The 57,302-nt window shown below is 71.6% G+C and carries 50 protein-coding genes (1 of these 50 only partly in view); 28 read left to right on the top strand and 22 right to left on the bottom strand.

Going from position 1 to position 57,302, the window contains the following annotated elements; genetic code table 11:
- Positions 1–233: 233 nt before the first annotated feature.
- The gene (locus tag ACGFNH_RS31500; protein ID WP_393659607.1) at positions 234–4,970 is read right to left on the bottom strand and encodes an ATP-dependent helicase; all 4,737 of its coding nucleotides are present in this window, start codon (positions 4,968–4,970) and stop codon (positions 234–236) included.
- 104 nt (positions 4,971–5,074) lie between these two features.
- Here ACGFNH_RS31500 and ACGFNH_RS31495 point away from each other — a divergent pair, with 104 nt between their 5' ends.
- The 3 genes from ACGFNH_RS31495 (at position 5,075) to ACGFNH_RS31485 (ending at position 7,162) form a co-directional block, all read left to right on the top strand.
- Positions 5,075–5,971: an AraC family ligand binding domain-containing protein gene (locus ACGFNH_RS31495; RefSeq protein WP_393659605.1), complete on the top strand. Its 897-nt coding sequence runs from the start codon at positions 5,075–5,077 to the stop codon at positions 5,969–5,971.
- Positions 5,972–6,089: 118 nt separating this feature from the next.
- Positions 6,090–6,854, top strand: coding sequence for an AzlC family ABC transporter permease (locus ACGFNH_RS31490; RefSeq protein ID WP_393659638.1), 765 nt, complete (start codon positions 6,090–6,092; stop codon positions 6,852–6,854).
- On the top strand, positions 6,851–7,162 hold the full coding sequence (locus ACGFNH_RS31485) for an AzlD domain-containing protein (RefSeq protein WP_393659603.1): 312 nt from the start codon (positions 6,851–6,853) through the stop codon (positions 7,160–7,162). The genes ACGFNH_RS31490 and ACGFNH_RS31485 overlap by 4 nt, the downstream gene beginning before the upstream one ends.
- A 57-nt stretch (positions 7,163–7,219) precedes the next feature.
- Here ACGFNH_RS31485 and ACGFNH_RS31480 read toward each other — a convergent pair whose 3' ends face one another.
- Entirely contained in the window at positions 7,220–8,179 is a 960-nt protein-coding gene (locus tag ACGFNH_RS31480) for a hypothetical protein (protein WP_393659602.1), read from the bottom strand.
- Positions 8,180–8,256: 77 nt separating this feature from the next.
- Here ACGFNH_RS31480 and ACGFNH_RS31475 point away from each other — a divergent pair, with 77 nt between their 5' ends.
- From ACGFNH_RS31475 to recX, 4 genes are all read left to right on the top strand, one after another.
- Positions 8,257–8,451: a DUF3046 domain-containing protein gene (locus ACGFNH_RS31475; protein WP_393659600.1), complete on the top strand. Its 195-nt coding sequence runs from the start codon at positions 8,257–8,259 to the stop codon at positions 8,449–8,451.
- 116 nt (positions 8,452–8,567) lie between these two features.
- Complete coding sequence (locus ACGFNH_RS31470; RefSeq protein WP_393659637.1) at positions 8,568–9,677, top strand: AI-2E family transporter; 1,110 nt, start codon at positions 8,568–8,570, stop codon at positions 9,675–9,677.
- A gap of 138 nt (positions 9,678–9,815) precedes the next feature.
- Complete coding sequence (gene recA / locus ACGFNH_RS31465) at positions 9,816–10,943, top strand: recombinase RecA (protein WP_393659598.1); 1,128 nt, start codon at positions 9,816–9,818, stop codon at positions 10,941–10,943.
- 3 nt (positions 10,944–10,946) lie between these two features.
- Entirely contained in the window at positions 10,947–11,570 is a 624-nt protein-coding gene (recX, locus tag ACGFNH_RS31460) for a recombination regulator RecX (RefSeq protein WP_393659596.1), read from the top strand.
- Positions 11,571–11,733: 163 nt separating this feature from the next.
- Here recX and ACGFNH_RS31455 read toward each other — a convergent pair whose 3' ends face one another.
- The 3 genes from ACGFNH_RS31455 to ACGFNH_RS31445 are packed head-to-tail and all read right to left on the bottom strand — an operon-like array spanning position 11,734 to position 13,249.
- Positions 11,734–12,477 carry a damage-inducible protein gene (locus ACGFNH_RS31455; protein ID WP_393659594.1) on the bottom strand — a complete coding sequence of 248 codons (744 nt, stop codon included), beginning with the start codon at positions 12,475–12,477 and terminating at the stop codon, positions 11,734–11,736.
- A 4-nt stretch (positions 12,478–12,481) separates the two neighbouring features.
- Positions 12,482–12,769 carry a hypothetical protein gene (locus ACGFNH_RS31450; RefSeq protein ID WP_393659592.1) on the bottom strand — a complete coding sequence of 96 codons (288 nt, stop codon included), beginning with the start codon at positions 12,767–12,769 and terminating at the stop codon, positions 12,482–12,484.
- 6 nt (positions 12,770–12,775) lie between these two features.
- Entirely contained in the window at positions 12,776–13,249 is a 474-nt protein-coding gene (locus tag ACGFNH_RS31445) for a DUF2269 family protein (protein WP_393659590.1), read from the bottom strand.
- 86 nt (positions 13,250–13,335) lie between these two features.
- Here ACGFNH_RS31445 and ACGFNH_RS31440 point away from each other — a divergent pair, with 86 nt between their 5' ends.
- Complete coding sequence (locus ACGFNH_RS31440) at positions 13,336–13,677, top strand: PadR family transcriptional regulator (RefSeq protein ID WP_393659588.1); 342 nt, start codon at positions 13,336–13,338, stop codon at positions 13,675–13,677.
- The gene (locus tag ACGFNH_RS31435) at positions 13,674–14,372 is read left to right on the top strand and encodes a permease prefix domain 1-containing protein (protein WP_393659586.1); all 699 of its coding nucleotides are present in this window, start codon (positions 13,674–13,676) and stop codon (positions 14,370–14,372) included. Before ACGFNH_RS31440 ends, ACGFNH_RS31435 begins: the two co-directional genes overlap by 4 nt.
- Positions 14,373–14,884: 512 nt before the next feature.
- Here ACGFNH_RS31435 and ACGFNH_RS31430 read toward each other — a convergent pair.
- The 9 genes from ACGFNH_RS31430 to ACGFNH_RS31390 form a co-directional block, all read right to left on the bottom strand.
- Positions 14,885–15,031 (bottom strand): hypothetical protein, encoded by a 147-nt coding sequence (locus ACGFNH_RS31430; protein ID WP_393659584.1) that lies wholly within the window; start codon positions 15,029–15,031, stop codon positions 14,885–14,887.
- 107 nt (positions 15,032–15,138) lie between these two features.
- On the bottom strand, positions 15,139–15,564 hold the full coding sequence (locus tag ACGFNH_RS31425; protein ID WP_393659582.1) for a rhodanese-like domain-containing protein: 426 nt from the start codon (positions 15,562–15,564) through the stop codon (positions 15,139–15,141).
- Positions 15,561–16,130, bottom strand: a complete 570-nt coding sequence (locus ACGFNH_RS31420) for a cysteine dioxygenase (RefSeq protein ID WP_393659580.1) — start codon at positions 16,128–16,130, stop codon at positions 15,561–15,563. The genes ACGFNH_RS31425 and ACGFNH_RS31420 overlap by 4 nt, the downstream gene beginning before the upstream one ends.
- Before the next feature lie 62 nt (positions 16,131–16,192).
- Complete coding sequence (locus ACGFNH_RS31415) at positions 16,193–16,240, bottom strand: hypothetical protein (protein WP_385340336.1); 48 nt, start codon at positions 16,238–16,240, stop codon at positions 16,193–16,195.
- Positions 16,241–16,379: 139 nt separating this feature from the next.
- Positions 16,380–18,185 (bottom strand): FAD-dependent monooxygenase, encoded by a 1,806-nt coding sequence (locus ACGFNH_RS31410; RefSeq protein ID WP_393659578.1) that lies wholly within the window; start codon positions 18,183–18,185, stop codon positions 16,380–16,382.
- Between the two features lie 189 nt (positions 18,186–18,374).
- Positions 18,375–19,307: an amino acid ABC transporter permease gene (locus ACGFNH_RS31405; RefSeq protein WP_393659576.1), complete on the bottom strand. Its 933-nt coding sequence runs from the start codon at positions 19,305–19,307 to the stop codon at positions 18,375–18,377.
- Positions 19,304–19,951: an amino acid ABC transporter permease gene (locus tag ACGFNH_RS31400; protein ID WP_360861742.1), complete on the bottom strand. Its 648-nt coding sequence runs from the start codon at positions 19,949–19,951 to the stop codon at positions 19,304–19,306. Before ACGFNH_RS31400 ends, ACGFNH_RS31405 begins: the two co-directional genes overlap by 4 nt.
- Positions 19,952–20,056: 105 nt before the next feature.
- Positions 20,057–20,974 (bottom strand): glutamate ABC transporter substrate-binding protein, encoded by a 918-nt coding sequence (locus ACGFNH_RS31395; RefSeq protein WP_393659573.1) that lies wholly within the window; start codon positions 20,972–20,974, stop codon positions 20,057–20,059.
- Positions 20,975–21,037: 63 nt separating this feature from the next.
- On the bottom strand, positions 21,038–21,814 hold the full coding sequence (locus ACGFNH_RS31390) for an amino acid ABC transporter ATP-binding protein (RefSeq protein ID WP_393659571.1): 777 nt from the start codon (positions 21,812–21,814) through the stop codon (positions 21,038–21,040).
- 295 nt (positions 21,815–22,109) lie between these two features.
- Here ACGFNH_RS31390 and ACGFNH_RS31385 point away from each other — a divergent pair, with 295 nt between their 5' ends.
- Both ACGFNH_RS31385 and ACGFNH_RS31380 read left to right on the top strand, forming a co-directional pair.
- Positions 22,110–22,826 (top strand): response regulator transcription factor, encoded by a 717-nt coding sequence (locus ACGFNH_RS31385; protein WP_393659570.1) that lies wholly within the window; start codon positions 22,110–22,112, stop codon positions 22,824–22,826.
- Positions 22,827–22,842: 16 nt separating this feature from the next.
- Entirely contained in the window at positions 22,843–24,249 is a 1,407-nt protein-coding gene (locus tag ACGFNH_RS31380; protein WP_393659568.1) for a sensor histidine kinase, read from the top strand.
- A 28-nt stretch (positions 24,250–24,277) separates the two neighbouring features.
- On the opposite strand, the gene ACGFNH_RS31375 is transcribed toward ACGFNH_RS31380, so the two are convergent.
- The 4 genes from ACGFNH_RS31375 to ACGFNH_RS31360 all read right to left on the bottom strand — a co-directional run bounded on the left by ACGFNH_RS31375 (position 24,278) and on the right by ACGFNH_RS31360 (position 29,340).
- Complete coding sequence (locus tag ACGFNH_RS31375) at positions 24,278–24,808, bottom strand: hypothetical protein (RefSeq protein ID WP_393659566.1); 531 nt, start codon at positions 24,806–24,808, stop codon at positions 24,278–24,280.
- A gap of 203 nt (positions 24,809–25,011) precedes the next feature.
- Positions 25,012–25,776 carry a neutral zinc metallopeptidase gene (locus ACGFNH_RS31370; RefSeq protein WP_393659564.1) on the bottom strand — a complete coding sequence of 255 codons (765 nt, stop codon included), beginning with the start codon at positions 25,774–25,776 and terminating at the stop codon, positions 25,012–25,014.
- 112 nt (positions 25,777–25,888) lie between these two features.
- On the bottom strand, positions 25,889–27,982 hold the full coding sequence (locus ACGFNH_RS31365; protein ID WP_393659563.1) for an endo-beta-N-acetylglucosaminidase: 2,094 nt from the start codon (positions 27,980–27,982) through the stop codon (positions 25,889–25,891).
- Positions 27,983–28,209: 227 nt separating this feature from the next.
- The gene (locus ACGFNH_RS31360) at positions 28,210–29,340 is read right to left on the bottom strand and encodes a LacI family DNA-binding transcriptional regulator (RefSeq protein ID WP_393659561.1); all 1,131 of its coding nucleotides are present in this window, start codon (positions 29,338–29,340) and stop codon (positions 28,210–28,212) included.
- Between the two features lie 301 nt (positions 29,341–29,641).
- Here ACGFNH_RS31360 and ACGFNH_RS31355 point away from each other — a divergent pair, with 301 nt between their 5' ends.
- The 5 genes from ACGFNH_RS31355 (at position 29,642) to ACGFNH_RS31335 (ending at position 37,668) form a co-directional block, all read left to right on the top strand.
- Entirely contained in the window at positions 29,642–30,934 is a 1,293-nt protein-coding gene (locus ACGFNH_RS31355; RefSeq protein ID WP_393659559.1) for an ABC transporter substrate-binding protein, read from the top strand.
- An 18-nt stretch (positions 30,935–30,952) separates the two neighbouring features.
- Positions 30,953–31,978 carry a carbohydrate ABC transporter permease gene (locus ACGFNH_RS31350; RefSeq protein WP_393659557.1) on the top strand — a complete coding sequence of 342 codons (1,026 nt, stop codon included), beginning with the start codon at positions 30,953–30,955 and terminating at the stop codon, positions 31,976–31,978.
- A complete protein-coding gene (locus ACGFNH_RS31345; RefSeq protein WP_393659555.1) occupies positions 31,978–32,967 on the top strand; it encodes a carbohydrate ABC transporter permease in 990 nt (329 codons plus the stop codon). The genes ACGFNH_RS31350 and ACGFNH_RS31345 overlap by 1 nt, the downstream gene beginning before the upstream one ends.
- Before the next feature lie 99 nt (positions 32,968–33,066).
- Complete coding sequence (locus ACGFNH_RS31340; RefSeq protein ID WP_393659553.1) at positions 33,067–34,317, top strand: glycosyl hydrolase; 1,251 nt, start codon at positions 33,067–33,069, stop codon at positions 34,315–34,317.
- Positions 34,318–34,623: 306 nt separating this feature from the next.
- Positions 34,624–37,668 carry an alpha-mannosidase gene (locus ACGFNH_RS31335; RefSeq protein WP_393659551.1) on the top strand — a complete coding sequence of 1,015 codons (3,045 nt, stop codon included), beginning with the start codon at positions 34,624–34,626 and terminating at the stop codon, positions 37,666–37,668.
- A gap of 221 nt (positions 37,669–37,889) precedes the next feature.
- Here ACGFNH_RS31335 and ACGFNH_RS31330 read toward each other — a convergent pair whose 3' ends face one another.
- Positions 37,890–38,888, bottom strand: a complete 999-nt coding sequence (locus ACGFNH_RS31330; RefSeq protein WP_393659549.1) for a TAXI family TRAP transporter solute-binding subunit — start codon at positions 38,886–38,888, stop codon at positions 37,890–37,892.
- Positions 38,889–38,988: 100 nt separating this feature from the next.
- On the opposite strand from ACGFNH_RS31330, the gene miaB reads away from it, so the two are divergent.
- Positions 38,989–40,479, top strand: coding sequence for a tRNA (N6-isopentenyl adenosine(37)-C2)-methylthiotransferase MiaB (miaB, locus tag ACGFNH_RS31325; RefSeq protein WP_393659547.1), 1,491 nt, complete (start codon positions 38,989–38,991; stop codon positions 40,477–40,479).
- Between the two features lie 116 nt (positions 40,480–40,595).
- Complete coding sequence (locus ACGFNH_RS31320) at positions 40,596–41,309, top strand: class III extradiol dioxygenase subunit B-like domain-containing protein (RefSeq protein WP_393659545.1); 714 nt, start codon at positions 40,596–40,598, stop codon at positions 41,307–41,309.
- Between the two features lie 144 nt (positions 41,310–41,453).
- Here ACGFNH_RS31320 and ACGFNH_RS31315 read toward each other — a convergent pair whose 3' ends face one another.
- Both ACGFNH_RS31315 and ACGFNH_RS31310 read right to left on the bottom strand, forming a co-directional pair.
- Positions 41,454–41,681 (bottom strand): antitoxin, encoded by a 228-nt coding sequence (locus tag ACGFNH_RS31315; protein WP_393659543.1) that lies wholly within the window; start codon positions 41,679–41,681, stop codon positions 41,454–41,456.
- A gap of 27 nt (positions 41,682–41,708) precedes the next feature.
- The gene (locus tag ACGFNH_RS31310) at positions 41,709–41,924 is read right to left on the bottom strand and encodes a gliding motility protein (protein WP_393659541.1); all 216 of its coding nucleotides are present in this window, start codon (positions 41,922–41,924) and stop codon (positions 41,709–41,711) included.
- A 182-nt stretch (positions 41,925–42,106) separates the two neighbouring features.
- Here ACGFNH_RS31310 and miaA point away from each other — a divergent pair, with 182 nt between their 5' ends.
- The 6 genes from miaA to hflX all read left to right on the top strand — a co-directional run bounded on the left by miaA (position 42,107) and on the right by hflX (position 50,300).
- Positions 42,107–43,045: a tRNA (adenosine(37)-N6)-dimethylallyltransferase MiaA gene (gene miaA, locus ACGFNH_RS31305; RefSeq protein ID WP_393659539.1), complete on the top strand. Its 939-nt coding sequence runs from the start codon at positions 42,107–42,109 to the stop codon at positions 43,043–43,045.
- Positions 43,046–43,164: 119 nt separating this feature from the next.
- Positions 43,165–43,686, top strand: coding sequence for a hypothetical protein (locus tag ACGFNH_RS31300; RefSeq protein ID WP_393659634.1), 522 nt, complete (start codon positions 43,165–43,167; stop codon positions 43,684–43,686).
- Positions 43,687–43,834: 148 nt separating this feature from the next.
- The gene (gene dapF, locus ACGFNH_RS31295) at positions 43,835–44,737 is read left to right on the top strand and encodes a diaminopimelate epimerase (RefSeq protein ID WP_393659537.1); all 903 of its coding nucleotides are present in this window, start codon (positions 43,835–43,837) and stop codon (positions 44,735–44,737) included.
- A 147-nt stretch (positions 44,738–44,884) separates the two neighbouring features.
- Positions 44,885–47,077, top strand: a complete 2,193-nt coding sequence (locus ACGFNH_RS31290; protein WP_393659535.1) for a RelA/SpoT family protein — start codon at positions 44,885–44,887, stop codon at positions 47,075–47,077.
- 86 nt (positions 47,078–47,163) lie between these two features.
- Positions 47,164–48,690 (top strand): M1 family metallopeptidase, encoded by a 1,527-nt coding sequence (locus ACGFNH_RS31285; protein ID WP_393659533.1) that lies wholly within the window; start codon positions 47,164–47,166, stop codon positions 48,688–48,690.
- A 116-nt stretch (positions 48,691–48,806) separates the two neighbouring features.
- Positions 48,807–50,300: a GTPase HflX gene (hflX, locus tag ACGFNH_RS31280; RefSeq protein WP_393659531.1), complete on the top strand. Its 1,494-nt coding sequence runs from the start codon at positions 48,807–48,809 to the stop codon at positions 50,298–50,300.
- 324 nt (positions 50,301–50,624) lie between these two features.
- On the opposite strand, the gene ACGFNH_RS31275 is transcribed toward hflX, so the two are convergent.
- Positions 50,625–51,842, bottom strand: coding sequence for a trypsin-like serine peptidase (locus ACGFNH_RS31275; RefSeq protein WP_393659529.1), 1,218 nt, complete (start codon positions 51,840–51,842; stop codon positions 50,625–50,627).
- Positions 51,843–52,082: 240 nt separating this feature from the next.
- Between ACGFNH_RS31275 and ACGFNH_RS31270 the strand changes: the two genes are divergently transcribed.
- From ACGFNH_RS31270 to ACGFNH_RS31255, 4 genes are all read left to right on the top strand, one after another.
- On the top strand, positions 52,083–53,570 hold the full coding sequence (locus ACGFNH_RS31270) for an aminotransferase class III-fold pyridoxal phosphate-dependent enzyme (RefSeq protein WP_393659527.1): 1,488 nt from the start codon (positions 52,083–52,085) through the stop codon (positions 53,568–53,570).
- 180 nt (positions 53,571–53,750) lie between these two features.
- Entirely contained in the window at positions 53,751–55,622 is a 1,872-nt protein-coding gene (locus ACGFNH_RS31265) for an IucA/IucC family protein (protein ID WP_393659633.1), read from the top strand.
- Positions 55,623–55,790: 168 nt separating this feature from the next.
- Positions 55,791–56,537, top strand: coding sequence for a GNAT family N-acetyltransferase (locus tag ACGFNH_RS31260; protein WP_393659525.1), 747 nt, complete (start codon positions 55,791–55,793; stop codon positions 56,535–56,537).
- A 324-nt stretch (positions 56,538–56,861) separates the two neighbouring features.
- Positions 56,862–57,302, top strand: partial view of an IucA/IucC family protein gene (locus tag ACGFNH_RS31255; protein WP_393659524.1) — the start only. Its footprint extends 1,317 nt past the window's final position; only the first 441 of its 1,758 coding nucleotides appear in the window; it begins with the start codon at positions 56,862–56,864; the stop codon falls past the right edge of the window.

Genomic DNA, 57,302 nt, shown 5'->3' with positions numbered 1-57,302 from the left:
GCCTCATGCAGTCGCTGCCTCCGGCCCGCGACCGCTCCGGTGACGGGCGGCCCCGGCGTGAGGGCGTGGGCCCGCAATGGGGGAGGAGTACCCCCGGCGTGAGGGCGCGGGCGGCCTGCAACGGGTGACGAGCACCCCCGTCATGAGGTGACGAGCACCCCCGTCATGAGATCGCGGGAGGCTCTGCACCGGCGCGGCCGTCCCCGTAGCGCAGGGGCCGTGGCGGGGCCGGGTCAGGCCGGGCGCAGGCGGAGACCCCGCGGGGTGGCGTGGAAGCCCGCCGCTTCGAGGGCGCGGCCGATCGGGGAGGAGAGAGCGGGGGAGCCGTTGGCGCGCTCGACGGTGACGGTGCCGAGCGCACCGTCGCGGGCCGCACCCGCCAGGGCCTCGGCCGCCGTGTGCAGCCGGGCGTCCGCCTCCGGGCTCTCCGCGCTCTCCGTTTCCTCACCGCCCGGCCAGGCGAGCAGGGTCTTGCCGCCGCGCTCCACGTACAGCACCAGGTCGCCGCCCACGAGCACCACCAGGGCGCCCGCCTTGCGGCCCGGCTTGTGGCCGGCGCCGGCCGGTGGCTCGGGCCAGGGGAGCGCCGCGCCATAGGCGTTGGCCGGGTCGGCGGCGGCCAGGACGACTGCTGCGGACTCGCGGCTGCCGTGCCCGTCGCGGCGGGGGAACCCGAAATCGTTGGTGGGGGTGTCCGCCACTGCGCGGTCGCGCGCGGTGGCAACGGCGCGCAGCCGGTCGACCGCGCCGTCCATCGCGAACTGCGCCGCCCCGAGCCCTTCGACGACATAGCCGCGCCGAGCCTGGCCCGTCTCCTCGAAGGCGGACAGCACGCGGTAGGCGGCGGAGAAGCCGCCCTCGACTCCTTCCGCCGACACCGCACCGCGGGTCACCACACCGTGCCGGTCCAGGAGGGTGTGGGCGAGGGCATGTGCGCGCCGGGTGGGATCGGTCTCGCGCTGGGTCAGCAGCGACCAGCGGCCGGCCACGGTCGGCGGCCCGTTGCGGGAGGCGGTGCCCCGGACCGTACGGGGGCTGAGGGAGGCGGTGAGGCTGCCGTACCGCCCGCGGGGCACCGACCGCTTCGCCCGGTGCGCGGTGGCGCCGGCGGTGCGGCCGGAGCCGAGGAGGGAACGCAGGGGGGACAGGGTGTCGTTGGTGAGCCGGCCGGACCAGGCCAGATCCCATACGGCGTCGGCGAGTTGAGGATCGGTGGCCTCGGGGTGCTCCCCGCGCACCTGGTCTGCGATCTGGCGGAAGAACAGGCCGTAGCCACCGGAGAGGCCGTCGAGCACCGCTTGGTGGAGCGGGCCCGTCTCCAGCGGATGCGGTGGTGGCAGCAGCAAGGGGGCGGTGTCGGCGAGGAACAGCGACACCCAGCCGTCCTTGCCGGGCAGGGCCCCCGCGCCCGCCCAGACGACGTCACCGGAGGCGGTCAGCTCGTCGAGCATGGCCGGTCCGTAGCCGGTCACGCGGGACGGCAGGACCAGCTTCTCCAGGGCGGAGGCCGGTACGGGGGCCCCCTGGAGCTGCTCGACCGCGCGCACCAGACCGTCGATGCCGCGCAGGCCGTGGGTGCCGACGTGCTGCCACTGCGGCAGGAAGGAGGCCAGCGCCGGCGGCGGTACGGGCTCCATCTCCTGGCGGAGGGCGGCCAGGGAGCGGCGCCGCAGTCGGCGGAGCACCGTGGTGTCGCACCATTCCTGGCCGATGCCGGCGGGGTGGAACTCGCCCTGGACGACGCGGCCTGCGGCAGCCAGCCGGTGCAGCGCACCGTCCGTGACGGCGACGCCGATGCCGAAGCGTGTGGCCGGGTCGGCCGAGGTGAAGGGGCCGTGCGTGCGGGCGTAGCGGGCAAGGAGGTCGCCGAGCGGGTCCTTGACCGGTTCGGTGAAGGCTTCCGGTACCCCGACGGGGAGCGCCGTGCCCAGTGCGTCCCTCAGCCGGCCGGCGTCCTCGACGGCCGCCCAGTGGTCGGCGCCCGCGATGCGCACCTGGATGGCGCGGCGGGCCGCGCCCAGCTCCCGCGCCCACTCGGGCGTGGCACCGCGCTCGGTCAACTCGGCGTCGGTGAGCGGGCCGAGGACACGCAGGGCGTCGGCGAGGCTCTCCACATCCTTGATACGGCGGTCCTCGGTGAGCCATTGCAGCTCGCGCTCCAGCTCGGTCAGCACGTCGGCGTCGAGCAGCTCCCGCAGCTCGGCCTGGCCGAGCAGTTCGGCCAGGAGCCGGGAGTCCAGCGAGAGCGCGGCGGCCCGCCGCTCGGCGAGCGGGGAGTCACCCTCGTACAGGAACTGGGCGACGTAACCGAAGAGCAGGGAGCGGGCGAACGGGGAGGGCTCCGGTGTCGTGACCTCGACCAGACGGACCTTACGGGCTTCGATGTCGCCCATCAGCTCGGTGAGGCCGGGGACGTCGAAGACGTCCTGCAGGCATTCGCGCACGGCCTCCAGGACGATGGGGAACGAACCGAACTCCGAGGCGACCTCGAGCAGTTGGGCGGCTCGCCGGCGCTGCTGCCACAGCGGGGTGCGCTTGCCGGGGTTGCGGCGCGGCAGCAGCAGGGCGCGGGCCGCGCACTCGCGGAAGCGCGAGGCGAAAAGGGCCGATGACCCCACCTGGTCGGTGACGACCTGGTCGATCTCGCCCTTCTCGAAGGCCACGTCCGCCGCACCCACCGGGGACTGCTCGGACTCGAACTCCCGCCCCCGGTGGGCCGGGTCCGTCTCCATGTCGAGGAGGTCCAGCCCCATCAGGTCCGCGTCGGGCAGACGCAGGACGATGCCGTCGTCCGCGTGCATGACCTGGGCGTCCATGCCGTAGCGCTCGGAGAGCCGCGCGCCGAGGGCCAGGGCCCAGGGGGCGTGCACCTGCGCGCCGAACGGGGAGTGGACGACGACCCGCCAGTCGCCCAGCTCGTCGCGGAACCGCTCCACGACGATCGTGCGGTCGTCGGGGACGTGTCCGCACGCCTCGCGCTGCTCCTTGAGATACGCCAGCACATTGTTCGCGGCCCAGGCATCCAGACCAGCGGCCACCAGCCGCAGGCGGGCGTCGTCCTCCGCCAGGCCGCCGATCTCGCGGAGGAACGCGCCCAGGGCACGGCCCAGTTCGAGCGGACGGCCGAGCTGGTCGCCCTTCCAGAAGGGCAGCCGCCCCGGCACTCCGGGCGCGGGGGAGACCAGGACACGGTCGCGCGTGATGTCCTCGATGCGCCACGAGGTGGTGCCGAGGGTGAAGACGTCGCCGACCCGCGATTCGTAGACCATCTCCTCGTCGAGCTCGCCGACCCTGCCGCCGCCCTTCTTCGGGTCGGCTCCCGCCAGGAAGACGCCGAAGAGGCCGCGGTCGGGAATCGTGCCGCCGGAGGTGACGGCGAGCCGCTGGGCGCCCGGGCGGCCGGAGACCGTGCCGGCCACCCGGTCCCATACGAGCCGGGGACGCAGCTCGGCGAAGGCGTCCGAGGGATACCGGCCGGCCAGCATGTCCAGGACCGCGGTGTAGGCGGACTCCGGGAGCGAAGCGAAGGGGGCCGCCCTGCGGACCGTCCCGAGCAGCTCGTCCACGTCCCAGGTGTCCATCGACGTCATGGCCACGATCTGCTGGGCCAGAACGTCCAGAGGATTGGCCGGTACGCGCAGGGCCTCGATGGCACCGCTGCGCATCCGCTCGGTGACGACGGCCGCCTGCACCAGGTCACCGCGGTACTTGGGGAAGACCACGCCGGTGGAGACCGCGCCAACCTGGTGGCCGGCGCGGCCCACGCGCTGCAGCCCGGAGGCGACGGACGGCGGCGACTCGACCTGGACGACCAGGTCGACCGCGCCCATGTCGATGCCCAACTCCAGGCTGGAGGTGGCGACAACGGCGGGCAGGCGCCCCGCCTTGAGGTCCTCCTCGACCAGCGCCCGCTGCTCCTTGGACACCGAACCGTGGTGGGCCCGCGCCATGACGGCCGGGCTCCCCTTGGCGGCGCCCGAACCGCCCATCAGCTCGGCGGGGGAGTGGTGTTCGGGGGCGGGCTCGCCGGTCGCGCGCTCGTAGGCGATCTCGTTGAGCCGGTTGCACAACCGCTCCGCGATGCGGCGGGAGTTGGCGAAGACGATCGTGGAGCGGTGGGCCTGGACGAGGTCGGCGATCCGCTCCTCCACATGGGGCCAGATCGACGGTTTGTCGGCCCCCGACCCGCTCTCCGGCTCGCTGGCGGGGGAGGCACCCAGCTCGGCCAGGTCCTCCACGGGCACGACCACCGACAGGTCGAACTCCTTGCCGGACGGAGGTTGGACGACCTTGGCCGTGCGCTGGGGCGACAGATAGCGGGCCACCTCGTCGACCGGACGCACGGTCGCCGAGAGGCCGATGCGCCGGGCCGGGCGGTCCAGCAGTTCGTCCAGCCGCTCAAGCGACAGCGCCAGGTGGGCGCCCCGCTTCGTGCCCGCGACGGCGTGCACCTCGTCGATGATCACCGTCTCGACCCCGGTCAGCGCCTCACGGGTTGCGGAGGTGAGCATCAGGAAGAGGGACTCGGGGGTGGTGATCAGGATGTCCGGCGGCCGGTTCGCCAGCGCGCGGCGCTCGGCTGCCGGGGTGTCGCCGGAGCGGATGCCGACCCGCACCTCCGGCTCCGGCAGCCCGAGCCGGACGGCCTCGTGCCGGATGCCGGTGAGCGGGCTGCGCAGATTGCGCTCGACGTCCACCGCGAGGGCCTTGAGGGGGGAGACGTACAGCACGCGGCAGCGCTTCTTGGTGTCGGCGGGCGGGGGCGTGCCGGTCAGCCCGTCCAGGGCGGAGAGGAAGGCGGCCAGAGTTTTGCCGGAGCCGGTCGGGGCGACCACCAGAACGTCCGAGCCCTCGTCGATGGCCCGCCACGCGCCGGTCTGTGCGGGCGTGGGCGCGCTGAAGGCCCCCGTGAACCAGGCCCGGGTCGCGGGAGAGAACGCGTCGAGGGCCGACGCCGCATCGTCCGACATGTTCCCCATCGTGCACCCGGCCACTGACAACGAACCCGGGCCGCAGGTCAGCGGTGCTCCGGGCCGCGGGCCGGCGATGCACCCGGCCGCTGCACAATGGCGGTATGGCGAGGCAGGAGAGCGCGCGGCACTGGCAGTACCCGGAGCTGCCCGGCGTGGACCTGCTGAAGGCGCGGTACGTGCACAAGACGTTCGTCCGGCACACCCACGACGCCTTCGTCATCGCGGCGATCACCCAGGGCGTCGAGTCCTTCCGGTGCGGCGGCACCCTGGAGCGGGCCGGGGTCGGCGGGCTGGCGCTGGTGAACCCCGACACCCCGCACACCGGGCAGGCCGGGGTCCCGGAGGGATGGACGTACTCGGTGCTCTACCCGGAGCCGCGGACGGTCGCCGCCATCGCCGCCGAGACCACCTCGATCCGTGGTACCGCGGGCTTCGCCTCCGCCGTCGTCGACGACCCGTACGTCTGCCACTTGGTGACGGAGGTGCACCGGGCCGCCGAGGAGGGCAACGCGCTCGCGGCGGACACCCTGCTCAAGGTCGCCGTCGCCCGGCTGCTGCGGGAGAACGGCGGCCCGCTTCCGGAGCGCGTGGCGCGTACCGCGGGCGCGCGGAACGCCGAGCGCGCCCGGGCGATCCTGGAGCAGCGGATGGCCGACCCGCCCTCCCTGGAGAAGCTCGCCGCCGAGCTGGGCACCGGCCCGTTCGCGTTGCTGCGGGCCTTCCGCGACCTGTACGGGATGCCGCCGCACAACTGGCTCACCGACGCGCGGGTGCGCCGGGCCCGGCATCTGCTCGACGCGGGCACCGCCCCCGCAGAGGCCGCCGTCACGGTCGGCTTCACCGACCAGCCCCACCTGAACCGGCACTTCAGCCGGATCGTGGGCGTGCCGCCGGGAGCGTACCGGCTCGAGCGGGCACGGACCCGCGGTGCGGCCCCCGAGCAGGCCGTCGTCGCGGACGCAAGAACGTACAAGACCCGATCCGGCTCCTGTTCGTAGCGTGCGGGGCGTGGCACGAGAACGAACTCCGATACGCCCCCAGGACCGGGAAGCGGACCCCCAGGAAGGAAAGGCGGCCCCTCAGGACAGGGCAGCCCCGCACGACAGGGAGGCGGACATCCGGAAACCCCAGGACCCGGAAGCCGCCCCGTCCCCCGGGCGCTCCGACACCGCCGTGGTACGCGACGCCCTCGGTGTCGGCGTCGCCGTCGGGCTCTCCGGTTTCGCCTTCGGCGTGACATCGGCGGGCGCGGGACTGACCCTGCTGCAGACCTGTGCGCTGAGCCTGCTGGTCTTCACGGGCGCATCCCAGTTCGCGCTGGTCGGGGCGATCGCCGCGGGCGGCAACCCGCTCACCGCGGCCGCCGGCGCCTTCTTCCTGGGCGTGCGCAACGCCTTCTATGGGCTACGGCTGTCCCAGATCCTCCGCATCCCGCGCGCGGTCCGCCCCCTGGCCGCCCACTGGGTCATCGACGAGACCACGGTGGTGACCCTCGCTCAGCCGGACCGGCGCAGCGCCCGGATCGGCTTCACGGTCACCGGGCTGAGCATCTACGTGCTGTGGAACCTCACCACCCTGCTCGGGGCGCTCGGGGCCTCCGCCCTGGGGGACCCCGACGCCTGGGGGCTGGACGCGGCGGGTCCCGCCGTCTTCCTCGCGCTGCTCGCGCCCATGCTGCGGACGACGCTGGAACGTGCGGTGGCAGGGGTGGCCGTGGTGTTCGCCCTGGTGTGCCACCCGCTGCTGCCAGCCGGTGTGCCGGTGCTGCTGTCGGCGCTCGCCGCGCCCACGGTCCTCGCCCTCCACGGCCTCCGCGCGCGGCGCTCGGGCACGGACACGGACACGGACAGCATGGGCACGGACGGGGAGGGGGAGCGATGACCGTCTGGATCGCCATCGGCGCCACCGTCGTCGGCTGCTACCTGGTCAAGCTGCTGGGACTCTCGGTGCCCGCCGGTGCCTTGGAGCGGCCCCGCGTCAAGCAGCTCGCCGCCCTGATCCCCGTCGCCCTGCTCGCTGCGCTGATCGCCATCCAGACGGTCGGCGGCGACGATCGGACGCTGGTGATCGACGCCCGCGCTGCGGGGCTCGCGGGTGCGGCGGTCGCGCTGGTGCTGCGCGCCCCCTTCCTGGTGGTCGTCGCCGTCGCGGTACTGATCACCGCGGGCGTACGGGCGCTCGGCGGGTAGCCGGTCGCCCGTACGCCAGGAGAGACCCGCACGCCGGGGCAGCGGGTCCGCGGTCGGTTACGCGGATCCGTCGTGGACCGGCCGCCCGTGGGCGCGGAGCGCCAGCAGCGCGTCGACGGTCACCATGGGCCGGCACTCCAGGGCCGTGCCGGGCGCCCAGGCGCGCCAGCGGATGGGCCAGCCGCCGTCCTCCTCCTGCCGGGCCGCCAGAAAGTCCAGGGACCGCTCCATCTCCGCGTCCGAGAACCACCGGCGGGCCAGCGAGCCGGGCGTGCGCGCGAAGTCGTACGCGTAGTGGTGCTCGCCCGGGCCGTAGCCCTCGGGCAGCGGGTGGTCACCGGCCCCCTCCGGATCCAGGACCACCAGGCCCTGTTCGCGCACCAGCCGCCCGAGCCGCTCCGCGGCGGCCTCGGCGCGGGGGCGGTCCGGGACGCCGTCCAGGAAGGCGACCGCGGCCATGACCTCGTACGGGTGGGACTTCTCCAGCGACTCGACGGCCGCCCAGCAGAAGTCGGTGGCCCGGAAGAGCCAGGCGTGCCACACCTCGTTGCGGTGCAGCATTCCCACCACGGGGCCGGTCGCCAGGAGGTCGCTCGGCGGGTTGCCGACGACCGGGATCCAGGGGGCGGCCGGGTAGCCGCGCAGGGACGGGTCGATCGCGGGCAGTGCGCCGTCCTCGGTGGAGATCGTCGTCAGATAGCGGCAGATCCGCTCGATCCGCTGTCCGCCGCACCGGCCGATGGCGTCGAGGACACGCAGCGCGTGCGCGGTGTGCAGCGGCTGGCTGACGGGACCGCGCAAGTCGGGCTCCAGCGCGTGGCCGTAGCCGCCGTCGCTGTTGCGGTAGGCGTCCAGCGCCGTCTCCACGGCGTCGGCCGCCGGGGAGCGGTCCGCCTCCCCGGAGACGCCGGGGGCGCCGGGGAGGAAGTGGTACGCGAAGGTGCGCTGCTCGAGCACGCGCGCGGTCAGCCAGACGAAGTGCTCGGCTCGGGCGAGAGGGGTTCCGGATCGGGCCATGTCCCGACCGTATGGCGAAAGCGCGCCGGGTTCCCGGGGAGCGCGAGGCTGCAATCCCTGAGCGGGATACTGGGCGCATGCGGTTGACGGCCTTCTGGCAGCGAATGGCGACCCACTTCGGTGAGGGCTACGCCGACTCCTTCGCGCGTGATCATGTGATGTCGGAACTGGGGGGCAGGACCGTGCACGAGGCACTGGCCGCCGGGTGGAACGCGAAGGAGGTCTGGCGCGGAGTGTGCGCCGCCATGGACATCCCCGCGGACCAAAGGTGACCGCGGTGGGTCACACTGGCCCGATGGATGCGACGGACGAAGCGGCCCGCGAGGACGCTCGGGGCGGTGCCCTCGACGCGGGAAGACCCGGCGGGGCGCCGGCGCCCCGCGAGCGGATGCCGCGCTGGCTGCCCCGCGCCATGGTGCTGGCCCTGGCCCTCCTCGCCTGCTTCCAGTTGGCGAACTGGGCCTTTCACCAGCTCATCGGACTCCTGGTCAACATCCTCATAGCGTTCTTCCTGGCGCTCGCCGTGGAACCCGCCGTGGACCGCATGGCCGCGCGCGGGGTGCGGCGAGGGCTGGCCACCATGCTGGTCTTCCTCGGCGTGATCGGCTTCTTCGCCGGGTTCTTCATCCTGCTCGGCTCGATGCTCGCCGGGCAGATCGTGACGATGGTGGAGCACTTCCCGCAGTACCTGGACTCGGTGATCCGGTGGATCAACGAGTCCTTCAGGACGAACCTGTCCCGGGTCGAGATCCAGGACAGCCTGCTCCGCTCGGACTGGCTGAAGAAGTACGTGCAGAACAGCGCCACGGGCGTGCTGGACATCTCCACCACCGTGCTCGGCGGGCTCTTCCGGGTCCTGACCGTGCTGCTCTTCTCCTTCTACTTCGCCGCCGACGGGCCGCGGCTGCGCCGCGCGCTGTGCTCGGTGCTGCCGCCGACCCGGCAGACGGAGGTGCTGCGCGCCTGGGAGATCGCGGTCGCCAAGACCGGCGGGTACCTCTACTCGCGCGGGCTGATGGCCCTGATCTCCGGTGTCGCGCACTACGTGCTGCTGGAGTTCCTCGGTGTCCCGTACGCGCCGGCACTGGCGTGCTGGGTCGGCGTGGTCTCCCAGTTCATCCCGACCATCGGCACCTATCTCGCGGGTGCGCTGCCGATGCTGCTGGCCTTCACGGTCAACCCCTGGTACGCGCTGTGGGTGCTGTGTTTCGTCGTGGTCTACCAGCAGTTCGAGAACTACCTGCTGCAGCCGCGCATCACCGCTCGGACCGTGGACATCCACCCGGCCGTGGCCTTCGGCTCGGTGATCGCGGGCACGGCGCTGCTGGGCGCGGTCGGCGCGCTGATCGCCATCCCGGCGACGGCGACGCTGCAGGCGTTCCTGAGCGTGTACGTGCGGCGGTACGAGGTCACCGACGACCCGCGGGTGCAGGGGCGCCCGCGGCGCCGCACCATCGCCCCGGCGCTGGCGAAGATCCGCCAGGCGTGGCGCGGTTGACACCAAAATCGAACATCCATTCTCATGGTGGTCCAGCCCGGTTTTCCACAGGCAGGACGACGCCCGGGCGCATTGTCAGTGCCAGGCGCTAGCGTCGTGGACGTGAAGCGATCGACTCAAGCAAACCGGGTGGGCCCCATGGCAGGAACCGACCGCGAGAAGGCGCTCGACGCCGCACTCGCGCAGATTGAACGGCAATTCGGCAAGGGCGCCGTCATGCGCCTGGGGGAGCGGCCGAACGAGCCCATCGAGGTCATCCCCACCGGGTCGACCGCTCTCGATGTCGCGCTGGGCGTCGGCGGCCTGCCGCGCGGCCGCGTCGTCGAGGTCTACGGCCCGGAGTCCTCCGGCAAGACGACCCTCACGCTGCACGCGGTGGCCAACGCGCAGCGGGCCGGCGGCACGGTCGCGTTCGTGGACGCCGAGCACGCCCTCGACCCCGAGTACGCCAAAGCACTGGGCGTCGACACGGACAACCTCATCCTTTCTCAGCCGGACAGCGGCGAGCAGGCGCTCGAGATCGTGGACATGCTGGTGCGTTCCGGCGCCCTGGACCTCATCGTCATCGACTCCGTGGCCGCTCTGGTGCCACGCGCGGAGATCGAAGGCGAGATGGGCGACTCGCACGTGGGTCTGCAGGCCCGGCTGATGAGCCAGGCGCTCCGTAAGATCACCAGCGCGCTGAACCACTCCAAGACCACCGCGATTTTCATCAACCAGCTGCGCGAGAAGATCGGCGTGATGTTCGGCTCGCCGGAGACGACGACCGGTGGCCGGGCGCTGAAGTTCTACGCCTCTGTTCGTCTGGACATCCGCCGGATCGAGACCCTCAAGGACGGCACGGACGCGGTCGGCAACCGCACCCGCGTCAAGGTCGTCAAGAACAAGGTCGCGCCGCCGTTCAAGCAGGCCGAGTTCGACATCCTCTACGGGCAGGGCATCAGCCGTGAGGGCGGCCTCATCGACATGGGCGTGGATCACGGCTTCATCCGCAAGTCCGGCGCCTGGTACACGTACGAGGGCGACCAGCTCGGTCAGGGCAAGGAGAACGCCCGCAACTTCCTGAAGGACAACCCCGACCTCGCCAACGAGATCGAGAAGAAGATCAAGGAGAAGCTCGGCATCGGCGTGAAGCCGGAGGCCCCGGCGGGAGAGCCGGGCGCGGACGCGGCGGTCGCCGCGGGCGCATCGGCCGAGCCGGCGGCAGCGGCTGCCCCCGCGGTCAAGGCCACCAAGGCGACCAAGGCCGCGGCGGCCAAGAGCTGATCCGTGACGCGTCGCACCGACTGGGGGGACGCCGCGGACAGCGGCACCGGCAGTGACGGCGGGGGCGTATGCGCGGACAGCGGTGCCTCTACTTCGTCGAGGGCCGAAGAAGAGGCACCGCGCAGTCCGGAGGAGCAGGCGCGGGCGATCTGCTTGCGCCTGCTCACCGGGACTCCCCGGACCCGCAAGCAGCTCGCGGACGCGCTGCGCAAGCGCAGCATCCCGGACGAGGCCGCGGAGGAGGTGCTCTCCCGGTTCGAGGGCGTGGGCCTGATCGACGACGCGGCATTCGCCGACGCGTGGGTCGAGTCCCGGCACCACAGTCGGGGGCTGGCCCGGAGAGCCTTGGCGCGTGAACTACGCACCAAGGGCGTGGACTCGGCAGTGATCGATGAGGCCGTCGGGCAGCTCGATCCCGAGCAGGAGGAGCGAACCGCCCGGGAGCTGGTCGAGCGCAAGCTCCGCGCCACCCGAGGCCTCGAACGGCAGAAGCGGATCCGCCGCCTCGCCGGAATGCTCGCCCGCAAGGGCTACGCGGAGGGCCTCGCCCTGCGCGTGGTGCGGAGCGCGCTGGAGGCGGAGGGCGAGGACCCGGAGCTGCTGGAGTACCACCTGCCGGACGACTGACGGGGCGCCGGGCCGTCAGCTGCCCACGTCCGGCCCGGGCCGGACGCCCCGGCCGACCGGCTGCCGGCAGCTGCCGGCCGACGCGCTGCCCTGATCCGCCCGCGGGCCGCCGGTTGTTGGGCGTGCGGGGAAGAACCGTGTCACCAGCCGCAGACGGCGGTGATCAGTCCTTGGGCTCGGCAGGTCGCGACAGCTCGGCCGTGCTGGTCGCCTCGGCGAGCGCCGGGCCGCCGCCCTTCCGCTTCGGCCGGTAGCCGTCGTAGTCGTTCCAGCTGGGGGATCGAGTCATCAGTTGCTCCCACGTAGGCCAGATTGCCGGGGTCTCCTGGCGAACAAGTTCTCCGGGCATGGTGAACGGCGGGGCCTTGTGGGGTTTGTCGAGTGCTTGGCCGACGATCGCGTCGTAGAGCACGGGCGCGGCGTGGAGGCGGGGCAGTGTGGCATGGATGCGGTCTGCGTAGCCGGCCGGGAGCGTGTGCGGCCCCTCGGGGCCGAGGTCGAAGTCGGCGCCGGCCGTGACCAGCGATCTCCGGACGTTTGCGTATGGCGATCTCGTAGTGCAGGTGCAGGGCGATCGCATCCCATACGACCTCGATCCTCTCCGGTGACATCCCCTGGCCGGTGAGGAAGCGGGCGCCCAAGTCGGCGCCGTCCATGGCGATGTCTGATCGCCGTTGCCCTCAGGGCTGAGCCCGGCGTCGTGGAGAAGGCATCCCAGAAACAGAAGTTCGTCGTCATAGTCGCGGTCGGGTTGCAGGTCTTGCTGCTCTCCGAGGAAGCGCCCGTAGAGATAGGTGCGCAGGCTGTGATTGAAGATCGCCGGTTCCTCGATGCCCTGCACGAAGGTCATCGCGCTCAGGGCCATGTCGGTACGGGGAAAGGGCAGTTCGGCGTATGGGTCGTCCATCGCGTCAGCCTTCCTGGGTATGGCGGGTAGGAGGCCGGCTTCGTCGGGGACGGTTTCGGATCCGCCGCAGGGCGAGCAGTCCTCCGACTCCCGGGATGGCAGCGCGCCATAGGACGCCCGGCGAGGCGGCGGACGGGGCCGTCGAGGCCACCGCGATGACGACGAGGTAGGCCGTGCCGTGCAGCGGGCCGACGAGCGTCGTGATCGCCTGCGTGTGAGTGGTGAGCAGGTTGCCCAGCAGGACCGCGAAGGAGGCGGCCTCGGCGCCGGCCGCGATCCGCAACGTGCGCACGGGGAATCACGCTCCCGTGGTGGAGCCGGGGCGGACGATCATCAGGATGACGACGATCGCCCAGAGGACGTTGAAGATGCCGGTGAGCATGGTCAGCCGCGTCGCCGCGGGACGCCGCCCGTCCTGGGTGGGCGCATCCTGCGTCAACGCGAGCAGGCGCTGCTGGCCGGGCAGGACGGCCAGGGCGAGGACGGCCGCGGCGATCACGGTCAACGCGAGCGATGCGATCAGCCAGGCGTCGGTGAGGACGCCGAGCGCGGCGCCGGTGGCCAGTCCGAAGACCGGCACGGCGAGACCGGCGACAGCGTAGCCGCGGCAGATCTTGTGCAGGAGGGCGGCGATCGCGGCGGCTCGAACGTCCGGTTCCCGGCCGCCGGATGCCTGCAGCGCGTAGCGGGGGAACATCGAGGCGGCCACGGTGATCGACCCGACCGCCAGGATCGCCGCGAGGACATGTACGGACAGCAGCACCTTGGTCACTGCGGGCGCCTCCAGGTCGGGAACGCGAATGTATTGGCTGCCAATACATACACTGCCTACAGTGATTTTGGGTAGGCTGCCTACTCATGAGGGCAGACGCGGTGCGAGGGCACCTGGACGGACTCTTGCTGGCCGTGCTCGAGCCGGGACCGCTGCACGGCTACGCGATCATCGCCGCGGTCCACGACCGCAGCGGGGGTGCACTGGAGCTGCGCACGGGCACGATCTACCCGGCCTTGAACCGGCTGGAGCGGCTCGGGCTGCTGAGCAGCAGCTGGCAATCCTCCGGCGAGCGGCGACGGCGATGCTACGAGCTCACCGACTCGGGACGGCGCACCCTGGCCGGCGAGCGGACCGCGTGGAGCGAGTTCACCACGGCGATCGGCTCGGTCCTGAACCCCGCCGCACCGCCCGGGCTTGCCACATGAACGCCATCAGTCGGCAAGCCGACCCCATCGAGGACCACGTCGCGGCCCTGACAGCGGCCCTGCACGGCCCGGCCCGTGCCAAGGCCCGGATGATCGAGGAGATACGCGGCGGCCTCGCGGACACGGTTGCGGCGCACACCGCCGACGGAGTGCCCTACCAGCGCGCCGTCCGTCAAGCTGTGCGAGAGTTCGGGACCCCCGACGAGCTCGTGCCGAGCTGTCAACGGGAGTTGACCATCGCCCAGTCCCGGCACACCGCCCGGACCGTCGCTCTCACCGCCCCCTTCCTGATCGCCTGCTGGTACCTGGCCCGTACCGCCGACCACCATCGGTCCTGGGGGCTGCCGCACACGGCTCAGCTGTTGGCCGTTCATCTGGCCGGTGTCGCGACCGTCGCCGCACTGCTCGCCGCGGCGACCCTGGCAACCACCGGCACCCTCGCCCGCCGGCTGCCCACGCCGCACCGGCTGCCCCTTGCGGTCGCCTGGACCGGTACCACCACCAGCGTGGCCATGGCGGTCGCGACGCTTGCGCTCGCCACCGCCTCCGCCCTGGCCACGAACTGGCTGCTGCTCGCGTTCGCCGGCGTGTTCGCAGCCGCGTCGCACGCCGTGGTGGCAGCCTCGGCCCGCGCCTGCCGCCGATGCGCGCGCCTGCCGACCACGCATCCCACGGTCTCCCGGCTGCGGGGCTGACGCGCCCACGGACGGGTCATCGGACCCTCATGGCGCCGCGTACGGTCGACCCGCCGTGTCCGTGCGCCTGGAGGTGCGCGACGACCCGGTGTCGCGAGGAGCGTCCCGTACACACCAGTTGCACCAGTCGCCCGGGCTTCGGGTGGAGCGCCAACGTCCGGGCGGAGGACGCCCGTTGGCGCACCCGCACCCGCACCCGTCTCCGGACCTGCCGCGCCGCACCCGCGCCCGTCTCCGGACAGCCCCGCCGGATTCACCCGGTGGGCGGTCCGGCACCTCGTCGCGTCAGTCGGCGAGGCGGTCCAGGCGGGCGACGCCGATGTGCGCGTCCGCCAATGCCGTAGAAGACGTACCGCACGCCGTCGATCTCCTCGATCGCCGTCGGGAACACCACGTTGGGGACCGTGCCCGACCGCTCCTCGTCCGTCTCGGGGAGAGCATGGGCTCATCGCTGCGTGCCAGCACCCGCGTGACGTCCTCCGGGTCCAGGATCATGGCACCCGCCGAGTAGCTCAGCCGCCGCTGTTCCTTCGGGGCGTGCCCGGGGCCATCGAGCCGGCCACCCCGTGGTGGATGAGCGGCCAGCCCTCGTCGACCCTGATCGGGGCGGGGCCGGCGCCGATCTTCAGCTCTTCCCAGGGGTGTTCGGAGAGTGCCACGAGCCGGTGGTCGCGGAGCCCGGAGAGGGACGCGAGGGGGCTGCGCGCTCGCGCCGTCCGTCGTGACGCCCGGCGGTCCGTCGGTCCGCGGGTGAGGTGTCCGTCGGCTACGCCGGGACGTCCGCCGGCGACGGCGGGGTGACGGGGAGCCCCGCCGCCCGCCAGGCCTGGAAGCCGCCGTCCAGGTCCGTGGCGCGGTGGAGCCCCAACTGCCGCAGGGAGACGGCCGCGAGGCTCGACGCGTAGCCCTCGTTGCAGACCACGATCACCTTCAGATCGTGGCTCGTCGCCTCGGCGGCGCGGTGGCTGCCCTGAGGGTCGAGCCGCCACTCCAGCTCGTTGCGCTCCACGATCAGCGCGCCCGGGATGGTGCCGTCGCGCTCGCGCAGCGCCGCGTAGCGGATGTCGACCAGGAGCGCACCGGCGGTCACAGCCTCCGCGGCCTGTTCGGGACCGAGCCGGTCCAGCTCGGTGCGCTTCTCCTCCAGCAGGAGGTCGATGCTCTTCGGTGCGGGGCCCGGCGCGTCGCTCATATCCACTCCTCGGCTTCCTCGACGGCCTCCAGCCGCAGCAGCGCACCCGTACGGCTGTAGCGGCGCATCAGGGGCAGTGGCGGGTAGTACGCGTGCACCGAGACGGCGTGCTCGTCGGGGGAGAGGTTGAGCACCTGGTGGACATGGTGCGCGCCGAACGCGCGGCCGTCGCCGGCGGGCAGGCGCCGCTCGCGGTCGACGTCCTCGGCCAGTTCGAGCGTGCGCCAGCCCTCGGTGGGGAGCTGGGCGGCGAGAGACTGCTCGGTCAACTGGCCCGACGCGGTGGCGAAGGCTCCCCGCGAACCGCCGTGGTCGTGCCAGCCGGTGCCGGTTCCCGGGGGCCAGGCGATGAGCCAGGCCTCGCTGCCACCGGGCCCGGCGAGCCGCATCCAGGTGCGGCCCTCGGGGTCGAGGGGGAGCGAGGCGACCAGGTCTCCGTCGGCGACGGTGCGGCGGGCGAAGTCGAGCAGTTCGCCCGCCGTGGGACCGGAGTCGGCCTCGGGTGCGGTTGCGGCTGCGGAGACGGCGGAGACGTCGCCGGGAGCGACGGAAGGAAGGAGAGACACAGGCCCGTCCGTAGGTGATCGCGAGGGAGCGCGGAGCAGGTGGCCGCGCGAGGGTCAGCGCATCAACGGGACGGACGACACACGCAGCCCGCGTAGCGGAGGAGGTCCACATGGACCCTCCGCCAGAAGCAGGGCTGGGTGTCAATCACGTTCCGGAGTGAACCATGCACCCATCGGTTCGGTCAACTGCGCGGACACGTGGGACGAACCACAGTGCCCGACCTCCCGCAACACCCGTGGGCCCCGGTATCACCAGTGGGCCGAAGCCCTCCCCGCCGGACCGGGCTCGGATGCCTCGCTCGGTTCCCTGGCCGCGCTCTCCTCCGTGGTCGCGCTCGGCTCCGGTGCCGCGCTCCGTTCCGTGGCCTGAGGCGGCACGACGGTGCCGCCGCGCGCCGCGTCCGCGCACGCGTACAGCTCGGCCGGCCGGACGCCGGACATCGCTGCGACCAGGTGCCCGTCGGGCCGTACGAGGAGCACGGTGTGCGCCGCGGCACCCGGGTAGCCCTCGGTGACGAGCAGTTCGGCCCTGACGGGCAGTGCGGCGACGGCGGCCGCGAGCCGCGGCATCAGCCCGGCGCTCACCCAGTGACGGCGCTCCCACACGGCCGTTCCGGGGGCCACGAGCAGGACGAGCAGATCGCGGCCGAGCCGGTCCCGCAGCCGGGCCGACGAGCCGTCGGGTGTCGTGACCGTCACATCGGCGACGGGTGCACCGGGCGCTGTCGCCACGCGTGCGGCACCGTCCGGGGACTCGGGCGCGAGCGGGGAGCGCGCGTACACCGGCGCGGTGCCCAGCTCCCCGAGCCCGGCGTGCCCGTCCGTCAGCAGCGCGTCGTGCCCCCGCCCGCCTCCCGGCACCAGCGATCGCCGCACCGCCGGCCAGCTGCCGCCACCGCGCACCAGCGGCAGCGCCTGGTCGGCCGCGCGCAGCCGGGCCCCGACCGCGGCGCGGCGCTCGGACTCGTAGCTGTCGAGGAGGGCGTCGGATGCGTGCCGGTGCCAGACCAGAGCGAGCTTCCAGGCCAGGTTGTCGGCGTCGCGCAGCCCCTCGTCGAGGTCCTGCGTGCCCAGAGCGCCGAGCAGATGGGCGGCACCGCCGGCCAGGAAGGCGCGGCCCACGCGCCAGCGCTTGGCGAGGCGGTGGTGCACGGTGTGGACGCCGGTGTCCAGCAGGTCGTACGGCGGGGTGGTGCCGCACCACACGCCGAGCGTGTCCCGGATTCGCGCGACCAGGGCCTCGGGGGTGACCAGCTCGCCGCGCGGCGGCAGCAGCCAGTCCATCCGCCACAGGCCGCCCGGCAGCGGACGGGCCGTCACTTCCCCGCCGAGGGACGGGGAACGGTGGAGCACGGCCTCCCCGGGCCAGGGCAGTTCGGCGCGCAGCGCAGCAACGGCGTGCCGCTCGACGGCCGTACGTCCCGGGAAGCGGACCTCCAGCAGCTTGCGGACGGTGGAGCGCTGGCCGTCGCAGCCGATCAGGTGGCTGCCGCGCCACCATGTGCCCGCGCCCGTGCCCGGCGCGTCCGTGCCCGGCGCGCCCGTGCCCGGCCCGTCCGATTCCGCGGGGGAACCTCCGGTGGGGCGGGTGTGCGCGGTGACGCCGTGGTCGTCCTGTTCGAGGGCGTCGAGCTTGCTGTGGGTGGCGATCTGGGCCAGCCGCTCCTCGGCGAGGGCGGCGCGCAGCCGACGGGTCAGGACATGCTGCGGTACGTGCAGCGGGGACTCCGGGGGCTCCTCCGCGTCCGGTGACGCGCCCCTGGCCGGCGTGGCCGTCACGGGGCCCGGCTCGCCGAACTCCACCCGGCGGACCACCTGCCGGCGCCGCACGGTCCGCCAGGCACTCCACCCGCAGCTCTCCTCGGGCGCGGGCGCACAGCCCAGCCGCCGCAGGAAGGCGGCGGTGTCCCGGCGGAGGACGACGGTGCGCGCGGTGCGCGGCTCGTCGTGGCCGGGGCCTTCGTCGAGGACGACGACGGGCACGCCGTGGCGTGTGAGAGCCAGGGCGGTGCACAGTCCGACGGGCCCCGCCCCGACGACGATCACCGGGTCCACGGCGCAACTCCCTGAGCCGTACGGGACGTACAGAGGGTGCCAAGGGAAGCCCGGTGCGCGATCACAGAAAAAGTATGCAGCCCCTCGCGGATGCGTGCACCAAGAGACATCGGCAGCGGCGCGATGAGCGCCACTGCCGATGCCGATGAGGTGTCAGGAGACCCGTGGGACAGGTCCCCGGACGAACCGTCAGATCTTGTGGGTGGGCGGTTCCTCCGCGGACGGGCCGTCGGTGTCCAGCACGGCCGGTGTCTCGGCCGGTTCGGCGGCCGCGGCCACCGTGATGCCGGTCTTCGTACGGCGCCCGCGCTTCTCGATCCAGGTGGCGAGCGACGAGAGGGCCAGGCACATCGCGACGTAGATCGCGCCGACGACGATGACCACCGGGGTGATCGGGTTCTCGCCGTTCACGATGATGTTGTTGGCCATCGTCCGAGCCGCGTACAGCAGCTCCGCGTACGTGATGATGTAGCCGAGCGAGGTGTCCTTCAGCGTGACGACCAGCTGGCTGATGATGGTCGGCAGCATCGAGCGGACGGCCTGCGGCAGCAGCAGCATGGTCATCACCTGGGACTTGCGGAGCCCCAGCGCGTAGGCCGCCTCGACCTGCCCGCGCGGCACGGCGTTGATACCGGCCCGAAGGACCTCCGCCTGGACGCAGCCGTTGTAGACGCTGAGTCCGATGACCAGGGCCCAGAACGCGGTGTTCTCCCCGATGAAGCCGAGGTCGGACTTGTAGGAGAGGAAGACCACCCACAGGGCGTAGATCGTGATCAGCAGCGGCACGGCGCGGAAGAGCTCGATGAACCCGGTGGCCAGCCAGCTCACGGCCTTGTGGTCGGAGAGGCGGGCGACCGCGAGCAGGACGCCGAGCACCACCGACAGGACGCCCGCCGCGGCGAAGACCTGAAGGGTGGTCAGGACACCGTCGCGGATGTTGTTGCGCACACCCGCGTTGTTGAAGATGTTCCAGACCTCGGGCTCCAACTGACCCTTCTCGTGGAGCCGGAGGATCGAGAAGACGATCAGCCCCAATACCAGCAGGGAGCCGACGACGGTGTAGATGCGGTTACGGAGCCGGGCGCGGGGGCCCGGTGCGTCGTACAGGACGCTCGAACTCATCGTGCGACCTCCAGGCGCCGCTCGAGCAGCCGGAAGAGACCGCTGATGGAGAAGGTGATGACCAGGTAGGCGAGTGCGACCCAGAGGAAGATCCAGGCGATGTCGAAGCCGAGGTCGCTCAGGCGCTTCTGCACGCCGAAGAGTTCGGTGTAGCTGAACGCGCCCGCGATGGCCGAGTTCTTGGTCAGGGCGATGAAGATGCTGCTCAGCGGCGGCACGACAGTGCGCGTAGCCTGCGGCAGGACTATCAGCCGCAGCGTCTGGAAGAAGGTCATGCCGATGCTCCGGGCTGCTTCTGCCTGGCCGAGCGGCACGGTGTTGATGCCGGACCGGACGGCCTCACACACGAAGGCGGAGGTGTAGCAGCCGAGCGCCAGCAGGGCCTTGGTCCAGGGGCTGAGGCCGGGGGCGAAGATCACCGGGACGACGAACCACGCGACGAGGAACAGCAGCGTCAGCGGGGTGTTCCGGAACAGCGTGACCCAGGCGGTGCCGAAGAACCGCAGCGGCGGGACCGGTGAGACCCGGAAGCCGGCGATCACGACGCCCAGGACCATCGCGAGGAGCCCGCTGGCCAGGGTCAGCAGGATCGTGCCTATGAACCCCTCGCGGAACAAGGAGATGTGGTCGAGCAATACGTTCACGGGGATGTCCTCGTGGGCGGCAGCGGTCGAGGCAGGGGGACCCCGCCCTGCGGGCACCGGGCGGTGTCCACAGGGCGCGGCTCACTGCTGGCTCGTCAGGGAATGTCAGTAACGCTCGAGGGCCGGCGGCTCGGTGAACTCGGAGCCGGACAGGCCCAGCGTCGCGTCGTACGCCTTCTTGTAGTCACCGTTCTTGATGTGCGCCTCGATGGCGTCGCTCACCGCGTTGCGCAGGGCCTTGTCGTCCTTGGACATGCCGACGCCGTAGGGCTCCTTGGTGAACGGCTTGCCGACCACCTTGAGCTTCTCCGGACGCTGGGCCGCGAAGCCCTTGAGGATCGCGTCATCGGTGGTGACCGCGTCGACCTCGTTGTTCAGGAGCTGCTGGACGCACTCCGAGTACTTGGCCAGCTCGACGGTCTCGGCTCCGTACTTCGGCTTCTTGATCTCCGCGAGCGGGGTGGAGCCGACGATCGAGCAGACCTTCTTGCCCTTGAGGGTCTCCGGGCCCTTGATGCCCGTGTCGTCCTTGCGGACCAGGAGGTCGGCACCGGCCATGAAGTACGGGCCCGCGAAGCCGACCTGCTTCTTGCGCTCGTCGTTGATGGTGTAGGTGCCCACGTAGAGGTCGACGTCGCCCTTGGAGATGGTGGTCTCGCGGACGCCGGAGTCGACCGTCTTGAACTCGATCTGGTCGGCCGAGAAACCGAGGTCGGCGGCGACCATCTTGGCGATCTCGATGTCGAAGCCGGAGCGCTTGCCGTCGGTGTCCTCGAAGCCCAGGAACGGCTGGTCGTTCTTGGCACCGAAGACGATCTTGCCGCGCTTCTGGGCCTTCTGCAGGACCGAGGAGTCGACCTTCACGTCCTTGGCGACGGAGTACGTGGGCAGCTTGGGCTGGTCCTTGCCACCGGCCCCGCCCTTCGGCTTGTCACCGGCGGTACCGGAATCACCGCCACAGGCGGTCGCGGTCAGCGCGAGCACGGCGATCGCCGCGGCGGCGGCGGATTTGCGGAGCTTCATCGTGAACATCCTTAGTGTCGTCAGGCGTTGGCAGTCGGCGTGGGCCGTCAGTGGCGTGGGCCGTCAGTGGTGAAGGATCTTCGAGAGGAAGTCCTTGGCTCGGTCGCTGCGCGGGTTGTTGAAGAACTGGTCCGGCTTCGCCTCTTCGACGATCCGTCCGTCCGCCATGAAGACGACGCGATTCGCGGCGGAGCGCGCGAAGCCCATCTCGTGCGTGACGACGACCATGGTCATGCCGTCCCGTGCGAGCTGCTGCATGACCTCCAGCACCTCGTTGATCATCTCCGGGTCGAGCGCGGAGGTCGGCTCGTCGAAGAGCATGATCTTCGGGTCCATGGCCAGGGCGCGGGCGATCGCGACGCGCTGCTGCTGGCCACCGGAGAGCTGGGCGGGGTACTTGTCCGCCTGTGTGGCGACGCCCACCCGGTCGAGCAGGGCGCGGGCCTTCTCCTCGGCGGCCTTCTTGTCCGCGCGCCGGACCTTGATCTGGCCCAGCATCACGTTCTCCAGCACGGTCTTGTGTGCGAAGAGATTGAAGCTCTGGAAGACCATGCCGACGTCAGCGCGCAGCCGGGCGAGCTCACGGCCCTCCGCGGGCAGCGGCTTTCCGTCGATCGTGATCGCGCCGGAGTCGACGCTCTCGAGCCGGTTGATCGTGCGGCACAGTGTCGACTTGCCTGACCCGGACGGCCCGATGACCACGACGACCTCGCCGCGCGCGATGGTCAGGTCGATGTCCTGGAGCACATGCAGCGCGCCGAAGTGCTTGTTGACGTTGTTCAGGACGACCAGGGGCTCTGCAACGGCTGTGCTGTCCTTGGTCACCGATACTTCGGTCATCGGCTTAACGCTCCGTCCTCCTCGGTTGGGAGGACATTAATGAGCTGCGGCGACCCGAGTCATTACATCTGAGCGAGAATTGAGCATAACGATACGGATACCTTCCACGACACTCGGTGACCGCGCAACACCTTTCCCACGGGCCCCACTACGCCCCGTTGGTTGCCGTTTGCTTACCGGCTCCATAACGGATCGTCGCCCGCGGCAGGACAGCACTTGACGGGCCCCGCGCCGATCGGGCTGGATGCCCTGTGACCATGAAGAACCAGGACCGGCCCGACAGGAAGGAGGACGCATGAGGCTACTGCTCGTCGAGGACGACGACCACGTCGCCGCCGCGCTGTCCGCCATCCTCGCCCGGCACGGCTTCCGCATCACCCACGCCCGCAGCGGCGAGGAGGCCCTGCAGGCCCTCCTGCCGGACTCCGGGGCCCCCTTCGGCGTGGTGCTCCTGGACCTGGGGCTTCCCGACCAGGACGGCTTCGAGGTGTGCGGGCGGATCCGCAAGCGCACCAGCACCCCCGTGATCATGGTGACCGCGCGCGCCGATGTGCGCTCCCGGATACACGGGCTGAACCTGGGCGCCGACGACTACGTGGTGAAGCCGTACGACACGGGTGAGCTGCTGGCCCGTATCCACGCCGTCAGCCGCCGCACCGCGCCGGGGGACCCCGGCCCGGAGGAGCACGGCGCTCCCGACGGCGGCGGTCCTGCCGAGCCGCTGCGCCTCGGCTCCGTCCTCATCGAGCTGCCCACGCGGCAGGTCACGGTCGACGGCGGCACGGTGCAGCTCACCCGCAAGGAGTTCGACCTGCTGGCGCTGCTCGCACAGCGCCCCGGTGTCGTCTTCCGGCGTGAGCAGATCATCAGCGAGGTCTGGCGGACGAGCTGGGAGGGGACGGGCCGCACGCTGGAGGTGCACATCGCCTCGCTCCGCTCCAAGCTGCGGATGCCGGCCCTGATCGAGACGGTGCGCGGGGTCGGCTACCGTCTCGTGCCTCCGGTGACCTGAAGGATCCCCCGGCCCGGTGCGCACTCGACTTCTTCCCCTGCTCATCGTCCTGCTCGCGGGCGTGCTGCTCGCGCTGGGCTTCCCGCTGGCCGCCAGCCTGGCCGCCGCCGAACAGGAACGCGTGGTCGTCGACCGCATCGACGACATGGCCCGGTTCGCGGCCCTGGCGCAGTTCGTCACCGCTCGCCCCGAGGCCCGCGTCCCCGAGGACGAAGGCGGCCGCCTGGTCACGCTGCGCGCCGAGCTCAACCGCTACCACGACCTGTACGGCATACGGTCGGGCGTCTACTACCGCGACCGCTCCGCCATGGCCCAGGCCCCGGACGGCTGGTCGGTCCCCGGCCAGGGGGAGGGCGACGAGGCATTCCGCGAGGCGCTCGCCGGGCGCCGCAGCCACGACCCCCAGCAGGTCTGGCCCTGGCAGCGAGGCCGTCTCGCGGTCGCCTCCCCCGTCGTCCGCGACGGGGACGTGGTGGCCGTCGTCGTCACCGAGTCGCCCACCGGGCAGATGCGCTCCGCCATCCTGCACGGCTGGCTGCTCATCGGCGCGGGGGAGTCCGCGGCGATGCTCGTCGCCGTCGGCGCCGCCTTCCGCCTGACCGGCTGGGTGCTGCGGCCGGTGCGGATCCTGGACGCGGCCACGCACGACATCGCCACGGGCCGGATGAAGTCCCGGGTGGCCGCCGGGAGCGGACCGCCCGAACTGCGCCGGCTGGCGCGCTCGTTCAACGAGATGGCCGACAACGTCGAGGACGTGCTGGAGCAGCAGCGGGCGTTTGTCGCCGACGCCTCCCACCAGCTGCGCAACCCGCTCTCGGCGCTGCTGCTGCGGATCGAGCTGCTCGCCCTCGAACTCCCCGACGGCAACGAGGAGATCCGCTCGGTCCAGACCGAGGGCAAGCGCCTCGCGCATGTCCTCGACGACCTCCTCGACCTCGCGCTCGCCGAGCACGCCGCCGCCGATCTCAAGCTGACCGATGTCGCCGAGGTGGCGGAGGAGCGGGTGGGTGCTTGGCGCCCGGTCGCCGACCGGGAGCGGGTCACCCTCACCTACGAAGGACCCGCGGGCGCCACCGCCTGGGCGGACCCGGTGGCCCTCTCCAGCGCGCTGGACGCCGTTGTCGACAACGCACTGAAGTTCACGCCGGAGGGGGAAGCGGTCCGCGTCGGCGTGGAGCACGACGGCGACACCGTACGGATCGCGGTCGCGGACGGCGGGCCGGGTCTCACCGAGGAGGAACTGGCGCGCGTCGGCGACCGTTTCTGGCGCAGCGGCCGCCACCAGAACGTCTCCGGCTCGGGGCTGGGTCTGTCCATCACCAGGGCGCTGCTGGCCGCGGGCGGTGCGTCGATCGCGTACGCCGGCAACGAGCCGAAGGGGCTGCGCGTGACGATCACGGTGCCGCGCACGCCGCGGAGCTGACTTGCTCGGCCCCGGCGGCCCCTCGGCGTCACGCCTTCGGTGAATGGGCCTCAGTGAGGATCCCGAGGATCCCGAGGATGTTCCTCGCGATGTCCGGCGTGGGGTCCCCGCCCGGGTAGCAGGACGGACTGCTGTCCGGCTTCGTGGCGCACCGCCGCTCCTCCCGGCCGATGCGCTCGTCGCCCGCCTTGAGGGTGAGCGTGGCCGTCTGCTGCGGGTTCTCGGGATCCACCGGCCCGGCCGACGACGTCGATCCCCGGAAGCGGGTGCCGAACGTGCCTCTGACGGGCTTCTGCATACGCCGGGGCGAGAGGACGTTGAGCTCTGCGGTGAGGCGGGTCGCCGTAGGGCAGACGACGTCCCAGGTCGCGGTGGCCGTCGACGTCCCCGCCGCGCGGTCGACGGTGATCTCGACGTGCTGTGTCCGCACGACGCAGTCCGCGGCGGCGGAGGCGGGTACGGCAACGGAGGGCGCGGGGGCGGCAATGGCCGGCGTCGCGGTCAGGAATCCGCCGGTGAGAGCGGCGAGGAGGGCGGCACGGGCAGGACGAGATCGCATCTGGTCTCCCGGTGAATCAGGGCCGGTCGGTGGGGTCGCATGATCCGCATTGGTGTGGATCATCCTGCCCCGCGGGGTCCGGGCCGTTCGCCGCGTTCGGCCGCATGGCGTACCGGGCATACCGGCGTACCCCCGCCCCCGCCCCCGGCGCAGGCCGTCCGCGATCCGTCCCCGCACGGGTGCCTCGGCCCGGCCCGGGGCTCTCAGCGCGGGATGCAGCCCTGGACGCCGCCCTCGGCCCCCCGCTCGAACGCCCCGATGCGCTCCGTGGCATTCCCGTGGTCCGTCGCCTTCGTCCAGGGGGTGTCGTCGGCGAGCGCCGACAGCGCCTGGGTGAGTTCCTCCGTGTCACCGCTCTCGAACCGGAGCCCGCCGTCCTCGGCGGCGCCGAAAAGCACCGCCCCGGCCAGGCAGTCGGCCTGGAGCTCGAGCTCCTGGGCGACGAGATCGCTGTTGATCCGGTTCTGGATCGCGTGCCCCCACTCGTGGGCGATGACCAGATAGACCCAGGCGTCCCCGGCGCGGTGACCGGCGTTCATCAGGTCGACGTCCCAGGCGAGGAAGTCGGCGGCTGTGCAGTAGACGGCGTTGTCGTCGGCCAGCGGCTCACCGGCGCAGGCGGGGACGCGGGCGGCCTCCCCGTCGTAACCGCGGAGGATCTTCGGGGGCCGGTACGTCCCGGTGAACTGGTCGTCCCAGTGATCCGACCAGTAGCGGTTGACGACCGTCACCGCCGCGTCGATGTCCTCCTCGACGGGCTCCTGCGCGCTGGCGGACGGGGAGAAGGCGGAGGGGGCCGGCGAGGGTGGAGCGGTGCTCGACGCCTCCGGCGGGCCGCTCGTGGGACCGCCCGGCGCCGTGCCCTCGGCGGCCCCGCATGCCGCGGTCGCCACGCCCAGCACCACGGCGAGAAGCAGCCCCGCGGTGCGCCTCGCCGCCGGAAATCGAGTGTGCCACGGAGCGGCCATGCGGGCCTCAGTCCCTCCGGTGCGTGCAGAGCGGCTGTTCCCACGGAACCTCTGCCGGCAGTCGCCCGCAACTCCCGCTGCATCGCCGCCCTCGCGGTGCCGGCCGGGGCCTTCACCACTGGAGGGCGAGCGACGCCGGGGCGGAGACGGCGTACGACCCGCCCACCGCCCGCACCTCCAGACGGGTCTCCGCCTCCGCACCCGTCCGGCGCAGCGCCGGGACGTAGGAGGCGGGGGAGCACGTGCCGCCCAGGAAGCGCCGCCCGCCGCCCGGCAGGAGCTGGTGCACCTCGTAGTGGCGCACCGGGGCGCCCTCGCCCGGAGTTCGCCACGCGATCCGCAGCTCGGCCTCGTCCGCGGAGACGAGACGGGCGGCGGTGATCCGGGCGGCGGCCGGAGCGGCCGGGGCCGGAGCAGCGCCGACCGTGAGTGCGCCGAGCCGCCAGCGGGCGGATCCGCCGGGCGCGGTGAGCCGGACTCCGAGGGCGTACACGGTGCGCCCGCCGCTCCCCTCCAGCACTGCTGTCGACGTGGTCCAGCCGCCCCCGCCCTCCGCGGTCCCGGCGGGCAGATAGGCATACGTCACGGGTGCGCCCGGCGAGTGCGGCTCCTCGGAGGCGACAGCCACCTCGACGGTGACCGGAGGGGTACCGGGCTCGGCGCGGTGGACGATCCCTACGGTCCTCGCCTCCGAGCCGAGCTCCAGCCGCGTCCGGAACAGCTCCAGGGTGGTGGGGGAAGCTAGTTCGCCCTCGACGAGCACGCTGCTGCCGCCGCGCCAGGCAGCGTCGAAGTCGAAGCCCACGCGCGGCCTGGGGCCCGTGGTGGCGACCGCCCAGCGGCGGCCGGGCAGCGGGTCCTGGAGTCCCAGATGGTTCCACTCGGTGTCCGCGGTCCGCTCGCCGCCCTCGTACCAGGCCGTGCCGTGCCCGGTATTGAAGGTGGTGGCGAAGGGCAGGGCGGTGACCGGCGTCCGGTCGGCGACATGGCGGGCGGCCGGATGCCAGTTCCCCGGTCCCACGGGGGCGGAGGGGTCGGTCCTCTCCCCGCCCCAGAACTGGTCGTCCCGCGCGTGGAATTGGGCCGGAGTGCGCTTCTCGGGAAGTGAGTGCAGCGTCCACTCGGGGCGGTAGAGGCCGTACGAGACGACATGGTCGCGGCCCGCGGGCACGAACGCCTCCCAGTCGACGCTCGTGGCCCAGCCGTTCGCCTCGACGTCGACACCCGCCCACAGCTCGTAGGGCGAGCGGCCCAACCGGCGGGCGTAGGCGGCGGAGGAGGGCAACCGGGAGGCGTCCGCGCGCCACCGGAAGTCGAGGAACATCGTGTCGGCGAGCCTGGCTCCGCCGCGCTGGAAGAACCTCGCGTTCTTGTCGTTGAGTGCGCCCTGCCAGCCCACGCTGCCGTCCGCGTTGAAGGCGTCGTACCAGGTGATGCGGAGCTCCGGCGCCCCGGTGCGCAGCGCATGGACGAAGTCCGCGAAGCGCCGGGCGAGTTCGCGGTCCCCTCCCGCGTCCGTCTCGCCGTTGAGGAACCAGCCGTCGAAGCCGTACGTCCGCGCGACCTCGATGAGCCTGGCCGCCAGTGGGAAGCCCCCGGTGGCGTCCTGCTGGACCAGCTCGCGTGTCCATCTCAGGTCGCCGCCGAAGGCCGCCGGTGGGAGGAAGACGTTGCCGAGGACGGGCACGCCGTTGCGGTGGGCGGCGTCCACGACCGGCGCGTTGGGGGCGAGGATGATGCCCTCCCCACTGGATCCGCCCCAGAAGACCAGCTCTTCCAAGTACGCCCACTGGGTCAGCGCGTAGAAGTCCGCCTTCGGCGCGCCCTGCGAGGGGTTGGCGGCGGTGGGCGCGAAGGAGACGAGCGCGGAGACCCCCGCCTGACCGGTGCGCGCCGTGGCGGTGGCCGGGACCGGGGTGAAGCGCTCGGCGAGGGGCACGGTCGAGACGTTGTACGGCAGGTCCTCGTCGTCCTCGGGACGCCACTGCTTCAGACTCCGCCACACCGCCCCCGGGTCGGGCTCCTGCCCTTCGGGGAAGCTGTCGGGGAACCAGTACGAGGCGTACGGCTGAAGGGACTCGGCGGCCTCGGGGCGGGTGCGTCGGAGGGCACGGGCGGGTGCGGGGGCGAGCAGCGCAACGGCTGCTCCGGTGGCGGCGCCGGCGATGAGGCGGCGGCGGGAGACGTGCTGGCGGGGACCGGTCACGGAAGGCTCCTTGTCATCCGGTGACGTCGTGGCACGGCCGGACCGGGGGCGGTCCGGGCTTGAAGCGGGGGCCTGTTACGGGGTTCGCGGGTCGTCTCACGGGTTCGCGGGTCGGCCTGTGTACGGGCTTGGCGGGGCGGTCCGGCTCAGGGTGCGCCGGGGGCGGTCCGGTTCACGGTTCGCGGGTCGGTCCGCTGCGGACGGCGGCGGGGGTGGGTCGGGTCGGGTCAGGACTGGCGGGCCGGCGCGGTGCTCTCCCGGGGCGCAAGCCGCGGGACCGGCTCCTGGACGCGGCGCGCCGGCTCGCCCGCGAGAAGGGAGACGAGCTCCTGTGCGGCACGCCGGCCGAACCCGGCCGTATCGCGCACCAGCGCCGTCAGCCGCGGATGCATCGTGCGGCACAGCACCGAGTCGTCCCAGGCGACGACGGAGAGATCGCGCGGTACCGACAGTCCGCGCTCGGCCGCGACGGCCGCGCCCGCGACGGCCATCACGTCGTTGTCGTAGACGATCGCGGTGGGCGGGGTGCCGGAGGCCAGGACGCGCCGCGTCGCTTCCGCCCCCTCCGCGTCGGAGTAGTCGGTGGTCACGGAGAAGACATCAGCCAGGCCCCGGCGTTCGGCCTCCGTGCGCAGCGAGAGAATGCGCCGCTCGGTGTGCGCGAGGCCGCCCATGCCCGCGATGTGCACGATCCGGCGGTGGCCCAGGGCGTCCAGGTGCTCGACGATCGACGCCATCGCCGCCGCGTCGTCCGCCAGGACATTGGAGATGCCGGGGGCGGCCCCGGCCGCGGTCCCCGGCCCCACCTCCATGCCGCCGACGACCACGGCGGGCAGGCCGAGGGATTCCAGGAGTGCGGGGCGCGGGTCGTCGATACGCGGGTCGACGACGATCAGCCCGTCCACCCGGTGCGCCGCCCACCATCGCCGGTAGACCGTGCACTCGGCCTGGACATCGTCCACCACCTGGAAGAGCAGGCCCAGTTGATGGGGGGACAGCACTTCCTGGATGCCCGAGACGAGCTGGAGGAAGAACGACTCCACCTCGAGCGTGCTGGCAGGGCGGGCCAGCACCAGGCCGACCGTGGCGGATCCCTCGCCGGAGAGGGCGCGGGCGGCGGTACTGGCCTGCCAGCCGAGCTGTTCGGCCACGCGGCGCACCCGCTCGCGCGTGGCCTCGGAGACCCCCGGCCGGTCGTTCATGGCGAAGGAGACGGCGCTCTCCGAGACGCCGGCACGGCGCGCGATGTCCTTGATCGTGGGGCGGCGGGCGCGGGTGCGGGCGCGCTGGGGTGTTGCCTCGCCTGCCGCCGGCTCAGCGGTGTGAGGGCTGGCGGCCGGCCGCTGGTTCGCTTCCACCGGTCTCCTCTCCCGCGGTCGCACCGGATGCATGATCCCGCCGGGGGTGCGGGCGGTCCTGCACCTACGAGTGTGCTTGCACTAATGCGCTTCAGTAGCCGGACTCTAAAGCGCATTAGTCATTCGCGGCAAGACTGCTGCACAGTGAATTTCTGCCGCCCCTGACCTGCGAGTTTCATGATTTTTGGAAGCTATCGCGAACCATCCATTGACATGTATCGGAAGAGCGGTGCAGTTTGTCGTCCCGTATTCGCCTCTGGTTCGAGCCGTCCGAGCATTCCGCAGCGAAGGAGCCGCCAGCATGCGCGCATTTCCCCGCAGAGCCTCCGCCGTCCTGGCGGCCGCCCTCGCCTCCGCCCTGTCGCTCACGGCCTGCGGATCGGACGCGGGGAGCGACGCGGCGAGCGCCTCCGGCAAGGTCGAGGGCCCCATCACGTTCCAGACCTGGAATCTCCGCGCCACGTTCAAGGACTACTTCAACGGACTGATCGACGAGTTCGAGAAGAAGTACCCGGGCACCGAGGTGAAATGGGTCGACCGGCCCGCCGAGGGCTACGCCGACAAGATCAGTGCCGATGCCGCCGGCGGCACGCTGCCCGATGTCGTCAACGTCTCGCCGGATCTCGCCGCGCCCCTCGCCAAGGCGGGCCTCGCGCTCGACCTCGACCAGGCCGCCGCCGAGTACCGCGAGGAGTACCTGCCCGGGGCGTGGAAGAGCCACCGGATCCCCGGCCTGGAGGGCACCTACGCCTTCCCCTGGTACCTCAACACCGGCCCGATGTTCTACAACAAACGGCTCTTCGGGCAGGCGGGTCTCGATGCGTCCGAGCCGCCCGCGACGTACGGCGAACTCTTCGACGCCGCCCTGGACATCGCCCGCAAGAGCGACAGCAAGGTCGCCACGCTCGCCAACGTCCCCACCATCGAGGACTTCGGCCGCTACGGCGTGCGGACGATGAACGGCGAGGGCACCGCCTTCACCTTCAACGACGCCAAGGGCGTCGAACTCCTCCAGCACTACAAGAAGTTGTACGACGCCGGTGCCCTGGACTCCCAGGCGCTGACCGCGACCCCCGAGTCCTCGGGACGCAAGTTCCTCACCGAATCCGTGGCGATGAATCCCGGCAGCGCGCACGACCTCGACACGTTCAAGAAGCAGGCGCCGGGCCTCTACAAGAACATCGGCATCACCGACATGGTCACCAACACCGGCAAGAACAACATGTATGTGATGGGCGTGATGGTGAACGCCTCCGGCAAGAACAAGCCCGCCGCCGTCGCCTTCGCACACTTCGTGACCGACGCGAAGCACCAGGAGGAGTTCGCCCGCGAGGTGGCCATCTTCCCCAGCACCGCGGGCTCACTCGACGACGCGTACTTCACCGAGGACGACGGGACCGAGGACGGCAGGGTGCGGGTGGCCGCGGCCAAGTCGCTGAAGGACGCGGTGAATTACACGCCGGTGCTGTTCAGCGAGCAGATGAAGACGGAGCTGCGGAACGCGGTGGCGCGGGCGCTCCAGGGCAAGCAATCCGCGAAGGCGGCGCTCGACAACGCTGTCACGGCCTGCAACCGGCTGCTGCGGCAGAGTTGATACGGCGTGCGGCCCGCCATGAAGGATTCCGCTCGTCCGCCTCTCGCCCCCGGTGAGACCGCAGCCCCGTCGGCCCCCGGAGCAGCGCTGTCCGGCCCGTCGGCCGTACGGCGTCGCCGGGTGGCCGGTCCGCGCCGGACGGCCGGTCGGCGGACCACCGGGGCCACGCCTCGCATCCGGCGTCAACGTCCGGTCTCGCCCTGGCTGTTCGCGGCACCCGGGCTGCTTGTGGTGTGCGCCTTCAGCATCTACCCGTTCATCAGCACCGTGGTGAACGCCTTCACCGACCGCAGGACGCTGGTCGCCGGTGAGTTCGTCGGTCTCGCCAACTTCCAGGAGCTGCTGCGGGACGACATGTTCTGGATCGGCCTGCGCAACAGCACCCTGTACGTCCTCGGCGTGGTGCCCGCCCTGGTGATTCTGCCGCTGCTTCTCGCGATGCTCGTGCAGCGCGACATCCCGGGCATCACCTTCTTCCGCTCCGCCTTCTACACGCCGGTCGTCGCCTCCGTCGTCGTGGTCGGCCTGATCTGGGTGTGGATGCTCGACGATCGCGGACTGATCAATGCGGTGTTGGAGATGGCCGGCGCCGGTCCCGTGGGCTTCCTCAGCGACCAGTGGCTGCTGCTCGTCAGCGCGATGTTCGTGACCGTCTGGAAGGGGCTCGGCTACTACATGATCATTTACATGGCAGCCCTGGGCAACGTCCCGCGCGAACTGCACGAGGCGGCCGCCGTCGACGGCGCCGGAGCCGTGCGGCGCTTCTTCACCGTCACCGTCCCCGCCGTGCGCTCCACCATGGTCCTGGTCGGCGCTCTCTCCTCGGTCGCGGCCTTCAAGGTCTTCTCCGAGGTCTATCTGATGGCCGGGCCCGCCGGAGGGCCGGCGGGCGAGGACACCACCCTGGTGATGCTCGTCCAGCGCGTCGGCACGGGACTCAGCGGGCGTGTCGGCTACTCGTCGGCCATCTCCGTCGTCGTCTTCGTGATCACCCTGGGACTGATGCTGCTGGTGCTCCGCGCCGGCCGAAGGGAGGAGAGCTGATGTCCGCCCCGCCGCCCCCCACGACTCCGCCGCCCCCCACGGCTTCCCGGTCCACGGCCTCCCCGTCCACGGCTTCCCGGTCCACAGCCCCGAACGGCCGGCTCGAGCCGGCCAGTGGCCGGTCCGCGCCCAGCAGCGGGCGGCCCACGTCCACGGGCGGCCGGCGCCTTGCCACCGGGCGGCTCGTCCTGCGCTACGCCGTGCTGCTCGCCGTACTCGCCCTGACTGTCGGGCCGTTCCTCTGGCAGCTCTCGACCTCCCTCAAAGGCCCGCACGAGGACATCTTCAGCTCGCCTCCCCGACTGCTGCCCGCCGAACCGACGTTGGGGAACTACACCCGCGTCGCCGACACCATCCCGGTCTGGGACTACGCGCTGAACTCCCTGCGGGTCGCCGTGGCCAATGTGGCCACCAACTGCGTCGGTGCCGCCCTGGCCGGATATGCGCTCGCCCGTCTGCGGTTTCGCGGTCGCAGGGTCGCGGCCCTGGTCTTCATCCTCGCCATGCTGGTCCCGGTCGAGGCGATCATCATCGCCCAGTTCACGACCATGCGGGACATCGGCCTGAACAACACGTTGCTCGGCGTGCTGCTCCCCGGCTGCGTCGGCGCCATGAACGTCCTGCTGATGCGCAATGCGTTCCTCGGCCTCCCCTACGAGGTGGAGGAGGCGGCCTTCGTCGACGGAGCAGACGCCTGGCAGCGGTTCGTCCGCATCGCCCTGCCGTCGGTCAAGGGCACCCTCGCCGTGGTGGCGATCTTCGCCTTCATGGGTGCGTGGGACGACTTCCTCTGGCCGCTGATCGTGCTCAGCGACCCGGAGAACTTCACGCTCACCATCGGGCTGAACTATCTGCACGGGACCTTCGCCAACGACGAGCGCCTCGTCGCGGCGGGCACCGTCATCGCCGTCCTTCCGCTGATCGTGATGTTCGCCTGCCTGCAGCGTTACTTCTTCCGAGGAGTGGGGGAGGGCGCCGTGAAGGGGTGACCCCAGGGGTGGGCCCGTGCCCTGCTGTGCGGAACCGCGCGCCCGCCCGCCCCAGCCGCCACCACCCGCCGGCACCACTGGATTGGACTGCTGCCCTCCATGACCGACCGCCTGCGATTCGGCGCCAACTACACCCCGTCCCAGGGCTGGTTCCACCACTGGCTCGACTTCGACCTCGACGCCGTACGCGCGGACCTCGACGCCGTCGCCGCCCTCGGTCTCGACCACGTACGGGTCTTCCCGCTCTGGCCGCTCGTCCAGCCCAACCGCACGCTGATCCGCCCGCACGCCGTCGACCAGTTGGTGCAGCTCGTCGACGCGGCCGCCGAGCGCGGTCTGGACGTGAACGTCGACGGGCTGCAGGGGCACTTGTCGAGTTTCGACTTCCTTCCCGCGTGGACGCGGACCTGGCACCGCCGCAATCTCTTCACCGACCCCGACGTCGTCGCGGCACAGGCCGCATACCTGCGCACGATCGCCGCCGCCCTGGACGGCCGGCCCGGCTTCATCGGGATGACCGTCGGGAACGAGGTCAATCAGTTCTCGGACAAGCCCCACCCCGATCCCGACACGATCAGCCAGGAACAGGCGGGCGCATGGCTGCGGAGGATGCTCGGCGCCTGCGAGGCGGGAGCCCCCGGCAGGCTCCATCTGCACGCCGCGTACGACGCGGCCTGGTACCAGGACGAGCACCCCTTCACCCCCGCCCACGCGGCACGGCTCGGCGCGGCCACCGCCGTGCACTCCTGGGTCTTCAACGGCACGGCCCAGCGGTACGGCCGCACCGGAGCCGCCACCGAGCACCACGCCGCCTATCTGATCGAGCTGTCCAAGGCCTGGGCCCTGGACCCGCACCGCCCGGTGTGGGTCCAGGAAGTCGGCGCACCCGCGCCGCACATCCCCCCGGAGCACGCGGCGGAGTTCACCGAGGCGACCGTGGCCAACGCCCTGGACTGCCCGGATGTGTGGGGCGTGACGTGGTGGTGCTCCCACGACGTCTCGCGCACCCTGGCCGACTTCCCCGAGCTGGAGTACGGGCTCGGGCTGCTCACCAACGACGGGAAGGCCAAGCCCGCCGGGCAAGCCATCGGCCGGATCGTGGAGGTGTGGCGCGGGCGCGAACACCGGCCTGCGGTGCGCTCGACGGCGCTGGTGGTGGACGTGGGCGGAACCGAATCCGCCCCGCTGCGTTCCACCTGCGGTCCCGGTGGGCAGGTCTTCGAAGCCTGGATGAAGCTGGCCGCTCAGGGCGCGCGTCCTGCCGTTGTGCTCGCCGACCGGGCGAGGGATCGTGAACACCTCGGCGCCCGGGGGATCACCGAGGTCGTCACTCCGGACCAGGTGGACTGACCCGGACCCGGACGCGGACCGACACCGCCCGACGACCGCACGGACCCACCACCGACCGCACACCCTCGCACGCTCGACGAGTTGCCCCACCGCTCGAAGCCCACCTGTCACCGACCGTCCGATCGGACCACCGGACCGTACGAGCCCGTGCCCCGCACACGTCACGAACTCCCGCACGCCACGACCGTCCTTCCGGACCTTCGCTCCCGGCATCCCCCGGACCTCCGACTCCCGACCGCCCCGAACCTTCGCCGTCCGAACGTCACGAGCCCGCACAGCCGACCGGCAGTTACGGAGCCTTCTCCCATGCACGACGACCGCAAGCTGATCGAAGCCCGGCTGGGACGCGTCCTCGAAGAGCGCATCCGCCCCGCCCTCTACTCCGCGTCGGTGCCGCTGGATGTGGCCGCCTGGGTGGCACCCGGCGAGCCCGTGCCGGTCTCCGAGGGCCTTGCCGCCGAGCACACCCCGGTGTCCGCGGGGGACCAGTGGGGTGCGCCGTGGGGCACCACCTGGTTCCGGGTCTCCGGCAGAGTGCCGGAGGAGTGGGCTGGGAAGACGGTCGAGGCCCTGCTGGACCTGGGCTTCGACGAGCGGATGCCCGGCTTCCAGTGCGAGGCCCTCGTCTACCGCCCCGACGGGACACCGGTGAAGGGCCTCAACCCCCGCAACCAGTGGGTGCGGGTGGGCTCGCCCGTGGCCGGTGGCGAGGAGGTGCTGTGGCACCTGGAGGCCGCCTCCAACCCCGTGATCCTGGGCGACAACCCGTTCCGTCCGACCCACCTGGGAGAGAAGGAGACGGCCGGCACAGCCCCGCTCTACCGCATCGCCCGCATGGATCTCGCGGTCTTCGACGAGACCGTGTGGGCGCTCGTCCAGGACCTGGAAGTCCTGGGCGAGCTGATGCACGAGCTGCCGGTCGAGGGGGCCCGCCGCTGGGACCTGCTGCGCGCCATCGGCCGGGCCCTCGACGTCATCGATCTGCAGGACGTGGGCGGTACCGCGGCAGCCGCGCGCAAGCAGCTCGAGGGCGTGCTGAACACCCGGGCCCAGCCGTCCGCGCACCGGATCAGCGCCGTCGGCCACGCCCACATCGATTCCGCGTGGCTGTGGCCGCTGCGCGAGACCGTACGCAAGGTCGCCCGCACCGCCTCCAACATGACCGCCCTGATCGAGGACGAGCCGGACTTCGTCTTCGCCATGTCGCAGGCTCAGCAGTTCGCCTGGATCAAGGAGCACCGGCCCGAGGTCTACGCGAAGGTGAAGAAGGCCGTGGCCGACGGCCGGTTCGTGCCGGCCGGAGGCATGTGGGTGGAGTCCGACACCAACATGCCGGGGTCCGAGGCGATGGCACGGCAGTTCGTCCACGGCAAGCGCTTCTTCATCGACGAGTTCGGCGTCGAGAACGACGAGGCATGGCTGCCCGACACCTTCGGATTCGCGGCCGGTCTGCCGCAGATCATCAAGGCCGCCGGGGCGAAGTGGCTGCTCACCCAGAAGATCTCCTGGAGCCAGATCAACAAGTTCCCGCACCACACCTTCCTGTGGGAGGGCATCGACGGCACCCGGATCTTCACCCACTTCCCGCCGGTCGACACCTACAACTGCTCGATGCACGGCCATGAAATCGCCCACGCCGTCAGCAACTTCAGGGACAAGGGCTCGGCACGCCACTCCATGGCCCCCACCGGCTGGGGCGACGGCGGAGGCGGCACCACCCGCGAGATGGTGGCCAAGGCCGCCCGGCTCCGGGACCTCGACGGCTCGGCGCAGGTCGTCTGGGAGCGGCCGGCCGCGTTCTTCGCCAAGGCGGAGGCCGAGTACGAGAATCCGCCGGTGTGGGTCGGTGAGCTGTACCTGGAGCTGCACCGCGCCACTCTCACCAGCCAGGCGCGGACCAAGCAGGGCAACCGGCGCAGCGAGCACCTCCTGCGCGAGGCCGAACTGTGGGCCGCCACGGCGACCGTACGGAACGGATGCGCCTACCCGTACGAGCAGTTGGACCGGATCTGGAAGACCGTCCTGCTGCACCAGTTCCACGACATCCTTCCGGGCTCGTCGATCGCCTGGGTGCACCGCGAGGCCGAGAAGACGTACGCCACCGTGGCCGAGGAGCTGAACGGGATCATTGCCGGGGCCCAGCGCGCGCTCGCGGGCGACGCCGCCTCGGGCGGTGAACTCGTCTTCAACGCGGCGCCGCACCCCCGCGGCGGTGTGCTCGCGGGCGGCGCCGCACCGAGCGCACCGGCCGGGAGCCGGGCGGCCGTCACCCCACGGCCGAGCGGCGGTTACGTCCTTGACAACGGCCTCCTGCGGGTGGAGATCGACGAGCGCGGTCTCGTCCTCTCCGCGTACGACCTGGCCTCCGGGCGGGAGACCGTCGCCCCCGGACAGGCAGCGAATCTGCTTCAGCTCCACCCCGACTTCCCCAATATGTGGGACGCCTGGGACGTGGACGCCTTCTACCGCAACACCGTCACCGACCTCGTGGACGCCGACGAGGTCACGGTGGCCGCCGACGGCCGGGAGGCGGTAGCGGTCCGCGTGGTCCGGTCGTTCGGCGACTCGAAGGCCACCCAGGTCCTGACCCTGGAGGCGGGCGAGAAGCGGCTCGACATCGACACCGAGGTCGACTGGCACGAGACGGAGAAGTTCCTCAAAGCGTCCTTCCCGGTCGATCTGCACGCCGACCGGTACGCCTCCGAGACCCAATTCGGCCACCTCTTCCGTCCGACTCACACCAACACCAGTTGGGAAGCAGCCAAGTTCGAGGCCTGCAACCACCGCTTCGTTCATCTCGAGGAGCCCGGCTGGGGCGTCGCCCTGGTCAGCGACTCGACGTACGGCCACGACGTCACCCGGGCCATCCGCGACGACCGGGGGACGACCACCACAGTCCGCCTCTCCCTGCTTCGCGCCCCGCGCTTCCCCGACCCCGAGACCGACCAGGGCATGCACCGCTTCCGCCACGCCCTCGTGCCGGGCGCGGGCATCGGCGACGCGGTCCGCGAGGGCTACCGCGTCAACCTCCCCGAGCGTCGCGTCCCCGGTGACGCCGACGTCGCTCCCCTTGTCACCGTCGACCACGACGCGGTGGTGGTCACCGCCGTCAAGCTGGCCGACGACGGCAGCGGCGACGTCGTCGTCCGGGCGTACGAGTCGCAGGGCGGGCGCGCCGTGGCCCGGGTGACCCCCGGCTTCGAGGCGACGGGCGTCGTCGCGACCGATCTCCTTGAACGCGCGGTCATGGACGCCTCCGATCAGAGCCCGCGGCTGGAGGACGGCGCGGTGACACTGTCCCTGCGCCCCTTCGAGCTCGTCACGCTCCGCTTCTCTCTCGCGCGGGCCTGATCGCCGCCCCCTCCGTGGTCCGTACGGCACGCCCACCGGGGCAGGCCGTACGGACCCGGCAGGGTCCCGGGCTCACACCCGAGGACCGAGGACTGAGACTCCACGACCGCGCACCGCGCATCGCACCGACGCCCGCACAGGCGGCCGTCACCGGCTGTCCGACTCCGTCACCGGACGCCTCCGGAGGCGGGAAGTGACCTGAGCGCGCAGACCCGTACCGGTCAGGGCTTGACCGAGCGGTAGTAGCGGCGGGCGCCCTCGTGCAGCTCCAGCGGATCGGTGAAGATCGCCGTCCGCAGGTCCACGAGCTGCGCCGCATGGACCTGGCTGCCTATGCGGTCCCGGCTCCCGATGACCGTGCGCGTGATGCCCTCGGTCAGCCCCGGCTCGGCACGGTCCGTGGTCACCAGCAGATTCGCCACCGCCAAGGTCCGCACCGCCTTCCCGTTCTGCGCCTCGGGGTACGCGTCCGCCGGCATCACCGCGGCCCGGTAGTGCCGCCCCGTGGGGCCCTGGGCGTGCAGCTCGTCGACGAGGTCACCGAGCTGGACCAGCCGTATATCGAAGTCGTCGGCGAGATGGGAGACCGCCTGTGTCGGCAGCCCGCCGGACCAGAAGAAGGCGTCGATCTTCCCCTGCCGCAGCAGGTCGGGCATCTTGTCGATGCCCACCGCCACGGGCTCGATGTCCTTCGCCGGGTCGAGACCCGCCGCCTTCAGCAGCCGCCCCGTTATCAGGCTCACCCCCGAGCCCTTCTGCCCGACGGCGACCCGCTTCCCCTTGAGATCGGCTGCGCTCAGCACACCCGAACCGGCAGGGACCACGAGCTGCATGTAGTCGTCGTAGAGCCGCGCGCACGCCCGCAGGCGGTCGGCGTCCTTGCCCCCCTGGTCGATGTACGCCGCGACCGCGTCCGCCGCGGCGATGCTGAAGCTCGCGTCGCCGGACACAAGCCGCTTGATGTTCTGCACCGATCCTTCGCTGGAATCCAGCCGCACATCGACATCGGGGAGGTCCTTGGCCATGCTCCTCTGCAGCAGCTCGCCATAGCGCGCATAGACCCCCGTGGGCACGCCCGTCGCGAACGAGACCGTCCCGCGAGGAGGCTGAGTCTCGCCGATGGGCAGCAGCCACCACAGCAGCAGCCCGAGCGCGACGACGGCCGCGACCGCGGCCTCGACGGCGCGAACTTTGCCAATGCGGATATGTGGCGTTTCCATGCGGGCGATCCTGCCAGCTCGCTCGCCGGACGGGCCAGGCCTGTGGATAATCTGAGGCGGGGCAGGGCCCGAGGCGCGAGCACGTACCCTGGTGGGCGAGATGAGCGCGAAGACTTACGAGGTGCGCACCTACGGGTGCCAGATGAATGTCCATGACTCCGAGCGGCTCTCCGGTCTGCTGGAGGACGCCGGCTACGTCCGTGCGCCCGAGGGCACCGGCGAGGGCGAGGCCGACGTCGTCGTCTTCAACACCTGTGCGGTGCGGGAGAACGCGGACAACCGGCTCTACGGCAACCTCGGCCGGCTGGCGCCGGTCAAGGCCAAGCGGCCCGGCATGCAGATCGCTGTCGGCGGCTGCCTCGCGCAGAAGGACCGCGACACCATCGTCAAGAAGGCGCCATGGGTCGACGTCGTCTTCGGCACCCACAACATCGGCAAGCTGCCCGTGCTGCTGGAGCGCGCCCGCGTCCAGGAAGAGGCGCAGGTCGAGATCGCCGAGTCCCTTGAAGCCTTCCCCTCCACACTCCCCACCCGCCGCGAATCCGCCTACGCGGCCTGGGTGTCCATCTCGGTCGGTTGTAACAACACCTGCACGTTCTGTATCGTCCCGGCGCTCCGCGGCAAGGAGAAGGACCGGCGGCCCGGCGACATCCTCGCCGAGGTCGAGGCGCTGGTCGCCGAGGGCGTCTCCGAGATCACGCTGCTCGGCCAGAACGTCAACGCGTACGGCTCCGACATCGGCGACCGCGAGGCCTTCTCCAAGCTGCTGCGCGCCTGCGGAAGGATCGAGGGCCTGGAGCGTGTGCGCTTCACCTCGCCCCATCCGCGGGACTTCACCGACGACGTGATCGCCGCCATGGCCGAGACGCCGAACGTCATGCCGCAGCTCCACATGCCCCTGCAGTCCGGCTCGAACGCCGTGCTCAAGACGATGCGCCGCTCGTACCGCCAGGACCGCTACCTCGGGATCATCGAGAAGGTGCGGGCCGCGATGCCGGACGCCGCCATCTCCACCGACATCATCGTGGGCTTCCCCGGCGAGACCGAGGAGGACTTCGAGCAGACCATGCACGTGGTGCGGGAGGCGCGCTTCGCGCAGGCCTTCACGTTCCAGTACTCCAAGCGCCCCGGAACCCCGGCCGCCGAGATGGACGGACAGATCCCGAAGCAGGTCGTCCAGGCGCGCTACGAGCGCCTCGTGGCGCTGCAGGAGGAGATCTCCTGGGCGGAGAACAAGCAGCAGGTCGGCCGGACCCTGGAGGTCCTCGTCGCCGAGGGCGAGGGGCGCAAGGACGACGCCACGCACCGCCTCTCCGGCCGCGCCCCCGACAACCGGCTCGTCCACTTCGCCCGCCCCGATGAGCCGGTGCGCCCGGGCGACGTCGTAGAGGTCGAGATCACCTACGCCGCGCCGCACCACCTGCTGGCCGAGGGCCCGGCCAAGGGTGTCCGCCGCACCGGGGCGGGCGACGCCTGGGAGCGTCGCAACGCCGCCCCGCCGGCCCCGAGCGGCGTCATGCTGGGCCTGCCGACCATCGGCGCCCCGGCACCCGCCCCCGCCCCCGTGTCGGTCTGCGGCCGCGACGACTGACCGTTCGGCCCTCCGCCGGGCTGCCGGTCCGTTGATCATCCGTCGCGCGCGGCGACCGGCAACAGGCGGCGCCGGGGAACGCGAGGCGCCGTCCGTCGGGCGTTAAGGTGCGGGACATGCTTGCCGCAGCCGCTGTATGTCCCGCGCCGCCCCTGCTCGTCCCCGAGGTGGCCGCAGGCGCCGCCCCGGAGCTCGACTCGCTCCGCGCAGCCTGCTCCGACGCTCTCGGCGCGCTCGCCGCCGCCCGCCCTGAACGCCTGCTCGTGGTCGGGCCCGCCGACCGGGACGGGCGCGGCCCGCACCCTCAGGGTTCGGCCGGGTCGTTCCGCGGCTACGGGGTCGACGTGGAGGTGCGCCTCGGCGCGGGTGACAGCGCCGCCGGAATGCCCGAACTGCCGCCCTCGCTCGCCGTGGCCGCCTGGCTGCTGGAACGCGCCCGCTGGGACGCCTCACCCGTCGAAGGGCTCGGAATCGGCGAACCGCTCGCCGCCGACCGCTGCGCCGAGACGGGGCGCCAGGTGGCCGCAGGCGCCGAACGCGTCGCTCTCCTGATCATGGGGGACGGCAGCGCCTGCCGGACCCTCAAGGCGCCCGGCTACCTCGACGAACGTGCCGCCGGGTTCGACGCGGGCGCTGCCCGGGCCCTGGCCGAGGCCGATTCCGCGGCCCTGCTCGCGCTCGACGAGGAGCTGGCCTACGAGGTCCAGGCCGCAGGCCGCCCGGCCTGGCAGGTGCTCGCGGGCGCGGGAGAAGGCGCGGGGCTCGAGGGCCGGCTGCTCTACGACGACGCTCCGTACGGTGTCGGCTACTTCGTCGCGACCTGGTCGTAGCGGCCCCTGCCACGCCCGCCGGCGCCCCTTCCGTGCGTACGGGAGGGGCGCCGCGGTGCTGACGTGGCGCGCAAGGCCGCAGAGCGCGGACGGCCGCGAAGCGCATCGCTTCGCGGCCGTGCTCCGTATCGATCCTGTCGCAGGTCAGGTGCCCTTGCCCTCGTCCTTCTGCTGCTCGGAGAGGCGGTCGAGGGATTCCTTCGCCTTGTCGCTACCGGTGTCGATCTGCTTACTGTGCTTGCCGTGGGTCTTCTCGTCGGCCTTCGAGGCCGCCGTGTCCATCCCCTTGTCGATCTTGTCCCGGTGCTGGCTTGCGGCGTCTTCGGCCTTGCCCCGATTGAGCTTGGCCTTGACCTTGTCCATCATCCCCATGGGCCGGCCACCTTCCCTGTAGCAGGACTACTTCCGGGCGCCCTCACCGGTCTCGCTGTCGGCGGCCTCGTCCGCGGACTGCTGCTTGGGGATCTCGACTCCCTCGGCCGTCTCGGACGGCTTCGCGGCTCCTGTCGGCTCCTCTACGGCAGCCTCTGCGGTTTCCGCCGTCGGAGTGGCGGCTGCCGCCTGCTCCGTTGACGCCGAGGACGAACGACGTCGAAACCTTGCAAAAACGCCCATATCAACTCCATAGACTACTCGTGTGTGCGAGGTCCCGCGCCTTCCGCGGCGTTCCATGGCGTCGCCCGGCGGCACCGGCCGGTAAACCGGCGTGCGGAACCTCGCAACAGGAAACGACCCCGGGCTCGGACCGTCACGCCACTCGTTCGAGGAGAGGCCCGGACGTTTGCAAGACTGTGCCAGTGAAAAGTGCAGCACCTCCGCCCCGGGTCATCGCCGTCGTCGGACCCACCGCAGCCGGAAAGTCCGATCTGGGGGTGGCCCTCGCCCGGCACTTCGGCGGCGAAGTCGTCAACGCCGACTCGATGCAGCTCTACCGCGGCATGGACATCGGCACCGCCAAGCTCACCTCCGCCGAGCGCCAGGGTGTACCCCATCACCTTCTCGACATCTGGGACGTGACCGAGGCCGCGAGCGTCGCCGAGTACCAGCGGCGCGCACGGGCGGAGATGGACCGCCTGCTGGCCGCGGGCAGTACCCCGGTCCTGGTGGGCGGTTCGGGGCTGTACGTGCGAGGGGCCATCGATGCGCTGGAGTTCCCGGGCACCGATCCGGACGTACGGGCGCGCCTGGAGGCGGAGTTGGAGGAGCGGGGCGCAGGCGCGCTGCATGCCCGCCTTGCGGTCGCCGACCCCGAAGCGGGCCGCGCCATCCTGCCGAGCAACGGGCGGCGCATCGTCCGCGCGCTCGAGGTCATCGAGATCACCGGCCTCCCGTTCACCGCCAACCTTCCCGGCCACGAAGCCGTCTACGACACCGTGCAGATCGGCGTCGACGTCGAACGTCCCGAACTGGACCAGCGGATCGCGCTGCGCGTGGACCGCATGTGGGACGCGGGACTCGTCGAGGAGGTGCGCTCTCTGGAGGCGGCCGGCCTGCGCGAGGGGCGTACGGCCTCACGCGCGCTCGGCTACCAGCAGGTGCTCGCATCGCTCGCTGGGGAGTGCACCGAGGACGACGCCCGGGCCGAGACCGTACGCGCCACCAAGCGCTTCGCGCGCCGCCAGGACTCGTGGTTCCGCCGCGACCCGCGGGTGCACTGGCTCAGCGGGGCGGCCGACCGGCGGCAGGAACTCGTCGGGCAGGCGTTGACGTTGGTCGAACGAGCGGTCACAGCCTGATCACGTGATGGCATCGGGACGCTCAGGGCGTCTTCCGGGCCTCCTTCCGCGTGTCATCATCGACCTTCGATCGAGCCGCGATGTCCGGCGTGATGTCTGAGTTGGGAGGGCGCGTGTCGATGGAGGCGGGCCCTCGCGACAAGCCGTATCCACCGCGCGAGGAGCAGTCGGGCGACTTGGTGCCCCGTGAGCGGGTGCCGGGCGAACCGGTCCAGGACGGGCTCACTCCGGACGGGTTGACGCCGGACGGGCTCAGTCTGGACCAGCTGACGCCGGACGGGCCCGACAGCGGGACCCCGGGCGGCGAGTCCTTCCGTGAACTGCGGCCGCCCGCCCGGCTGCGGATCTGGCAGATCGCCCCGATCGTGGGTCTCGCCGCGGCAGGATCGCTGATGTTCGCGTTCCCGCTCGCCTTCGAATTCGGCGACGGCGGAGCCGTGGTGGCGATGCTCGGTCTGCTCATCAGCAGTTGCGCCGCCGGCTGGGGCATGATGGCCGGCCGCCGTGCCGGTCTCATCTGGCCCGGCTTCCCGCCGCGCGGATCCGGCAAGCGCCCCGACTGGCGCATCGTGGGGCTGTACGCGATCGTCGTGCTGACGATCGCCACCCTCGCGATCTGGCGTGTGGCCCGGCTCCGCTGAACCAGGTCTCCTGACCTCTCGCCGCTCCTCCCTCCCGGGCCTCTGCCCCCCGCAGCGCTTCGCGCTCCGTATGGCCGCCACGGGCCGCCGTACGGACGCGCGCGGCACCGATGGGCTCCCGCGGCGCCCGGACCCGTACGATCGAGGGGTGAGCACTGCGCAGATCCCGTTCTTCAAGGGGCACGGCACCGAGAACGACTTCGTGATCATCCCCGACCCCGACAACGCCCTGGAGCTGTCGGCGGGCGCCGTGGCGCGCCTGTGCGACCGGCGAGCGGGGATCGGCGGCGACGGGCTGCTGCACGTCGTACGGTCCGCCGCGCATCCCGATGCCGCGGGGATGGCCGCGGAGGCCGAGTGGTTCATGGACTACCGCAACAGCGACGGCAGCATCGCCGAGATGTGCGGCAACGGGGTCCGCGTCTTCGCCCGCTATCTCCAGCGCGCCGGACTGGTCGACGAGGGTGACCTGCCGATCGCAACGCGCGCCGGGGTCCGTCATGTGCACATCGCGAAGACCGCCGCCGCACAGGCCGGCACTGGGGCGACCGGTGACATCACCGTCGAGATGGGCAAGGCCGTCCTCCCCGAGGGTGACGTCACGGTCTCCGTAGGGGACCGGAACTGGCCTGCCCGTCACGTCAGCATGGGCAACCCGCACGCGGTGGCCTTCGTCGAGGACCTGGACCACGCGGGCGACCTGTTCACCGCCCCGCCCGTGGAGCCGGCCTCCGCCTATCCGGACGGCACCAACGTGGAGTTCGTCGTCGACCGGGGTCCCGGCCATGTCGCGATGCGCGTCCACGAGCGCGGTTCGGGGGAGACCCGCTCCTGCGGCACCGGCGCCTGCGCCGTCATGGTCGCCGCGGCGCGTCGCGACGGGGCAGACCCGGCCGTGACCGGACGGCCCGTCACCTACACCGTCGACCTCCCGGGCGGCAGCCTGGTCATCTCCGAACACCCCGACGGGCGCATCGAGATGACGGGTCCGGCCGTCCTCGTGGCCGAAGGCCTCATCGAAGCCGACTGGGTCGCAAGGGCTTTCGCCTGAACCTTCGCTCGAACGGGTGGTCCGCCTGGCATGGGACGGGACCGGTTCGGTGGAAGCCGACGGGCTCGGTAGCATCAAGGACCGGCCGGGCGTCGGGCGCAGGCCCGGGTGACGCGAGTCCGCCGGTCGACGCCGCCGGAGGAGCCCATGACCCTAGAGGACCCAACTCCAGGTCATCCCGCCCGCAGGCGCGGCCGCCCACGTATCGAACTCCGCAGGCTCGGCCGTGCCGCCCTGCTCGGGCCCACGCCGAAGGACCGTCTGCCGGACGCGATCGAGCATGTGGCGAAGGTGCACCGCGCGCATCATCCTCGCGCCGACCTCGATCCGCTGCGCCGTGCCTACGTCCTGGCGGAGTCCTCTCACCGCGGTCAGATGCGCAAGAGCGGCGAGCCATACATCACGCATCCGCTTGCGGTCACCCTCATCCTCGCCGAACTCGGCGCCGAGACCACGACCCTGACGGCCTCACTGCTCCACGACACCGTCGAGGACACCGATGTGACGCTGGATCAGGTGTGGAAGGAGTTCGGGGCGGAGGTCGGCTACCTCGTCGACGGGGTCACCAAGCTGGAGAAGGTCGACTACGGCGCCGCCGCGGAGCCCGAGACGTTCCGCAAGATGCTCGTGGCCACCGGCAACGACGTGCGCGTGATGTCCATCAAGCTCGCCGACCGGCTCCACAACATGCGGACCCTCGGCGTCATGCGCCCCGAGAAGCAGGCCAGGATCGCCCGGGTGACGCGGGACGTGCTCATCCCGCTCGCCGAGCGCCTCGGCGTGCAGGCCCTCAAGACCGAGCTCGAGGACCTGGTCTTCGCCATCCTGCACCCCGAGGAGTACCAGCTCACCCGGGCCCTCCTCCTGGACCAGGCGGAGCGCCCCGACCCCCTCCCGGTCATCGCCGAAGACATACGGTCCGTGCTGCGCGAGGCGGGCATCGGGGCCGAAGTCCACGTCAGGCCACGCCACTTGGTGTCGGTCCACCGCGTCCACCGCAAACGCGGCGAGCTGGGGGGCGCCGACCTCGGCAGGGTCCTGGTGCTCGTCTCCGAGGACGCCGACTGCTACGCGGTGCTGGGGGAGTTGCACACCTGCTTCACGCCGGTCATCTCGGAGTTCAAGGACTTCATCGCCGTCCCGAAGTTCAACCTCTACCAGTCCCTGCACACCGGGATCGTCTCCCGTCCCGGCGGCGAGGTCGCCGAAATCCTCATCCGCACGCACCAGATGCACCGGGTGGCCGAGGCCGGAGTGATCGCTCTGGGGAACCCGTACACCTCGACCGCCGACGGCGAGAGCGGCGCAATGGGTGAGGGCGCCCAGGACGGGGAGCGGGTGGACCCCACGCGGCCGGGCTGGCTGTCCCGGCTGCTCGCCTGGCAGCAGTCGGCCCCCGACCCCGACACCTTCTGGAGTTCGCTGCGCGACGACCTCGCTCAGGACGGGGAGATCACGGTCTTCCGCGCGGGCGGTGGCGCCTTCGGGCTTCCGGCGGGCGCGAGTTGCGTGGACGCCGCCTACGCACTGCACGGCGAGGCCGCGCACGCCTGCATCGGCGCCCGCGTCAACGGCCGCTTGGCCGCCCTGTCGACGATGCTCTCCGACGGTGACACCTTGCAGCTCCTCCTGGCCCCGGACGCTGCCGCGGGCCCGTCCCCCGAGTGGCTGGAGCACGCTCGTACACCGGCGGCGCGGATCAGCATCACGCGCTGGATCGCCGCTCACCCCGACGCTCCGCTCGCCGACTCCGTCGCTCCGGCCGAGGCCGCCAGCGGGCCCGGTCCTGTGGCGGAGGCGGCCGGGGAAGTCCCGGGCGACACAAGGGCGGTGGCCGCCGTCCCCGACATGCCCGGTGCGACGGTACGACTCGCGCGCTGCTGTACTCCCGTGCCACCCGACGCCGTCACCGGATTCGCCGTCCGCGGCGGGGCCGTCACCGTGCACCGCACCGAGTGCCCCGCGGTCGCCCGTATGCAGGTCGCGGGACGGCACCCGGTCGGAGTGACCTGGCGCGGCCGCGGCGACGGAACCTCCGGGGACTGCCGCGTGACCCTCCTCGCCGAGGCATTAGGAAGGCCGACACTTCTCGCCGACCTCACGGAGGCCATCGCGATCGAAGGCGCGGCCATCGTCGCGGCCGCGGTGGAGCCGCCGCGCGAGCAGACCGTCCGCCACACCTACACCCTCCAGCTCTCGGACGCCGCGCGGCTGCCGGCCCTGATGCGCGCGATGCTCAAGGTGCCCGGGGTGTACGACGTGACGCGCGCCCAGCGGGCCGTCACCGCCGTACCGCGCAACAGCGCTGAACGCTCGCACAGCCGCTCGTCGCGCAGTTGAGCGCCGGACGGCCCGGGCGCGCTCTTTCGGGTGGGTGCGGCGCGCGGCTCCGCCGGAGGGCCCGGAGGCGCTGATAGCCGTACTGCATGATCCGATCCCCGCATCGCAGGGCACGCAGAGTGGCTTTCGCAGCCGCCGCCATGGCCACCCTCGTCGCAGCCGGGACGCCGGCACCGGCCCCGCTGGGGATCGGCGACCGGCTCTATCCGCACCTCGGGAACCCGGGCTACGACGTCCAGGCGTACGACCTCGCCTTCGACTACTCCGGCAGCAACTCCAAGCCGCTGCAGGCCGTCACGTCGATCGACGCCCGCGCGACGTCCCGGCTCGACGGGTTCAACCTCGACTTCGCCCGCGGCAAGGTGCGGTCCGTCGAGGTCAACGGCAAGCGCGCCCGCTTCCGTAGCGTCGGCGAGGACCTGGTCGTCACGCCGGCCGAACCGATCGCCTCGGGCGCACGGATGCACGTCAACGTCGCGCACACCAGCGACCCCGGCACCGGCGCCGACGGCGGGTGGGTGCGCACCCGGGACGGTTTGGCGATGGCGAACCAGCCGGACGCCGCGCACCGCGTCTTCCCCTCCAACGACCACCCCGCCGACAAGGCGCGCTTCACCTTCCGCATCGTCGCCCCCAAGGACCTCACCGTCGTCGCCGCCGGACTGCCGGTCTCCCGCGACGGGGGCAGCCGGACCACCACCTGGGTGTACCGGAGCGCACACCCCATGGCCACCGAGCTGGCGCAGATCTCCATCGGCCGGTCCGCGGTGCTGCGGCGCAAGGGGCCGCACGGCCTGCCCGTACGGGACGTGGTGCCGACGGCCGACCGCCAGCGCCTGGGCAAGTGGCTGGCGAAGACGCCGGGGCAGATCTCCTGGATGGAGCGGAAGGTCGGCCGCTACCCCTTCGAGGCGTACGGATTGCTGATCGCCGACGCCCAGACCGGCTTCGAGCTGGAGACCCAGACGCTCTCGCTCTTCGAGCGCGGTCTCTTCACGGATACGCGTTTCCCCGAGCCGTACGTCGACTCGGTGATGGTGCACGAGCTGGCCCATCAGTGGTTCGGCAACAGCGTGAGCCCCGCCGAGTGGTCCGACCTCTGGATCAGCGAGGGACACGCCACCTGGTACGAGGCCCTGTACGCGCACGAGGTCTCCCGGGTGTCGCTGACCGAGCGCATGCGCAGGGCATACGCACGGTCCGACGCGTGGCGCACCGAGGGCGGCCCGCCCGCGGCCCCCAAGCCGCCGTCCCCCGGAAAGAAGATCAGCATCTTCCGGCCGATCGTCTACGACGGTGGTGCCCTGGTGCTGTACGCGCTGCGGCAGCGGATCGGGACCAAGGCGTTCGACCGGCTCGAGCGCGCCTGGGCATCCCGCCACCGCCACGGCAACGGCTCGACCGAGGGCTTCATCGCACTCGCCTCGGAGATCTCGGGGCGTGACCAGTCGGCCTTCCTGCGGTCCTGGCTGTACGGGGAGACGACGCCGCCGATGCCCGGGCATACGGACTGGAAGGCCGACCGCTCGACCGCCCGCAAGGCCGGCCACGCGCCCCACCCCGGTCCGCACCAGGCCGGCCGGAAGCCCGGAACGCCCGGAAAACCCGCGTGACGGCCCAGGCGCGCCGTGCGACGATTCCGGTATCGGGAGCACGGCGCCGGGCCGGGGAATCCTCCGGGCCTCCACCGCGTTGAACCCATGAGGATTCCCATCGACGTAAGGATCAAATGACCTCCTCTTCTTCCCCTTCCCAGGACGCTCAGAGCTTCTCCGCAAGCCTTCGGGCCGACGCCCTGATGGAAGAGGACGTCGCCTGGAGCCACGAGATCGACGGGGAGCGTGACGGCGAGCAGTTCGACCGTTCCGACAGGGCCGCGCTGCGCCGTGTCGTGGGCCTTTCCACCGAACTCGAGGACGTCACCGAGGTCGAGTACCGGCAGTTGCGCCTGGAGCGTGTGGTGCTGGTCGGCGTCTGGACGTCCGGCACGATGCAGGACGCGGAGAACTCGCTCTCGGAGCTGGCCGCACTCGCCGAGACCGCCGGTGCGCAGGTCCTCGACGGCGTGATCCAGCGCCGTGACAAGCCCGACCCGGCCACGTACATCGGCTCGGGCAAGGCCCAGGAGCTGCGCGACATCGTGATCGATACCGGGGCGGACACCGTGGTGTGCGACGGTGAGCTCACCCCGGGCCAGCTGATCCATCTCGAGGATGTCGTCAAGGTCAAGGTGGTCGACAGGACCGCGCTGATCCTCGACATCTTCGCCCAGCACGCCAAGTCCCGAGAGGGCAAGGCGCAGGTCTCGCTCGCGCAGATGCAGTACATGCTGCCGCGGCTGCGTGGATGGGGTCAGTCGCTGTCCCGGCAGATGGGTGGCGGTGGCTCCGGATCCTCGGGCGGAGGTATGGCCACCCGTGGTCCCGGTGAGACCAAGATCGAGACGGACCGGCGGCGGATCCGCGAGAAGATGGCCAAGATGCGCCGGGAGATCGCGGAGATGAAGACCGGCCGCGACATCAAGCGGCAGGAGCGCCGGCGGAACAAGGTCCCCTCGGTCGCCATCGCCGGATACACCAACGCGGGTAAGTCCTCGCTGCTCAACCGTCTGACGGGCGCCGGCGTGCTCGTGGAGAACGCACTGTTCGCCACCCTGGACCCGACGGTACGGCGGGCCGAGACGCCCAGTGGGCGGCTCTACACCCTCGTCGACACGGTCGGGTTCGTACGGCACCTGCCGCACCACCTGGTCGAGGCGTTCCGCTCCACGATGGAGGAGGTCGGTGACGCCGATCTGATCCTGCACGTGGTGGACGGATCGCACCCGGCCCCGGAGGAGCAGCTCGCCGCTGTCCGCGAGGTGATCCGCGATGTGGGCGCGGTCGACGTGCCCGAGATCGTGGTGATCAACAAGGCGGACGCGTCGGACCCGCTCGTACTGCAGCGTCTGCTGCGGATGGAGCCGCGTGCGATCGCGGTGTCGGCCCGCACCGGGCGGAACGTCGAGCAGCTCCAGGCGCTCATCGACGAACAGCTCCCGCGGCCTCGGGTCGAGGTGGAGGTGCTCGTGCCGTACACGCACGGCCAGCTCGTCTCGCGGGCACACGCCGACGGTGAGGTGATCTCCGAGGAGCACACCCCGGAGGGCACCCTGCTCAAGGCGCGGGTCCACGAGGAACTGGCGGCGGAACTCCGGCCGTTCGCCCCTGCGGGGCAGAGCTGACCGCTCCTCGGGCGAAGCTCTGTCCGACTGCTTCGATGACGGACCGACCGTGCGCCGTCAGGCAGCGGGAACCGGGCATCGAGGACCCGAAATCCGAGGACCCGAGGTCGGAGGTCCGAGGTCCGAGGTCCGAGGTCAAAATGTCCCAGACCTCGAAGTGCGAGATCGTGAAGACCGAGGCCCGCCCCACCGTTCGGTGGGGCGGGCCTCGTCGTGTGTGCCCGGCCGCGTTGTGAGCGCGCGGCCGGTGTGCGGTGTCCGGGGACGGCTGCGCCGTGCCCGTCGACGGTGGCGTCCGCCGTCGCCCGCCTTGCGCAAGTGCGGCTACTGTCCGGCGAACTTCCGGCTCACTGCCTCGAACATCTTCTTCGCCTCGGGTCCCAGATGCGGACCGGCCAGCCACTTGGCCGGGCGCGGGCCGATGGAGGTGTTGGAGACCAGCGCGGGCTTGCCGTCCGTGCCGTTGGCGAACCAGCCGCCGCCCGACGCGCCGCCGGTCATGGTGCAGCCGATGCGGTACATCGTCGGCTGCGACGAGGCCAGCGAGAAGCGGCCCGGCCTGTCGACACAGGAGAACATCTTGGCGCCGTCGTACGGCGGTGCCGCCGGGTAGCCCCAAGCGCCCATGCTGTCGATGCTCTTGACCGCCGGGGCGTTGAACTCGACCGACAGCGCGGCGCCGACGGTCTCCTCCAGCGACTTGCCGCCGCTGCCCTTCTCCGGCTTCACATGCAGGACGGCGTAGTCGTACGGAGCGCCGTTACCGCCGGTCTCGGTCCCCTCGGAGATCCACTGCTGTGACGTGGAAGCCCAGTTGGCCCAGTAGACCCCGTACGGCGCGACTTCCTCCCGCGGCGTGGCCTTGAGGCCCTCGGCGGGGACGCCGTTGTCGTTGAAGGACGGGACGAAGGCGATGTTGCGGTACCAGCCGCCGCTCTTCCCCGCGTGGACACAGTGCCCCGCCGTCCAGACGAGATTGGACTTCCCCGGGTTCGCCGGATCCTTCACCACCGTGGCCGAGCAGACCATCGAGCCCTGAGGACCGTCGAAGAAGACCTTGCCGACCGGGGCCGCGTTGTCGTGGTACGGCGTACTGACGCCCTTGGCCTGGACGGGTTGCGGCTCCGGGTCGGTGACGCCCTGGTCACCCGAGACGTCGGCGGGAACCGTCTTCTCCGGCTCTTCCGCCTCCTTCATCCGCTCGGGCTTCCACAGATCCTCGATGACCGGGTTGACGAAGTCACCGGCCTCGCGCAGCCAGTCGTCTCTCTTCCAGTTCTTCCACTCGCCGTTCTTCCACTTGTCCACATCGACGCCCAGTTCCCTGAGGCGCTCCTCGAAGTTGGGCAGGGAGACGTCCTGCCGGTCCCGCGAGGTCGCGGACGCGCCGGGGTTGGGGCTCGCGCCGTCCTCCGACGCGCCGCACGCTGTCGCGGTGACCGCCAGAACGGCGGTCAGAGCAACCGCGGCAGCGGCAGAGCCGCGGACTCGAAGCGCACTCCGCCCGGAGCGCCGGGAAACTGGCGGGCGTATCGATGGCATGGGCGGAACTCCCCCGTGTATTCGATCCTGCGATGGACTTGTCATGCACGCCGACGAGAGGCGCAGGCTCCCACTATGCCGGTGCCCTGGGGGACGGCGCCGGGCGGGTCCGCGGTTCCCCGGCGGCTTCCGGGCGCCCGAGGAACTCCCGTTCGCCCGTGATCCGTTGCCCTCGACGTCGTTGGTACGTACGGGGGGCAGCGGGGGAGCGTTCAGCGCGTTGAGGAGGATCGACGAGACGTGGCCGTGACCCAGCCGCCGACGACACCAGGCGTTCTTCCGGCCGATGAGGCTGCCGAGGGCAGCATGCGACGGGAGTCGCTGCCCGAATCCACAGCCTGTACCGACGCGTGCTCGCTGCCGATCGTGCCGGTCCGGGCCCGTGGGCTGACGATCGAGGGCGCCGACGGGAAGCGCTATCTCGACTGCCTTTCGGGAGCGGGGTCGTTGGCGCTGGGGCACAACCACCCGGTGGTCCTCGAGGCCATCCGTTCCGTCCTCGACTCCGGCGCCCCGCTGCACGTCATGGACCTGGCGACGCCGGTCGAGGACGACTTCACCACGGAGCTGCTCCGGACCCTGCCCCGACCGCTCGCCGAACGGGGACGGGTACGGTTCTGCGGACCGGCCGGTACCGACGCGGTGGGGGCCGCCCTCGACCTTGTGTGCTCCGCGACCGGTCGCAGTGGGCTGTTCGCCTTTTCCGCCGCAGCACGCGGTGATTCCTCGAGTGAAACCGATCCCCGCGAGCGCGTACCCGCGCCACGGGTGACGCGTCTGCCTTATCCCAGCGGGGTCCCCTGCCCGTCCGGAAACGGGGACCAGGGTGGTGCACGGCCGCTCGCAGCCTGGTCCGAGGACGCGGTCGTCACAGACCTGCTCGACCCTTCGCGCCGAGGCGCGCAGCCTCCGGCAGGGGTGATCGTCGAACCGGTCCAGGGTGAGGGTGAGTTGGTGCCTGTCCCCGACGAGTGGCTGCGCAGGATGCGTCATCTCACTGCCGCCCGCGGCATCCCGTTCGTCGTGGACGAGATGCAGACCGGCGTCGGTCGGACCGGGAGCTTCTGGGCCGTCGAACGGAGCGGGGTCGTGCCGGATGTGATGGTCCTGTCCGCGGCCATCGGCGGCAGCTTGCCGTTGGCGGTGATGGTCTACCGCGACGATCTCGATCCCGGGCATCCGGGCGCGAGCGCGGGAGCCTTCCGCGGCAATCAACTCGCCCTGGCCGCCGGCGCGGCCACCTTGGCCCATGTACGCGAGCAACGGCTGGCCGAACGCGCGGCAGCACTCGGCGAACGCATGATCCGTCAGCTGCGAGCCCTCGCGGCACAGCAGCCGTCCATCGCGGACGTGCGAGGACGAGGGCTCATGATCGGCGTAGAGCTGAGTGACCCGGAGAGCACGGCCCCCGCTGAGGGAGCTCCGAGCGGTATTGGAGATCGAGCGTCGTCCACGCTCGCTGCAGCGGTCCGGAAGGAGTGTCTGCGACGGGGATTGATCGTCGGTATCGGAGGCCGGCGCTCCGGCGTCGTCCGCCTTCTGCCACCGCTCACGATCAGCGACGAGCAGGCCGACGCCGTGCTCGACCGGCTCAGTGACGCCATCGGCGCCGCCGTCAGGGCCGCTGAGCGGAACGGTCAAGGGCGGCGCGGGCGGACGGGAAGCGGCCCGGCAGGGCAGGCCGAGGGCACCGATAGTGCCGATAGCGCTGCGGACGCGGCCCGGTGATGACGGGCCAACGGGGGGACGTTGCGCAGTCGTTGCTGCTTGCGCCGCCACGACGGACCGCTGGCGTCGGAGAACGGATACCCGGGCCCGCCCACCCGCGTCTCGCCCCCTGCTCATAGCCGAAGGAGGAAGGCGCCGTTGCCATGGCCTCAGCGCCTGGAGCAGCACGCCGATCAGACCATGGACCCACTTCAGGGCCCCACGGCCGCAGCCCTCACCATCGAGCCCACCGTGCCGAGCCAGGCAGGCCCAGCGCCGGTCCAAGCGGTCGTCCGCGACCCGCTGGACCAGCCCGATGCCTTCGCTGCGGCCGACGCCGCTGCGGTCGAGAACCTCCTGCGCTGCTGGACGCGGGAGAACGCCACACCACCCCCGGACGGTGACGTCCTGAGGATCCCTCTTCATGCCAGCGGTGTCGCACTGCTCGCCCTTGTCCGCTACTGGTCCGCCACCGGATGGCACCGCTTCGGCGCGCCGGTTCTCGAGAACGGGCCACCTGGCGCACCTGCTGTCGACGCCGTGACCCTTGCGGCCCTTCTGGGCCGAGAGGCGGCCCACGGCTTCCCGGGCGGTCCGGGGACCGACAGCACCGAACTCGTCGGCAGAGTGGCCGACTCCGTGTACCGCACGGCCGGGTTCATCGCAGACCGCCGGAGCCGTCCCGCTCTGTCCGTCACCGGCCATCAATTCCTGGACTCCGAGCAGTCCCTCGTCCTCGGGCATCCGCTCCACCCCACTCCCAAAAGCCGGCAAGGGCTCTCCGATGCCGAATCCCACGCCTACTCACCCGAGTTGAGCGGCTCCTTCCCCCTGCACTGGATGGCCGTCGACCGCGCCGTACTGGCGGGTGACTCGGCCTGGACCGAGCGCGGGCGGCCCGTACCGGTCGAATGCCTCGTAGGCAGCCTGGCCGACGGCGACCTGCAACTGCCTGACGGCACTGTTCCGTTGCCGCTCCACCCCTGGCAGGCCCGCGACGTCAAGCGGCGACCCGCCGTTGCCGAACTCCTCGATGCCCGGCTCCTGTACGACCTCGGCCCCCATGGCGAGCCGTGGTACCCCACCTCCTCCGTACGGACGGTTCACCAGCCCGGGACCGCCGCGATGCTGAAGCTCTCACTTGGGCTGCGCATCACCAACTCCCGCCGCGAGAACCTCCGCAAGGAACTGCAGCGTGGTGTCGAAGTGCACCGCCTGCTCCGGGCCGGACTCGGACGGCAGTGGCGAAGCACCCACCCTTGCTTCGACATCGTTCGCGACCCCGCGTGGATCGCCGTGACCGCAGCGGACGGCACGTCCCTGACGGGCCTGGACGCGGTCATCCGGCACAACCCCTTCGGACCGGAAGACGACGTCCTGTGCATCGCGGCCCTGACGTCTCCCCGGCCCTGGCCCGGGGCGGAAGCCTGCGGCGTCCCCCTGATGCGATCCCGTCTCGCCGACATCGTGTCCCGCCTGGCGGCCGACACGGGCCGCTCCTCGGCCGCGGTGTCCGCCGAGTGGTTCCTGCGCTACCTCGAGACCGTGGTTCGTCCGGTCCTCTGGCTCGACGGCACGGCCGGTGTCGCGCTCGAGGCGCACCAGCAGAACTCGCTGGTGCTCCTGGACGCCGACGGCTGGCCGGTCGGCGGACGCTACCGCGACAACCAGGGCTACTACTTCCGCGAGTCCCACCGGGACGCACTCGACCGGATGCTGCCCGGTATCGGTGTCGAGAGCGACACGTTCGTCTCCGACGCGGTCACCGACGAACGCTTCGCCTACTACCTCGGCATCAACAATGTGCTCGGCATGATCGGAGCCTTCGGCTCCCAACGCCTCGCCGACGAGGGCCTTCTGCTCGCCGCCTTCCGCCGGTTCCTCTCCGACGCCGCCGTCGGCAGCAACGGGACCGGCTCACCCCTGCCGGCTCTCCTTCTTGATTCCCCCACACTCCGCTGCAAGGCGAACCTCCTCACCCGACTGCAAGGCCTCGACGAGCTGGTCGGTCCCGTAGACACCCAGTCCGTGTATGTCACCATCCCCAACCCCCTTGCCACTGCTGCGGCATGACTCCGAAACCGATGAGACCGAGGACTCCCACGCGATCCATGAGGCTCACGCCACCCACGCCGTTCATGCCGTCCACCACGCACACCACGAGCCCCGCAAGACTGACGAGCCCCACGAGCCCCACAAGACTGACGAGCTCCACGAGACCGACGAGAGGAGAGCGTTGTCGTGCCGTCCGCGGATTCCAGCACCGATCAGAGCCCCAGCTCCAGCACCGACGAAACCCTCGACCTGCAACTGCGCGACGAACTCGCCGCGCTGATCGCCGAGGAGCGCGCCGTCCTGGCGCATACGGAACTGAGATCCGGCACCCCTCCCCGAACGCGACCGCCGTGGGTCGGCCCCGATCTGCTCGACGATGTCTCCACCTGGGCACCCGCTCCGAACGGATCACGCCCCTTCCGGCTCTTCCCCGTCCGGATCGACCGCGATCTGGCGCTCATCTCCCGATGGATGAACGACCCGGCCGTTGCCGCTTTCTGGGACCTCGCAGGCCCCGACGAGATCGCCGCCGCCCACCTACGTGCCCAAATCGAGGGCGACGGCCGGAGTGTGCCCTGCCTGGGCGTCCTCGACGGCACACCCATGAGCTATTGGGAGGTCTACCGCGCCGACCTCGATCCGGTCGCACGCCACTATGCGGCGCGCCCGCACGACACCGGGCTCCATCTGCTCATCGGTGCCGTCGGCGACCGCGGCCGAGGCTTCGGCACCGGCCTTCTGCGCACCGTGTCCGACCTCGTCCTCGACCATCGCCCGTCCTGTACCCGGGTGATCGCGGAGCCCGACATCCGCAACACCCCGTCCATTGCGGCGTTTCTGGGCGCCGGCTTCCGCTTCCACGCCGAGCTCGAGCTGCCCGGCAAGCGGGCCGCGCTGATGGTTCGCGACCGTCTTCACCGCAACCTCCTCTGACCCGGGCCTCTCGGCCCGCTGCTTCCCCCACTGCTCTCTCTACACCGTTCGGCCCGATCCGGTTCCGCCCCCGATTCCCCCGCTGAGGGCGGGCGGACGGGCCCGGGGCCCGCCCCGCGTCACCCTCGGGCCCCATGCTCCGGGCCCGCCTTTCGCCCCACCCGTCACTCAACTCGCCCGTCACTCAACTCCCCGGCACTCAACCCCCCCGTCACTCAGGCCCGCCCACGCTCACTCAGCCCCACACCCCGCCCGGGTCCCCCCCGCCTGGCTCCCCCCCCGTCCATCCCCAGCCCGCCCCGTTCCGCCCGAGGAGCCCAGACCTTGCGCCCGTCACTCCAGCAGCACGCTGATGCCTGGCACCGAGCATCCCGCCGTCTCTTCGCCAAGATGCTGGCCGAGTTCGCGTACGAAGGGGTGATCACGCCGGAGCCCGACGGTGCGGATCCGCTCGCCTACCGGCTCCCCGTGAACGACTCGGTCACCTATCGCTTCAGCGCTCGTCGAGGCGCCTACGAACACTGGCGCGTCGATCCCGAATCCATCGCGCCGACCGCAGACCCCCTCCAGTTCGTCGCGCAGGCCCACGACACCGTCCTGGGCCTGACCGGCGACACCACAGGCCACCTCATCCGCGAACTGACGGCCACACTCGCCGCCGACACCCGGCTGGCTGCCACGGCCGTGAGCGTCGCCGACCTCGCCGACCTCGGCTACGCGGATCTCGAAGGGCACCAGAGCGGCCACCCGTGGATCGTGGTCAAC

The sequence above is a fragment of the Streptomyces sp. NPDC048639 genome, assembly GCF_043199075.1.
Lineage (GTDB): Bacteria > Actinomycetota > Actinomycetes > Streptomycetales > Streptomycetaceae > Streptomyces.
Note: the sequence above shows the minus strand (reverse complement) of the source record. Positions and strands in the feature narration are given on the sequence as shown.

Excerpts from the sequence above, each read along its gene's own strand:
- ACGFNH_RS31275 (WP_393659529.1), bottom strand. The coding sequence starts at position 51,842 with ATGCCATCGATACGCCCGCCAGTTTCCCGGCGCTCCGGGCGGAGTGCG.
- ACGFNH_RS31470 (WP_393659637.1), top strand. The coding sequence starts at position 8,568 with ATGCCGCGCTGGCTGCCCCGCGCCATGGTGCTGGCCCTGGCCCTCCTC.
- hflX (WP_393659531.1), top strand. The coding sequence starts at position 48,807 with ATGACCTCCTCTTCTTCCCCTTCCCAGGACGCTCAGAGCTTCTCCGCA.
- ACGFNH_RS31350 (WP_393659557.1), top strand. The coding sequence starts at position 30,953 with ATGAAGGATTCCGCTCGTCCGCCTCTCGCCCCCGGTGAGACCGCAGCC.
- ACGFNH_RS31265 (WP_393659633.1), top strand. The coding sequence starts at position 53,751 with ATGGACCCACTTCAGGGCCCCACGGCCGCAGCCCTCACCATCGAGCCC.
- ACGFNH_RS31495 (WP_393659605.1), top strand. The coding sequence starts at position 5,075 with ATGGCGAGGCAGGAGAGCGCGCGGCACTGGCAGTACCCGGAGCTGCCC.
- ACGFNH_RS31500 (WP_393659607.1), bottom strand. The coding sequence starts at position 4,970 with ATGTCGGACGATGCGGCGTCGGCCCTCGACGCGTTCTCTCCCGCGACC.
- ACGFNH_RS31395 (WP_393659573.1), bottom strand. The coding sequence starts at position 20,974 with ATGAAGCTCCGCAAATCCGCCGCCGCCGCGGCGATCGCCGTGCTCGCG.
- recA (WP_393659598.1), top strand. The coding sequence starts at position 9,816 with ATGGCAGGAACCGACCGCGAGAAGGCGCTCGACGCCGCACTCGCGCAG.
- ACGFNH_RS31300 (WP_393659634.1), top strand. The coding sequence starts at position 43,165 with ATGGAGGCGGGCCCTCGCGACAAGCCGTATCCACCGCGCGAGGAGCAG.
- ACGFNH_RS31385 (WP_393659570.1), top strand. The coding sequence starts at position 22,110 with ATGAGGCTACTGCTCGTCGAGGACGACGACCACGTCGCCGCCGCGCTG.
- ACGFNH_RS31390 (WP_393659571.1), bottom strand. The coding sequence starts at position 21,814 with ATGACCGAAGTATCGGTGACCAAGGACAGCACAGCCGTTGCAGAGCCC.
- ACGFNH_RS31355 (WP_393659559.1), top strand. The coding sequence starts at position 29,642 with ATGCGCGCATTTCCCCGCAGAGCCTCCGCCGTCCTGGCGGCCGCCCTC.
- ACGFNH_RS31335 (WP_393659551.1), top strand. The coding sequence starts at position 34,624 with ATGCACGACGACCGCAAGCTGATCGAAGCCCGGCTGGGACGCGTCCTC.
- ACGFNH_RS31330 (WP_393659549.1), bottom strand. The coding sequence starts at position 38,888 with ATGGAAACGCCACATATCCGCATTGGCAAAGTTCGCGCCGTCGAGGCC.
- ACGFNH_RS31290 (WP_393659535.1), top strand. The coding sequence starts at position 44,885 with ATGACCCTAGAGGACCCAACTCCAGGTCATCCCGCCCGCAGGCGCGGC.
- ACGFNH_RS31480 (WP_393659602.1), bottom strand. The coding sequence starts at position 8,179 with ATGGCCCGATCCGGAACCCCTCTCGCCCGAGCCGAGCACTTCGTCTGG.
- ACGFNH_RS31425 (WP_393659582.1), bottom strand. The coding sequence starts at position 15,564 with ATGAGCGACGCGCCGGGCCCCGCACCGAAGAGCATCGACCTCCTGCTG.
- ACGFNH_RS31405 (WP_393659576.1), bottom strand. The coding sequence starts at position 19,307 with ATGAGTTCGAGCGTCCTGTACGACGCACCGGGCCCCCGCGCCCGGCTC.
- ACGFNH_RS31370 (WP_393659564.1), bottom strand. The coding sequence starts at position 25,776 with ATGGCCGCTCCGTGGCACACTCGATTTCCGGCGGCGAGGCGCACCGCG.
- ACGFNH_RS31455 (WP_393659594.1), bottom strand. The coding sequence starts at position 12,477 with ATGGACGACCCATACGCCGAACTGCCCTTTCCCCGTACCGACATGGCC.
- ACGFNH_RS31475 (WP_393659600.1), top strand. The coding sequence starts at position 8,257 with ATGCGGTTGACGGCCTTCTGGCAGCGAATGGCGACCCACTTCGGTGAG.
- ACGFNH_RS31485 (WP_393659603.1), top strand. The coding sequence starts at position 6,851 with ATGACCGTCTGGATCGCCATCGGCGCCACCGTCGTCGGCTGCTACCTG.
- ACGFNH_RS31320 (WP_393659545.1), top strand. The coding sequence starts at position 40,596 with ATGCTTGCCGCAGCCGCTGTATGTCCCGCGCCGCCCCTGCTCGTCCCC.
- ACGFNH_RS31345 (WP_393659555.1), top strand. The coding sequence starts at position 31,978 with ATGTCCGCCCCGCCGCCCCCCACGACTCCGCCGCCCCCCACGGCTTCC.
- ACGFNH_RS31375 (WP_393659566.1), bottom strand. The coding sequence starts at position 24,808 with ATGCGATCTCGTCCTGCCCGTGCCGCCCTCCTCGCCGCTCTCACCGGC.
- ACGFNH_RS31315 (WP_393659543.1), bottom strand. The coding sequence starts at position 41,681 with ATGGGGATGATGGACAAGGTCAAGGCCAAGCTCAATCGGGGCAAGGCC.
- ACGFNH_RS31440 (WP_393659588.1), top strand. The coding sequence starts at position 13,336 with ATGAGGGCAGACGCGGTGCGAGGGCACCTGGACGGACTCTTGCTGGCC.
- miaB (WP_393659547.1), top strand. The coding sequence starts at position 38,989 with ATGAGCGCGAAGACTTACGAGGTGCGCACCTACGGGTGCCAGATGAAT.
- ACGFNH_RS31340 (WP_393659553.1), top strand. The coding sequence starts at position 33,067 with ATGACCGACCGCCTGCGATTCGGCGCCAACTACACCCCGTCCCAGGGC.
- ACGFNH_RS31285 (WP_393659533.1), top strand. The coding sequence starts at position 47,164 with ATGATCCGATCCCCGCATCGCAGGGCACGCAGAGTGGCTTTCGCAGCC.
- ACGFNH_RS31435 (WP_393659586.1), top strand. The coding sequence starts at position 13,674 with ATGAACGCCATCAGTCGGCAAGCCGACCCCATCGAGGACCACGTCGCG.
- ACGFNH_RS31310 (WP_393659541.1), bottom strand. The coding sequence starts at position 41,924 with ATGGGCGTTTTTGCAAGGTTTCGACGTCGTTCGTCCTCGGCGTCAACG.